Origin of the sequence: Aminobacterium sp. UBA4834 (assembly GCF_002400205.1) — a bacterium.
Lineage (GTDB): Bacteria > Synergistota > Synergistia > Synergistales > Aminobacteriaceae > Aminobacterium > Aminobacterium mobile.
Map to the genome: position 1 here is coordinate 12,470 of NZ_DHFC01000007.1, position 57,671 is coordinate 70,140.

Genomic DNA, 57,671 nt, shown 5'->3' on the forward strand with positions numbered 1-57,671 from the left:
ACTAGAACCTGAATCTAGCGCGTATACCAATTTCGCCACCCCGGCTTTTATCATCACGACGGTAATTGTAGCAAGGCAAGGCTCCTTTGGCAAGCCTAATCTTTATTTCCCAAGGCCTGCGGCTCGACTCAGCCGATCTCGCAAAGCCAATCCTATGCCTGCTTCTTCTGGCCACTCAGCTATTATAATGTCGATGTTCCTTCCTTCTAACACACGAAATGCAGAGAAAAGGCCGTGGGCATAATACTCCGGAGTTTTAAAAAGGATCTTTTCTTCTACTGGATGTAACGGTTCTTTCATCCCTATATACCCTATCCTCTTCCCTGCCACTTCAGTACGAAGCCAATCGCAGTCATCCTTCCAGAGATAAAGAGGAATCAAAGGAGCATAGTGCCGATATCTCGTTCCAGGAGAACGTTTTTTCTTCTCTTCACCTGGAAGAAGTACCACTCTCCCAACTACCTCTTCTATGCGCTCTACAGGCATCCCCCCGGCACGTAGCAATACTACGACTTTATCAGTTACATCTATAACAGTAGATTCAAGTCCTACATCCGTAGCTCCACCATCCAGAATAATATCTACAGCATCTCCCAAATCGGCTAATACAGAGGAAGCTTCTGTTGGGCTGGGGCGCCCGCTTTTATTGGCACTTGGAGCAGCGATAGGCACTCCCGCAGCTTTAATAAAAGCCATAGCTACAGGATGGGAGGGCATACGAACCGCTACAGTTCCCAATCCTGCTGTAACAGAAGGAGGCACTATAGACTTAACTGGTAATACGAGCGTTAAAGGACCTGGCCAAAAAATATCCATCAAGAGTTTCGCCCTTTCATCTACATAAGCAACCTGTTCCACATCTTCCGGCAAAGCGAAGTGAAGAATTAATGGATTATCTACCGGTCTTCCTTTAGCAGCAAAAATTTTTCGAACAGCCTTATCATCAAGCCCATTAGCACCAAGGCCATAGACAGTTTCTGTAGGGAAAGCGACAAGTGCCCCATCTCGAATAGCTTCCCCAGCCTCACTTATAATGTCAGGCTCAGGATTCCAACGATCTACAGAATAGACTTTAGTTTTCATTTTCGTCACCTTCTCCATGGAAAACTTCATTAAAATGTTGTCTGAATTCTGGGAAGCTTCCGTTGAGAATAGACTCCCTCATCTGTTCCATGAGACGTATAAGGAATCTCAGATTATGCCAACTACATAAACGAGCCGCTAATATTTCTCCTGCCTTGTAAAGATGGCGTAAATATGCCTTAGTAAAGTGACGACAAACATAACAGTCGCAGTGAGGATCAATAGGAGAAAAATCTCGAGCATAGATCTGATTCTTAATGTTTATTTTCCCTGTAGAAACAAATACAGTTCCTGTACGGCCATTACGGGTTGGCAAGACACAGTCAAACATGTCCACTCCTCTGGCTACTCCTTCTACTAGATTGGAAGGATGGCCCACTCCCATGAGATAACGAGGTTTATTAACGGGCATTTCTGTCTTCAGTACATCAAGCATTTGATACATGACGTGATGGGGTTCTCCCACTGAAAGCCCTCCTATGCCATATCCCGGGAAATCCAATGCTGTAATCTCTCGCACAGATTGACGGCGTAAATCTTCATAAACTGATCCCTGGACAATGCCAAAAAGAGCTTGATCTACCCTATGATGGGCTTCTTTAGAACGATAAGCCCATCGAGTCGTGCGAGCTAAAGCAGCTTCTGCTTCCTCACGAGTACAAGGATAGTGAAGGCACTGATCGAAACACATGGCTATATCGCTTCCCAGCTTCTGTTGCACACCCATAGACCATTCGGGATTCATGACATGGCGACTTCCGTCGAGATGGGATTGGCAAATAACGCCTTCATCTGTCACTTTATTCAGGGTGGCAAGGGAAAAAACCTGGAATCCGCCACTATCAGTTAAGATAGGGTGATGCCAATCCATAAAACGATGGAGCCCACCTGCTTCCTCCACAATATCTGCCCCAGGGCGAAGATAGAGATGGTACGTATTAGATAAAATAATTTGCGCTTTTATGGCTTCTAATTCAAAGGGAGCCATAGCTTTTACAGTTGCCTGAGTCCCTACAGGCATAAAAACAGGGGTACGAATAACCCCATGGGGGGTTTCAAATTCTCCTGCCCTCGCTCCTGTTTCCGGGCATTGTGCGAGTACTCGAAATGTAAACATTTATTGATCCTCCCATTGAAAGAGAGAATAGGCATTGCGCCAGACTACCCTTTTCAGTTCTTCCACACTTATTCCCCTAACCTCGGCCACTACATCGTATACCTCAGTAACGAAAGATGGCTCATTCCTTTTTCCCCGATGATGCTGGGGGGCAAGCCAGGGGGCATCTGTTTCGCACAACAGTCTATCTAGAGGCATGGATGCTGCAACTTCTCTTAAAATATGATTTCTTTTATACGTTACAGGGCCTGCAAAAGAAAGATAAAACCCCATATCCAATGCTCGTTTTCCATCCTCCATATTTCCAGAAAAACAGTGTATAACACCTTTGAAAAAGGAGTTCCCACTTCGATCCAGAGTGGCGAAGAGATCTTGAAAGGCATCTCTTACATGAAGGATAAGAGGTTTGTCCACTTCCTTGGCCCACTGAATGTGCCATAAAAGCACCTGTTGCTGAATATTTCGTGGAGAGTAATCGTAGAAATAATCCAGACCGCTTTCCCCAATAGCTAATACTCGCGGGTGACAAGCAAGACTTTTCAACTCTTCCGGTATGCCCCATGAGATAGTACTCGCATCATGGGGATGGACACCAATAGCAGCAAAAAGGCCCTGTGCGCTGTATTTTTCTGCTAGATGTACAGCCTCTTTGCTAGAGGGAATGTCGCCACCTACCACAAGCATGCGTCGAAGGCCTGATTCCACCGCTCTATCGACTACGAGAGAGAGATCCTCTTTATAATCCTCTGAATTTAAATGACAATGAGTATCAACAAAATATGACACGTCTACCACACCTTATTCAAAAAATATCGGGTCTCTTCCAGGAGAAGAAACCCGATACAAACATTTATCTCCCGTTTAGCTAACTCGACATCCCAAGGGAATATTTTTGTCAGGGGTCAACAAAGCCAACGTAGATTTATCGGCGGGGCCTGAAGCCAAAAGCATTCCTCTGCTCTCGACACCGCAAAGTTTAACGGGCTTAAGGTTCACCACTACAACGATCCTCTTCCCAAGGAGCTCTTCCTTTGTAAAATGTTCCTTTATTCCGGAAACGATAGTACGCTTTTCATAGCCGAGATCGACTAAAAGTTTATATAGCTTTCTCGCTTTAGGGATATCCTCAACTTCTACTATTTGCCCTACTCTCAGTTCTACTTTTGCAAAATCATCAATTAAAATTTGTTCTTCATGGTTACCTGGGTCGGGCATGGAGTTTTTTTTCTCCTCCCGCTCTGCCTTTTCTTTCTTCCACTTCTCCAAGTCAATACGCGGGAAGAGAACGTCCCCTTTCGCTGTTTTAGTCCCTGCCGGGAATTCTCCAAAAACGTAACCACAAATGCTGTGATCTTCTGGCTTTCCAGGAAGCCCCATTTGCTGCCATAGTCTTTGAGCAGCATAAGGCATAACAGGAGTGATAAGTAAGCCCGTAGCTCGCAAAATCTCTGCGAGAACGAACAACACTGTGTCTAATCTCTCCTCAGGTCCCTCTTTGCCGAGCTTCCAAGGCATAGTCTCATCAATATATTTGTTCCCTTGTCGAATGAGGCCCCAGATGCTTTTTAGAGCTTCATCATAGGCAAAATTAGACATATGTTCCTCTACTTGAGCAAAGGTAGATACGATACACTCCTTTATATCTTCATCCATGGCATTAAAAGACGTATAGGAAGGAATGACGCCATTTCTAAAGTTTTTGACCATTTGAAGAGTTCGATTGAGTAAATTCCCAAGGTCATTGGCCAAATCTGAATTAATACGCTGTACCATAGCCTGCTCGGAGAAATCACCGTCAAGACCAAACGTTACTTCCCTAAGAAGGAAATAGCGGAAGGGGTCCACGCCATAACACTTCACCATTTCAAAGGGATCCACAACATTCCCTTTCGACTTCGACATTTTTTCGCCTTCAACAGTCCACCATCCATGAGCAAAAACAGAGACAGGAGGATTCAACCCCAACGCAATGAGCATAATGGGCCAAATAACACAATGAAATCGAATAATGTCTTTTCCAACAAGGTGATGGACATGGGGCCAATATTTCTCCAGTTTTTGAGGATCAGACATATAACCACATGCCGTTAGATAGTTAATCAACGCATCAAACCATACATAAACTACATGTTTTTCATCGCCTGGGAGAGGGATGCCCCACTTGATAGTAGTGCGAGAAACAGATTGGTCCCGGAGGCCACTTTTGATAAAACTGACTATCTCGTTATACCGGCTTTTAGGCATAATAGCTTTTAGATTTTTCTCATAGTAATCTAAAAGCTGATCAGCATATTTTGATGCCCTGAAAAAGTAGCTTTCCTCCTCCATTTTCTGAAGAGGACGCCCACAGTCTGGACATGTCTTATCTTCTCCCATGCTGCTTTCTGGAACATATGTTTCGCAAGGAATACAATACCATCCTTCATATGTCCCCTTATAAATATCCCCTTGTTCCATAAGTTTTTTAAATATGGCCTGAACCACAACTTCATGGCGTTTCTCTGTCGTTCGGATAAAGTCATCGTTTGAAATATTCAGCACTTCCCAAAGCTTGCGGAAGTTTTCCATGGTTTTATCTGCCAGTTCTTTCGCCGTCAGCCCCTTCTTTTCAGCGCTTTGCTGGATTTTCTGACCATGCTCGTCAGTTCCCGTACAGAAGAAAACATCATAGCCCGTCATTCGTCGATATCGAGCCATAACATCAGCAGCTATAGTTGTATAGGCGTGTCCTATATGGGGGATATCGTTAACATAATAAATGGGAGTCGTGATATAAAAGCTTTTCTCAGACATAATTTCTCCTCCTTCTTTCAATTTAGTCCTGTCCCCTATGAATCAGCCAATCTTTGACTGTATTTTTCGATACTGAGTAATGTTGAATTATAAATTCTACAACTTCTTTCGATGTAATGCCATCGCGCAACATGTCAAGGGCCTTTCCCTGCCATATACTTTCATCAAGTGGCGCGGATAGAGCCCTATCTACTATAAGGACAAGTTCTCCACGAACCCCCTCTTCCTCTATACCTTTTAGAAGGAGAGAGAGAGAGGATCTCCGGGCTTCTTGATATATTTTGCTGATTTCCCGAACTAAAGCTGCTGGGCGATCTCCAAAAAATTTTAATATATCTCGCAAATGTTTCTGAGCTTTATGAGGGGAAAGATAGATAATAATAGGGAAAGGATGATCTTTCAAAAGAGCCAGCTCTTTCTGCCTTTCTCCTGCTTTATCTGGTAAAAAACCATAAAAAGTAAAAGGATGAGGCCCTAATCCTGATTGAATAAGGGCTGGAACAAACGCTGTCGGACCTGGCAAAACATCCACCAGTATATTTTCGGACAATGCTGCACGAATCAGAATGGCTCCGGGATCCGAAATGCCAGGCGTGCCTGCATCGGCAACAAGGGCGACTTGTTCCCCTTTACGAAGTCGTTCTAACAGTTGTTCTCCCCTTTTATATTCATTATGGGCATAATAAGAAATCGTAGGGACTCGTATGTGATAATGTTGAAGGAGTATGGCTGTTTTCCGAGTATCCTCACAAGCAATAATATCCGCTTCTCGAAGTACTCGAATGGCCCGGATTGTTATATCTCCTAGGTTTCCTATGGGAGTAGGAACTACAAAAAGAGGCATTATGCCCTCCCTTCCGGCAAACGGTACGCCGCTAATAAATCTGGAGTGAAATGCCCCTGTTCATCATATATGAAAAGGGGCGGTTCTATAGTCACACCAGTCCCGGCAGACCGCACCGCATCCACCAGAATCATAGATGCTTTTTTATCTGGACGGGGATGAACCAGACGAATTCGCTTCGGAAGTATATTATTCTGGGTAAGACTCCACAATAGCTCTGCTGCCCGTTGAGCTCGAAATATCATATAGAGATGACCTCGATTCTTTAAGAGAAACCGAGACGCCCGCACTAAATCGAGTAACGAACAATAAAGTCCCTGCCGAGCAGTCGCATCACTGAATGATTTTGTCCATCGGCTCCGCGCTGGTTCGTCGTAAGGGGGGTTAGTGACCACCACGTCAAAAGACTGAGGCGCATACATCTTTTTTACTTCCCGAAGATCTCCAAGAGAAAAATGCACACGCTCCTCCAATTCGTTTTCAAGAGCGTTGCGTTTGGCTAAATCAACAAGTTCTTTCTGTATCTCAAGTCCCTCTATACGTACGCTTTGAGGAAGACGAAGGGCCAAAAGCAATGATATGACACCCGTAGCACTCCCTAGTTCAATGAGGTTATCTCTTCTTCTCGCCTGAGCAAAAGAGGCTAATAGAATAGTATCCACCGTTACCCGAGGACCATCTACCGGCTGCCACGCTTTTAAGGCCCCATAAAGGACATTATCACAGGTTGCTTTTATTCCTTCCATTCGTCCAGACTCACTCCTATAACTTTTGAAAGGCCAGGTTCCGACATAGTAACACCATAAAGGACATCAGCTCGTTCCATAGTGCTCCTCCGGTGGGTCATAGCCAATATCTGTATATACGCTGCATAATCTGTAACAAGATCTACAAATCGAAGCAAATTATATTCATCCAAAGCGGCATCTACTTCATCCAAAATTGCGAGAGGGACAGCAGCCACTTCCATAGTAGCAAAAAGGAGGGCTATCGCCGATAAAGATTGTTCCCCCCCAGAAAGCTGCGTTAGGTTCTGTAGTTTTTTCCCAGGTGGTCTAGCATAAATATCAACCCCGGCTTCCCATAGGGAGAGGCCCTCTTCCATTTGAAGATGAGCTTCGCCTCCACCAAAGAGTCGTTGGAAAAGAGCATTGAATCGCTTATCGGTATTGACAAGAGCCTCTCCAAACACTTGTCCCACACGCCTGTCTGTATCTTGGATCATTTCCTGCAATTCCTTTATTCCAGCGCGTACATCCTTCATTTGTTCAGAAAGAAAGGCAAGCCGCGCATTGAGAGATTCATGTTCAGAAAGGACGCCGAGATCATACTCTCCCAATTCCCGTAGTTTCTTCTCTAGTCGTTTAACACCCGCTAATCCTTCGTCTCTCAAATCGTCAGGAAGAGAAAGAGGCCCTGGATAGGGGTAGTTTTCTTCCCACAAAGAGGTAATCTGAGTGAGTTCTCCCTCTACGTTGTCAAGCTGCCGACGGCAATCACGTAGCTGTTCTTCACAATTTTGGCGAAACTGTACGGCATCTGCGTGACGCTGTACCAAAAAAGTTATCTTGTTATTTATAACAACCAGGTCGTCTTGCACTCTCTTCTCTTCTTTTAGCGCATTCCCCCGACGAGACCACACATGGTACGACTCTTTTCCAAGAGATTGAAGTCTGTCAAGATTTACCAAAAGATCCCCTGATACCTTCTCCCGTTCCTGTGTCAAATCGAGGAGCGTTCGCTCCATGCGCCGCACCTCCGAATCCATCCGTTCTACAAGGACGTGATGGGCTCGAACTTTTTCCCTCGTTATAGCGGCTTCGGCCTGGGCTGAGGAAAGCTTATGTTCCAGATCTGCTTCATCTGGCAAATCACCAAAATCCAGGATCGTTTTTTCCAGTTCCTCAGAGTGAAGGATTATTTGCTCCGTCAACGTTACATCCTGTTCTGCCTCTTTTTTAAATGCGTCTTCTTCCCTCTTCAAACGTTGCGCTTCTTTGAAGAGGCTGTCTTTCCGGGCTATAAGTATTGACAATTCCTTCTCTATTTCTTGCTCCTGCTCGCAAAGTCCTGTTTTATGAAAAGCAACTTCTTGTTCCCGTTTTTCCGCTTCCCGTAATTCAGAAGAAAAATTTTTAAGAGCAAGACGTTCCTTTTCGAGATGATTGTTCAGTTCATCTATAAGAAGGCGCCGTTCAATAGCACCTCCAGAACGACGGAATTTACCACCGCTCACACTTCCTGCGACAGTAAAGACATCTCCATCAAGAGTCACTATGGGGAAAGAAGCGCCTATACGGGCTAATTGGACACCCACATCATATGATTCTATTATAAGAAGATCTCCAAGGAGGTGCCGCACTGCCGGGTCCCATCGTTCTTTTATAGAGAGCAAGTCTACGGCCCATCCTACAATTCCTTTATCAGAGAGATGAAAATTACGGTCAGGTGTGCGGGGATAACATCGTTCTAGCGGCAAAAAGGTCACACGGCCTGCTTTTCGTTCCTTTACAAGTTCTATGCCTTCGCGAGCCTCCTCCAGAGTTGAAACCAACAACCAGAACTGTCGGCCACCAAGATACGCTTCCAGAGGCAACGCCAATTCACTGGAACACGTAAAAGCATCAGCCACAAGAGTAGCCTTTATATTTAATTTTCCTAGTTTCCCCGCCGCTAATACAACACGAACTGGCTCGGGATAAAGTCGTTGTTCCGTGTTTTCATAAAGAGTTTCCAGCTGATTTTCCAGTTGGGTTACATTCTTTTTTGCAAAAGTTACAGAAGAGGCTAACTGCTGGCAAGAGGCGTATGCCTCTGCATGGAGAGCGGAGGTTCCTTCTCTCTGGGCCTGGAGATCCAAAAGCTCGTGTTGCTTATGTTCCGAGTCTTTCATAAGCTCTTGCAACTTTTTTTCTGCCTCATCACGCTCTCGAAGACTCCCTTCCAAGGCAGCTTTTCTAGCCTTAAGACGTGCGTCTATACGATTTTTCTCCATTTCCAAACGAGCCACTTCTTCTCTGCATTTCTGACGTCGTTTTCTTTCCTCATGGAGAGATGTGCGCAGTTGGGAAAATTCTTCAGAAATAGATGAAATAACCCCTTCTTTTTCTTTTAGCTCATTACAAAACGAGACATACGCTTTTTTCGTAACTGCAGTTTCGCCTCGTACCTCTTTGAGATTCCCCTCTAATATTTTAGTATCTTCAGCCAGAGAGCATAGTTTTTCGCGAGCTCCCTTAACAGAAAGTCCCACAGCAAAACATTGCCGATGAAGAGAGTCTCTCTGAGAATCCAACGCAATGAGAGTTTCGCCAAGAGATCGGCTATTTTGTTTCAATCCCGCTATTTTCGATTGGTAAAAACGGAGACCATATTCCCATAGAGTTTCCCACTCTATGGCTTGAGCTTTCCGACTATCTACGCTGCTTACATGATGTTGTAAAGATACAATCTCTTTCTCAAGAAAAGTTCTCCGCGAAAAATAATAATCCCGTCGCCGCCCTTCAAGCTCATGGAGAATCCCCCTGGCTTCTTCAGCTATAGATACTAAAGGTAAAATTTCATCTCGACGCATTGTAAGTTCCAAAACAAGAGTTTGGAGCCTCGCTAGCTCATCTGTAGCCGATTTAAGTTTCTGACTGGCGTCCTCTCTTTTTTTTCTATATCGATCAATACCAAAGAGCGCTTCAAGAACTGTACGACGCTGAAGGGGCCTCTGCCGAATGGCTTCAGCTACTTCTCCCTGACCAATAAAGGCAAATTGCTCACCTTCAAGATGCCATTCACGTTTAATCTCATCAAGGTCCTGAAGACGAATACGCACCCCATCAACAGAAAGAGTCGTTCCACTTTCTGGGGAGAACTCTCTTCTAACAGTACAAATCTGAGGATCTTCTCGCAAAGAGAGAAGAACCTCAGTTTCCCCAGCTGAAGGAACACTGGCACTTCCCTGGAAAAGGAGGTCACTCTGTTTGGTAATTCTCAGACGGTTAGGGCTCCCTTCTCCTAAGACCCAGCGCAACCCATCGAGAATATTACTCTTGCCACTGCCATTAGGGCCTACAATAGCAGTGAATCCTGGAGAAAAAAGAAGTTCATGCTCTCCTCCAAAACTTTTAAATCCTTTAAGACGAAGCCGTTCGATAAACACGAATTTTTGCCTCCCACTGCTCCATCTGTTCTACTTTACGCTCCACAAGATCCAACGTTCCTTGAACATCTAACCTGTATTTACTCCAGGCAAACTCCGGAGCTCCGGCAATGAAGATCTTTCGCCCAAACTCTTCCTCCCAAAGAAAAAGATATGTTTCTGCTATATATTGGGCAATAGCTGGATGAGCCTCAAGAAGCATGGCTTCTGATTTATTGGAAAGCGCAACTTTCCGTAAAAAGCGCTTGATATGCATAGCGACGCTATCTTCTTTAAGAACCCAACCATATCCACCACAAAAGGGACAACCTCGGGTCATCACTGAACGGACATCGGGACGAGCCCGTTTCCTGGTAATCTCTACGAGGCCAAGCTGGGAAACTCCAAATATTCTGGCTCGGTATCGATCGCTCTGAAAGACTTCTTCGAGACGCTTAAGAAGCTTTTGTCTATCCTCTTCATATTCCATATCTATAAAGTCGATCACAACAATGCCACCGATAGCTCGGAGCCGAAGCTGGCGAGCTATTTCATCTGCCGCCTCCAGGTTGGTATCAAGGACTGTGTGACGAAGATCCGTATCTCCTACGAATTTCCCTGTATTCACATCTATAACTGTAAGCGCTTCAGTATGGTCTATGATGAGATACGCTCCGGATTTTAACCACACTTTCCTATCGAGGGCCGTCTCTAGGTCTCTCTCTATGCCATAGAAATCAAAAATAGGGGTATTCCCCTGATATAGCTCTACCTCAGGAGCCCTGTCTTCCAAAAGCCTCACAAGGAAATCATTTACTTTTTCATGCTCTTCTTCGCTATCAATAATAATCTCACTTACATCTCCAGTAAGCTCGTCGCGAAGAACCCGTCCCACCAGACCTATATCCCGATAAATAAGGCATGGTGCCGACTGTACCTGAGCGTTATGCTTTATTTCCTCCCAAAGATCCTGAAGGTTATGAAGTTCATGCATTAATACCTCTTCATCAACACCTTCTGCCGCCGTACGAATAATAACTCCATATCCATTGCCCTCATCTCTCAGCTTCTTGGCGAGGGCGCGAAGACGTTTTCGCTCCTCTTCGTCTGTAATACGTTTTGAAACCCCCGTCTCCTGCCCCTCAGGAACAAATACGAGGTATCGTCCGGGGAGAGAGATCCTTGCTGTAACTCGAGCTCCTTTATTTTTACGAGCGGCCTTAACAACTTGAACCACTACTTCAATATTCGGTTTAAGGTCGAGTCCCTTGGCATCATTTAAGTAAAGAAAGGCATTTCTACCATCGCCTAGATTTACAAAAGCCGCATGTATTCCAGGCAATACACTATCCACTCTAGCCTTATATACCTCTCCAGTTTTTTGTCGCTCCCACATTCGCTCAATAAAGATATCCACAAGGCGGCCATTTTCAATAATAGCCACTCTCATCTCTTCCGGGTCGACGATGTTGGCCACGATCTTTCTATCAGTCATTGAACTACCCCCTCACCTCTTATAAATTGAGCTGGTAAACGAGGAGGATTCTTTTGAAAAACAAGGGGTTCAAGGTTCCCTTCGTTCCATTTTCCCACAGTGGTCCGTACAAGTTTAACGTCAGCCCACCCTTGTATAAGGCCTACTCGCTCTAACTCCTTTATTAAAGCGCCCGGGCCTAAGCTATAGGGGTCAGAAAAAACGCACTCAACAAAAGGGGAACAGAGCGTCCAGTTGAGTAGTTTCTCTGGCAAAAAAGCTTGATCCTCCAGCTGGCGTACTAATTTCGGCAATGAGTTTTCGGAACGAAAACCTATAAGATATCCTGAAGCATTGCAGCTTTTACTAATGGAAGGTCCTTCGTAAATAGCACCACCTGTAATAGTGAAAGCAGATGGAAGAGTTTTATTCCAGCTTTCTAAAAAGTCATCATTCCAATTCCTCACCCAAATGTCAGCAGGTTCCGAAAGAGCTATGATCCCCACCGGAAGCTCTGGGCCTAAGCTCACTCTTGGTCTGGGAGAAAATCCTTCTGTAAGGACAAAATCCAAACCTGCCCTTCTTCCTGCTCGATAAAGCGTTTGAGGCATAGAGATATGAGAGATAAAACACCCTCGTCCCCGTTTTGAGTAAGTGATTCTCACCCGGAACATTAGTGAACGCCTCCCTGCGACCATTGACAGCCATAAGACTGCCAACCGCACCCATGACAATGAGACCAGCGACAATCAGGCGTTAAAAGACCTTGTATGGCCTTTTCTCGTTCCCTCCAAAGGAAATCGCGGGATACCCCTGTATCTATATGGTCCCAAGGGAAACCTTCTTTCTCTTCGCGAGATCGCAAATTAAAGGAGCTAGGATCTATTCCTCTCTCCTCAAAAGCCTCGAACCAACGCTGGAGAGAAAAGGTCTCACTCCATCCGTCAAAACGAGCCCCTTTCTCCCATGCTAAAGCAATAACTGAGGCTAAACGCCGATCTCCACGGGCAAAAACACCTTCTAAGAAGCTTTGTTCCGGCTCATGATATTTAAGAGAGATTCTTCGGTTATAGATCTTACTTTTCAAATATTGTCCTTTCTGCCGTAGTTCTTCTATAGAATTTTGAGGTTCCCACTGGAATGGGGTATGGGCTTTCGGGACAAAACCTGCTACAGACACTGCTATATTTGTTCTTCTCTTCCATGATTTCCCGATGGAAAGTGCGTGAAGGGCAATATCCACGATACCATCGAGATCTTGTTCCGTTTCGGTAGGTAACCCCATCATAAAATAGAGCTTCACGCGATCCCATCCATGGCTAAAGGCAGCGTTAAGGGCGTATTCTATATCCTCCTCAGACACTCCTTTATTGATAACATTTCGAAGTCTCTGCGTTCCTGCTTCAGGAGCAAAAGTCAGTCCTCCACGGCGCATGACCTCAAGAGAAGCCGCTAAATCTACAGAAAATCTATCCATTCTGAGACTTGGCAAGCTGACTTTGATCCCTTTACCATTGACTATTGGCTCGATCTTCTGAAGAAGCTCTGTTAAGCCAGAAAAATCACAGGAAGCAAGGGAAATAAGCCCCACCTCTTCCCAACCAGAGGTGTTTGTCAAGTTAGAAACCAAATTCACAATTTCTCCTACCGTCCGTTCCCTCACGGGACGATAAATAATCCCAGCCTGGCAAAAACGGCACCCACGAGAACACCCACGAAAAATTTCGATGGGAACTCGATCATGAACCACATCAGCTGTAGGGACAATAAGTTCCTCTGGATAAAAAGAGCCTCGAAAATCTTCCACTATTTGGCGTTTGATCGGGAGAGACAACGCTGAAGAAAAATGGACAGCATCTCCATCCTGATGGGCATTTACAAGGGACGGAACATAAATTCCTTTTATATGAGCCAACGTCTCAAGACGTTGAGATCGTTTCATCCCCTTCGTTTCAGACAGAACGGTCACCATTTTAGGAAGTAAGGTTTCCCCCGCTCCAAGACAAAAAGCGTCTATGAAAGGAGCGATGGGTTCTGGTGTTAAAGCCCCCGGCCCTCCAGCAAAAATTATTGGGTCTTGTTCTTTTCTTTCCTCTGAGTAGAAAGGAACGCCGCCTAAGTTCAACATGGTTAAAATATTCGTAAAACTCAACTCATATTGAAGAGTAAAACCCACAGCATCAAAAGCAGAAAGAGGTCTATCCGTCTCGATAGACCCCAAGGGGATTTTATGGCTACGCAACAAGTGCTCCATATCCACCCATGGACAATAGGCCCGTTCTACGTCGGCAAGAGGCTGTTTTTTTAGAAGACTATAAAGAATTTGGAATCCTACATAACTCATTCCTATTTCATAAACATCAGGGAATGCAAGGCAAAATCGCACAATATCGCCCTTTTCCCCCTTCTTGGGAGCCACAGGCCCCCACTCGCACCCCGCATATCGAGAGGGGCGTGAAGTCTGGGCCAATAAAGGCCACAGCTCATCATCAAATTCCGGGAATTTCATAAAATTCCTCCCCGCAGAAATCTATTCATAATCTTTAATTGTTGAAAGATATACACTTACAACAAGAGCTACGGCCACTGTCACTGCAAGAAGAGAGCTGCCTCCATAACTTAAAAAAGGGAGGGGAAGCCCCGTTACGGGAAGAAGGCCCATGCTCATCCCTATACTTTCAACAACTTGAAACCATATCCATGCAGAAAGAGCTGCAACGAGAACCTTTCCACGTATATCTTTACATCGAAGTCCTGCATCGATTATCTTCCAAAAGACAAGACAAAAGAGCGTTATGACCAAAAGAGCTCCTATAAATCCAAACTCTTCTGCATAAACGCTAAATATAAAATCCGTATGAGGTTCAGGTAAAAAACGCAATTTGCTCTGGAGACCTTGAAGAAAACCCTTCCCCAGCAGCCCCCCAGATCCAACGGCAATACGTGATTGAATAACGTTATAGCCTGCTCCTAAAGGATCTAAAGCCGGATTTATAAAAACAAGAAGCCTTTTCTTTTGATACTCCTTTAAAAAAAACCATCCTACAGGGAGCAACATCATTCCTAACCCTGAAAGGGTTAAAGTATAACGTTTAGGCGCTCCAGCCACAATAAGAGAAACGAAAACCATGAGACCATATACTATGGTACTCCCTAAATCTGGCTGCACGAATATCAATAGACCTGAAATAGCAGCAATCCCCAATCCACCTATATATCGAGAAGCGGAAGTTGGGGGGTAGCGACAAAGGTGCTTTGAAAGGACAAGAGCCAAAGCTATTTTACCGACTTCAGCAGGTTGTAGGCGCAATGGGCCTACACTCAACCAGCTCTGTGCACCTTTCACCGTAAGCCCCATAAGAAGCACTATCAACAACAAGACTATTGATAACCAATAAAGAGGGTATGCCCAACGAAGTAAACGTCGATACCCTATTTTGACTACTACAAAGAAAACACCAGAAGAAATAAGACCCCAAACAATCTGTCGAAGAGCAAAGCCCCCAGACCTACGACTTACGCTCATTTCAGCACTGTATATTGAAAGAACGCCAAGAACAAAAAGCATAACTACCGAAACCAAAAGCAATGTATCCGCATGTTCCCAAAACTCTTTAAAAGTTAATTTTTTGTCGTCCATACCCTTTTGTTTATGCTCTTCTCTTAATACGCACAACTGGTATATTTGCTACAAAAGCTACAGAGTGATCTGCTTTATCGAGATCCATTTCGATGTTCTCCGCATCAATTTCCATATATTTGGAAAGGACATCGATCATATCTTTCCGCAGCTCCTCCATTAACATTGGGGAAATATCGGTTCGATCATGAATCAAAACAATTTGAAGCCGCTCTTTTGCAGCTTTCTTTGAGCCTTGCCGGCCAAACAGCTTTTGCAGTATTCCCATCATATCGTCCTCTCTTCCCGGCTACCTAGAAGCCCAACAACTTTTTGAGGCCGGAGAAAAATCCTAATCCTTCCTGGCTCTCTAGCTTCATGAAAGGAACATCATTACCAAGTAGCCTGCTGGCAATATTTCGAAAAGCCTGCGCTGCAGGAGATGAATCTCCATATGTGAGAGGTTCCCCTCTATTTGCAGACTTCACCACACTATCGTCATCAGGAACGATGCCTATCAATTCCACAGCGAGTACATCAAGGACATCTTGTACGTCAAGCATTTCCCCTTCTCGAACCATATTCGCCTTTACGCGGTTTATAACAAGTCGAATAGGATTTTTCCCCATAGATTCAAGGAGGCCGATAATACGATCTGCATCACGAACAGAAGGGACCTCTGGAGTGGTCACTACCAACGCTTCTGTAGCCCCAGCCGCTGCATTTTTAAAGCCACCTTCTATTCCTGCAGGACTATCAAGGAGAATAAAATCAAAATCTTCTTTTTTTAACATGTTACAAAGTTCTATCATTTGCTCAGGATTGACGGCATCTTTGGTACGAGTCTGAGCAGCAGGAAGAAGGAAGAGATTATCAACTCTCTTATCCCGAATAAGAGCTTGAGGGAGACGACAAGTTCCTTCTATCACATCAATAAAATTATAAACAACTCTATTTTCCAAGCCCATGACAACATCGAGATTCCTGAGCCCGATATCAGCGTCGACTGCTACTACTTTATAGCCCTCCTTCGCCAGCGCAAAAGAGACATTAGCCGTAGTTGTTGTTTTGCCAACACCGCCTTTCCCTGACGTTACAACAATAACACGAGGCTCCACGGGGATCCCTCCATTCCGAAAGTGAGTTATATCTTTAATTCCCGCACAAATAACGAGTCTTTTTCTAATGAAACTAGTACTGAGCGTCCCCACCATTCCATTGAACTATCCAGATAACTCCCAACTTTATGACCGAGACGCACCTGCTTCGCCTGAAAATCTCCTACAATTATACTTTGCCCTTCATCGCCATCGCTACCTGCATGAGCAAGGCCTTTTAATCGTCCCCATATACAAATATTTCCAGATGCAATAACTTCTGCACCATCATTGACATGCCCTATGATAATTACATCTCCGCCATGCTCTATTCTCTGACCGGATCGAAGAGAACGCACCAAGAAAAGAGTATCACAATTTTTCCCTTTTCGTGGAAAGAAATCTTTTGTCGGCTCTCCTATAGATATTCCTACGGAACGCAAAAGATTCTGGCTCTCAACGTCATATGTAATCCACGATGAGACCACTACTTTTCGCGCCCAAATAAAGTCCGTAACGATTTTCCCGACAAGACTCTGACTAAGCTTGCGCCCCTGGAAATCAAGAATAACCTGTAACCCCAGTAAGGCGCCGGCTTCTTTAGAGATTCTTTCCAGCTCTAACATAATCTCTTCTTCAGCTAGTTCCTCTGGAATAAAAAGACGCAGACCTCCTCCTGTCCCTTTAAGTTGTATCGGCGTATGAAAAGTCTCCATGGCCCCCTCCTCCTTTATTGTCGAGGTATGCTCTGAGACTGGCGTTCTACAAGATAAGCCAAAAGTTCCCCCGATATGGGGGCTGCTACAGAACTACCATGTTCTCCTGCTTCTACAACAACAGCCACCACATACTGAGGTTTATCCGCAGGAGCATACCCTACAAAAAGGGCATGATCTGCCCCATGGGCATTTTGAGCTGTTCCAGTTTTACCTGCTACTGACACACTAAAAGTACCAGCCCGCCAACCAGTTCCACGCTTCACAACATCTTGTAATCCATCGTTGACCAGCTTCAAATAGCTACTCGAAATCTGTAAATCTTTAGGAACTACAGCACTTTTTTCATTTAAATATGGGGTTACGAGCTTCCCTCCATTAGCAAAAACAGCGTACATTCTAGCAAGCTGGATGGGGGTCATAAGCAAATATCCTTGTCCAATAGAATAATTTACAGTATCTCCCTTGTACCACGACTCTTTCACGACCGCTTCTTTCCACTCACGTCCAGCTCTGTTTCCAGAAAGCTCGCCAGGAATGTCTATTCCGGTAAGTTCCCCCACTCCAAGCTTTTGCCCCCACTTGGTAAGGTTGTCAATCCCAACTTTTATGCCTACCTGATAAAAAAATATATCGCAAGAATTTTTCAATGCTTCCTTCATATTCAAAGTTCCATGTCCTGTTCGTTTCCAACATCGGAACGTGCGACGCCCTAACTGAAAAGCTCCTCCACAGAAGTAAGCGGTTTTAGCGGTTATCTCTCCTTCAGAAAGAGCTGCCAGCGCAACTAATGATTTAAAAGTAGACGCAGGCGGATAAACCCCTGCAATAGATCTATCCATCATCGGTCGTTCTGGGTCGTTGAGAAGAGATTTCCATTCTCGAGCCGAAACTCCCCAAGCCAATGGATTGTTATCGTATGAGGGGGCAGTGTAAAGAACGAGCACTGCTCCGGTATGAACATCAAGAGCAACTACCGCACCTCGTAATCCTTTCATAAGGTCAGAAGCCAACCGTTGTGCACCAAGGTCTAAGGTCAGATAGAGGTTTTCCCCCTTTTGTGGAGGCCTGAAATCTATCTCCTGAATCCGCCTTCCTCGAGCATCTACCTCTATCGCTTCCACTCCAGGAGAACCACGAAGTATATTTTCATATGTATATTCTATGCCAGACTTACCAACCAAATCTCCACCAACATAATCTCCTTCTCGTTTTACACGGAGTTCTTCTTCACTTATTTCACTTACATACCCTGTCACATTTGCTGTGAGAGCTCCGGAAGGATAGGTCCTACGCCATACTGGAACTGGGAAAAGTTGAGAAGGGAATTCCGGATCCGCCAAAAGTTCAGCCATTTGAGTTAAGGTAAGATTTGAAACAATGCGTACAACTCTATAAGGAGCCCAATATTGTCGCTTCACAGCAGCAGTAATTTCTTCTGGCAAAAGAGGAATCCCATGTTTACAAAAAATAGCTGAAGTACACGTAGCCAAATCCTCATTTCCAAAATCAAGGGGATATCCCATAATATCGAATGTACGTATGTTTATAGCGAGAGGAGCTCCATTTCTATCGAAAATATTCCCTCGCGATGGGGCTAGTCGAATAAATCGAAGTCTATTTCCTGCCGCAAGCTTTACATAGGTGTCTGCGTGAATGATCTGAAAAAAATAAAGAGCTACCACCAATCCACCCATGACGCAGAGCATTACGACTCTCCAGATACGGAGCCTCTTATCGATGTCACCACGAACATTAGACATCGTCTTGGTTCATCCTCCATACATATAGAAGACAGGCTAACATTACCATCGGGATAAGAACCGCCTGTTGTACCACAAATGTTTTCAATATCTCTTGTTCTCGAAGCCCCCACATAAGAAGCCGAATAAAAGTTATAAGCAAATGTCCACTCCAAAGGAGCAAACCAAAGACAGGTACTGTTCGGCCAGAGGATGGAAGAGAAAACCATACCCAGCGCACCATCAAAACTGAAAATACATAAACACCAGAAGAAAGACCTGGAACACCTGGCCATCGAAGATCCCATAAAAGTCCTCCAATAAAGCCGACCCAAAAAGACAATACTCCTTTTTCTTCGTCTACAAGAGCGATGTAGAGAAGTGCAAGAAGAAATATCTCTGGAACCAGAAAATGTCCCGAAGAAAAAACTCGAAGGAAATCTTGAATATACCACGACATGAAATAGGTCATCACGGTTTTTTCTTCTCCTCTGTTAGTATTTCCACAGTGTAAAGACGAACAAAATCTCCTCCTGGCTGTATTTTATAAGCATCTACATCTCCGGAAAGACGTCTTGTCTCACCTGTAACCATTCCTATAGGAAGGCCTGGAGGCAGACTCTCACTTACAAGAGCAGTACTCACTGTCATCCCTTTTTCAATAAAACGACCTTCAGGGACATATTGAAGCCAAACACTCCCCTGCCCATCTCCTGTCACTACTCCTAGATCTCGAGTTTGGTCTACAACCACAGGAATAAGAAGAGAAGGGGAAGTAATAAGGTCCCCCCAAGAGTACCCTGATTCAACTCTGGAAAGACGTCCTATAAGATAACCATCTTGGAGCATTGGAAGCCCTGGTTTTAACCCATTTTCTTGTCCTTTGTTCAACCGAATTTCTGTCCACCAGTTCTCTGGGGATCGCAATGTTACTCTCGTATTCACTATTGAGGAGTCTAACACGATAATTTCTTCCGCAACCTTACGTCGACCAGCCGCAACCTTTAATAACCAGTTTTCTCGAGAAAGAGATTGAATTTGGGAAATAAGAGACGCTCGCTCTGTAAACCAAAGAGAAAGCTTTCTAAAAGTAACATTTAAAAAAACTGCCGGGTATTCAGGATAATAGAGAAACTTACCCACCGCGTCTGCTGGGATTCTGTATACCTCTCCTGCACGAGGGGCAAAAGCCAAAAGCAAGAGGCTTATAGCAATAGCTATTAATCCATGAATTAATTCCCCACTAAAGTTGTTACCTTTTAGAGGCCTCCGCATAGTCAAAGCTCCTAAAAGGAGCTATTGAGCTCCTTTTTCTACAGAGAGAAGAACCTTCTTCATATCATCAAGATTTTCAAGAATTTTCCCCACTCCACGTGCAACAGCAAATAAAGGGTCTTCCGCTACAATAACTGGCGTACTAAGAGACTTGGAGAGTCTTTGAGATAACCCTCTCAGCAAAGAAATTCCACCTGACAAAATAATGCCTTGGTCTACTATATCTTTAGATAACTCTGGCGGTGTCTGTTCTAATGCAACTTTAACCATATCTTCAATTCGACGAACGATGGGTTCAAGCGCTTCGCGTACCTCAGAAGAAGTCACTGCATCTGCTTTGGGAAGACCGTCAGCTAGATCCCGGCCCTTCACAGCCATCTCTAACTCGCTCTCCAACGGAAGAGTTGAGCCTATCTCGATTTTTACTTCTTCAGCAGTAGTCTCGCCAATAAGAAGAGCATATTTTTGACGAAGCATGGCGATAATAGCCTCATCCATATCTCTCCCCGCCGTACGAAGAGAGTTCGTCACCACTATTCCACCTAAAGAGAGAACCGCTACTTCGCTCGTTCCTCCGCCTATGTCGAGAATCATACTTCCTCGAGGTTCTTTTATAGGAAGCCCCACACCAAGAGCTGCGGCAACAGGCTCATCCACAACATAGGCTTCTCGGGCTCCAGCACCTAACGTTGCATCTATTACAGCTTTTCTCTCTACCTCTGTTACTTCCGCTGGAACGGAAATAACGACCCGGGGGTGGGAGAGGACCATATTCCCGCCCGTTGCTTTTCTAAGGCAATGGCGAATAAGTTCTTCCGTCATTTCAAAATTGGCGATGACACCATCCTGCATAGGCCAAATGGTATATACGCCAGTAGGAGTCTTCCCGGCCATAGCTTTTGCTTCGCCACCTACAGCTATGACTTCAATATTACCGCCACCCTTCGTCTTTTTACGAATGGCAACAGCAGAAGGTTCGTTGATAACAATACCTTTCCCTTTCACATATACAACGATATTGGCAGTTCCTAGGTCAATGCCCACATCGGTACCAAACACGCCCGAAAGAAATCTAAACACTTGTACACTCCCCACCTTCATACGGTATGCCTTGAGGGGACTTTTACGAATTCCCCTCCCACTGCTATAAAATGCCCCACTAAATGAATACTAAGCAGTTCTAGTTGTTGTTCCACATATTCTGTTAAAAGAATATCTTCTCGACTTGGCTTTAGAACTCCACCGGGATGATTATGCACCATAACCATCCCTTTTGCATTAAGCCGTACGGCCTGTCGAAATAAATACTTTACATCAAGAAAGGCTCCATCAATTCCTCCATATGATACTCTTTCCTGGGAAATCACGCCTCCTTTTCCATCAAGAAAAAGAGAAATTATGAACTCCCTATCCTCTCCTGAAAGAGCATGGCATAGAAGATGAAGGTCTTTCTCCCACTCTTTACGTTCCTGAGAGGCTCCCACATCACAAGCTAATAACCTTTTCGCAAGCTCAAAAGCTGCTATAAGGACTGCTACTTTGGCTCGTCCCATTCCCTGAATTTTAAGGAGCTCCGAAACAGAAGCACGAGATAGCCCCTTAATATCTCCAAAAACATGAAGGAGTTCCGCTGAAAGTTCTAAGACATCTTTCCCCCCACTGCCTGTGCGAAGCAATACTGCTAAAATTTCAACATGAGAAAGAGCCGACACACCCTTTCGGAAAAGTCTTTCTCGGGGACGTTCCGATGGTGGCAAATATTTTAACTTCACTCCTACTGTAACCCTTTCGGCCAGAAAGGATTTGCTTCCCGTTCCTGCCCTATCGTTGTTTCTGGACCATGACCAGGAAGAACTAACATTCCATCAGGCAACGTCACAAGTTTCTTAAGGGAAGAGGCTAACTGTCTCCCATCTCCTCCCGGTAAATCTGTTCGCCCTACACTTCGGGCAAAAAGAGTATCTCCTGATACTAGAAGCTGCTCTTCACCTAAAGAGATGAGATAACACACGCTCCCTGGCGTATGGCCTGGGGTGGCTATTACTTTTACTATAAACTCTCCAATGTTTAGCTCATCTTCATCACTTAAAAGTTTTGCAGGTTCCCAGCCAGGAAAATCAAGGCCCATCCAATGGGAAAGATTTAAATCTGGGTTTCGTAACAATTCAGAGTCGTTCTTAGAAAGGGCAACTCCGAGAGAAGCCAGTGGTGCCAACTCTGGAATACCTCCAATATGGTCAATGTGCGCATGAGTTAAAAGGACCCATTCAAGTCGTATTGAATGTTCGTCTAAGAAGGTCAATACATCGGCAGGATCCCCACCTGGATCGACAAAAAAACCCTTCCCCTGACTATCGTAGAAAAGATATCCATTCGTCCATAAAGGGCCGAGGGGAAATCGTTTATATTCCATTTATGCTCCCTCCGGTGTATCAATAATAAGGGTAACTGGCCCATCATTAACGAGATGAACCATCATATGCGCCTGGAAAACACCTGTTTGTACCGGCACATTTTTTTCTTGCGCCAGTGCTATAAATTTTTCATAAAGCCTCTTCGCCAGTTCCGGATTCGCCGCATCTACAAAAGAAGGTCGTCTTCCTTTTCGGCAATTCCCATATAAAGTAAACTGAGATACAACAAGAAGCTCCCCGCCAACATCAAGAAGGGATCGATTGAGTTTCTCTTCTTCATCTTCAAAAATTCTCAAGTGAATAATTTTATCTACAAGCCACTCTGCATCAACGTCACTATCAGTTCCAGTTACTCCCAGCAAAACAAGGAGCCCCTTATCAATAGCCCCAACTTGCTGGTCCTCTACAGTTACAAAAGCCGATGAGACTCTCTGTACGACTGCTCTCACTTTTCTGTCACCCCCGCTTTACTTCTATAACATTTTTTACCCCATTCAGCTTGGCAACAACAGCATAAAGATGTTCTACATCACGAACTCGTATCTCTATTTTCATTCGAGCGAGGGTCCCGCCTACTACATGGGCTTTTATACCCACAATACTCCCGTCACAAGCCATTATGGCTTGTCCCACATCAGTAAAAAGCCCAGCACGATCCATTCCCTCTAGTTTAAGTCGCGTCGTATAACGATTCCCTAACGTTCCCGCTCCCCACGACACCTGGATGAGCCGAGATTCGCTCGCATCACTCAAATTAGGGCAATCCTTTCGATGAACGGTAATTCCTCGTGTTCGAGTAGAGTACCCTACAATTTCGTCTCCCGGAACAGGCAAACAACAATTCGCTATCACAACTTGTACTCCCTCTGCCCCTTCCACAATAATATCGGAGTCTGTCTTTTTTATACCCGTTAAAGGTTCCTCTGAGATTTCTAAAAGAGGAGCTTGTGCTTTGCCTAATAATTTTTGAATGACAGTAGACACATTCAAAGAGCCACTCCCCAAAGCCACTAAAATATCTTCTCCATTCGCATGCCCAATGTCTCGAGATATTTTATTCAGGCGAGGGATAATATCTCCTAATACAGGACTTATCTCTTCTACTGCCCTACGTTTCAACTCTCGCTCCAGAAGTTCGTGCCCTCGTTGCATCTTCTCTTGTTTTTCTACTTTTTCCTGTTGACGGAAAAAAGACCGGATTTTACTTTTAGCCTTACCACTCCTGGCCATTTTCAACCAGTCTCGAGAAGGGACACCTTGAGGAGATGTAATAATTTTAACAATATCGCCATTTCTTAATTCGTAAGAAAGAGAAACAATCCTATTATTAACCATAGCGCCTACACATCGGTTTCCTACTTGCGTATGAATAGCATAAGCAAAATCAATAGGGGAAGACCCCTTGGGCAAAGAAACTACTTTCCCTTGAGGCGTAAAAACAAAAACATCTGACGTGAGAACATCCTCTTTGAGTCGTTCAAGAAATTCAGAAGGTCCCCCCTCATGATCTCCCTCTAAAGCTTGTCGAATCCATGTAAGGCGAGCATCCAATTCATCCAGTCCTACACTTCCCTCTTTATACCGCCAATGAGCAGCAATACCATATTCCGCAAGGCTATTCATTTCGTCTGTTCTTATTTGAACTTCCAGAGGCTCCCCAGTAGGCCCTACAACAGTGGTGTGAAGAGACTGATACATATTCGACTTAGGGTTGGCGATATAATCATCAAACTGGCCAGGAATGGGTTTCCATATAGTATGGACTATTCCCAATACCGTATAGCAAGAAGCCACATCATCTACAATAACTCTTAGAGCAAGAAGATCATAAAGTTGCTCTACAGAAAGTTTTTTCCTGTTCATTTTTTCATAAATACTATAAAAGTGTTTGGCTCTTCCCTTCACTTTAAAGTGGATACTCTCTTGTTTAAGCCGTTCTTGCAATATTTCGATGGCTTTCTTAATAATATCTTCTCGTTCCGGCAATTTTTTACGAACTCGCCGTCGAATTTCATAATACATATCAGGATCTGCATACTTAAAAGCTAGGTCTTCCAATCCTCTCTTCACTTGATAGATTCCCAAGCGATGAGCGAGAGGAGCATATATCTCTAATGTTTCGCGAGCTATTCGAAGCTGTTTGTCTCGACGCAAAGCCCCAAGAGTCCTCATGTTATGCAACCTATCTGCTAACTTAATGAGAACTACACGAATATCTTTGGCCATGACAAGAAACATTTTTCTCAGATTTTCTGCTTGATAGTCTTCAAAAGACTTGAAGGGGAGTTTCCCTAATTTTGTTACGCCATCCACAAGTGTGAGCACTTCACTACCGAAGCTACTTTCTATTTTCTCTGCAGAAAGGGCTGTATCTTCAAGAACATCATGAAGTAATGCGGCCTGGAGGGTTACCAGATCAAGCTGCATGTCGGCTAAAATCGACGCGACGTTGATGCTATGAACAATATAAGGATCCCCTGTGGATCTCTTCTGCTCTCCATGAGCCTCTGCGGCTACCACCAGGGCTTCACCGACTTTTTTCAGCTCATCTTTTGTAAAATAGCAACTCACCTTTGACCACAATTCATGCCAAGCAAATTTAACGGAAATAGTTCTCTCTGATTCTGGAACCCGACCAATATAACTATCCCGAAGTTTCCCAAGACTTTTTCTGTCAAGGCCGAGGTTTTTAAGATGCCGTTCCTGTTCTTTGGGATCAAAAGGATCTATTTCATATTCTAATGAATCTGTATGTATCTCTACCATGGCTTGATACCTTCCAAATTAAGGCTCGATAATAACGTAATCGAGCATAAACTGAAGTCGAAGCTGTCCTCGCCAATAATCGAACCGAGGATGATAAACCCAGCCAGCAATATTCGAAGAGGCAATAGAATTAAGAACATGAACCCCGTTGAAAGCCACAAGGGAATCTTCGCCACATTGTATTTTTAAATGGGTTCCTGTTTTCCCCAAAGGTAAGATTTTCTCATCTTCACTCTTTTCACAAAATAACAAGGGGTACGGATTCCCAATCCCAAAGGGACCAAGGTCTGCAACAGACTGCCATGTTTTCATATTAATCTGAGAGGGGTGGATGTTAATAGCTGAAATTTCAGGCTCCTCGCACTCTACATTGGAGAGCATGCGTTCGAGATCTATCTCTATGTCTTGCCAGTTTTCTTTAGAGACAGAAAACCCTGCCGCCAGTTTATGCCCTCCCCAAGCTTCGAGACGATCTGAAATACAATCAAGTACCTGTACTGCATTTCCTCCAGCAGGCATACGTAATGTCCCTCGTATCCAATTTCGAACAGGTGCTGCTAGCACAACTGGAACATTTCGCTCAGAACAAAGTCGGCTTGCAACTCCACTTAAGACTCCAATAGGCCACGACTCTTGAAAAAGGACATGACGATCTTTCTCTTCTGCTACCTTAGAAGCTTCACGAGTGATTCGGCTGGAAAGGTTTTGCCTTTTCCTATTTAAAGAAACTAGTTCTTCTACATTCTGAACGCCAGGCTCCTCTCCGACAAGCACTTTCACAGCTAAATCAGCAAAAGAAAGACGCCCAGCAGCATTTAGGCAAGGGATCACCTTCATAGCGAGCTGTTCTTCATTTAAATAATAAGGAGCAAGACCCAAACGACTGAAAAGATGTCGAAGCCCCTGGCGCGGTGTAGAGCGCATTACATCCAGACCCTCCTTGACAAGGGAACGATTAAGCATTTCTAAAGGAACACAGTCAGCGATTGTAGCGAGAGCTACGAGATCAAGCCGTTCATAAAGCCACTTTTTGGGCATAATATCAAAAAGAAAAGCCCAGAGCCAAAGCACAGAAGTGGCACAAAGCCGTCGAGTCTCCATATCACCATCAATTTGAGGATTGACCACATAGGGGGCTGAAATGTCTTCTCTATCTGGAAGGTGGTGATCAAAAACAAAGACATTGAGACCTAAAGATCTGGCCTCAGCCAAGAGGGACGTATCCTTTGTTCCACAATCAACGACCATCAGGGTATTACACCCAGCCTCGACAAGCTGAAGGAGAGCCTGACGATGAAGCCCATAGCCTTCAAGATGACGATGAGGGATATAAAAACGCACCCCCTGCGCACGGGAACAACAAATTTCCATAGCCAAAGTAGTAGACGCAACACCGTCTACGTCGTAATCACCATACACCACTACATTGCCTAAAGAAGGTAAACGATGCCACATTCGAGCTGCTTCTTCAGCAGAAGCTCCCAAATAACATTGAGGGAGCAAGAAATCAAGGCTCGGACAGAGCCAAGCCCGAGCCTTGTCTATATTATGGGGGGAAACTCGCCCCTGCAACTCTAAAACAGCCGCAACAAGAGGTGGACAATCAAGCTGTTCAGCAACATAACGAGTGGAGTCTGACGGAACTATTATGTTAAGTTTCGATCGTAAACAAAAAGAAGTCACTGCTGTTCATTTTCCTCTCTTGGTTTGATTTCTTTATCCTGCTCTTGAGGTTCACTCTCTACCAACTGGATTACTTCTTCTTTCGTAGAGGGATGAGAAGTGGCATTTAAAGCATTTAGAAGAGAAGTTCGTTCATCTTCTAGCTTTTTTACCTGTTCTTCCAGCTCCCGCATCTTCTTTTTATATTTACCACGGGATTCAAAGGCTGCAGACAACGAAACTAGCCACATGAGGACACAACCTCCTGCAAAAACGGCAACTTCCCAAATTCCCTGGGGAACTTGTCGTGTCCATATCAGAAATTTGACAGCCACTTCGCCCGTATTTTGAAAGGCATATATCGCAGATAAAAGCATGGCCAGTCCTATAGCCAACGCATAGCTTCTCATGTGACCCCCTCCTCGTGGGACCCAGCTTCCCGTCCCATTTTAAGAACGAGAGCTCGTCGGTAGATTCATTCTCTCAAGCAGTTCCTTTTTATCCTCTTTTTCAAGGCTCTTGAGGTACTTCTCTTTCTCACCATCCTCCCAAAGAGGATCATAAATCGCTTTAATTCGTCTTGCATAAGAATCAAGATCCTCTGGGATAGTTCCTGAAAGAATTTTTTCAAGACCACAATGACACGGTTTAGCCCCAAATTTATGAACTGCGTCACGAAGCACCTCTGGATGATCCAGAATCATACATGGTCTTAACAAATTATCTTCCCCATTGTAAGGAAGTTGATTACGAATATACGTGAAGAAAGGACTTCCTGCAATCTCCACTAGAGACTTCTCGCGAATATTATCTACTGCGAAGGGGGCAAAAACACATGGTTCTACGCTCCCATCGGATATAACATGCCAGTAGCGCTCACCAGCCGCCATACATCCATCTACATATGGGCCATCGTTCCAAAAGTCTCCAATAAAAATGGGGAAATCTTTACTATGCCGCCATGCCTCCACTTTTTTATGAAGGAAAGCTCGCTGTTCTGGCGTAGCCATATAACTTATATCTGGGTTAGCACCAATAGGAATATACTGGAAAAACCAGCCGATTTTACAGCCTCTTTCTATCATTGTTCTGATAAATTCATCTTGAGACATATATTCTGCCGAAGAACGAGTGCAAGTTGCACTGAAACCAAACATAACGCCAGCTTCATAGAGCCTCTGATATGCGTTAATTACTTTATCATAAATACCCGAACCTCGTCGAAAATCTGTCTCCTCTCTGTTTCCTTCCACCGAAATCATGGGCATAACATTCCCAAGGTCCACGAGACGACTGACCATGGCTTCGTCTAAAAGAGTTCCATTGGTATAAACCTGAAAATAGCAATCTCCATGTTTTTCCCATAAGTCGAGAAGGTCTCTACGGAAAAAGGCCTCTCCACCAGAAAAGGTAAAGAAAAACATCCCTAGCTCCTTCGCATCATTGAGGAGTTTATCCAACTCATCAAACGTTAACTCTCCAGTGGTGTCATATTCTCCCGCATAACACCCCTTACAATGCAAATTACATCTCATTGTAGGACTGATGACCATAAAATTCGGTAAGTGTACGTGATACTCTTTTTCTTTTTTATCACGAATACCGCGACCAAGAACCATAAAATTGACAATAAGATTTTGAATGAGTTTAGAGAGGCAATGTGGGTTAAGTTCTAAAACAATACGTTTGATAACACCTACAAAAGGGTCTTCTTTTTCCACCATTTCAGCTAACTGTTTGAAGGTTTCACGATGATAGCGAGCTGGAGCAATGCTCCCTATAGTTTTCAGAAGAGATATAAGCTGTTTGTCATCTCCTCTCCGAAACATTAACGCGGCTCTTTCGATGGCCTTCTGGGAAAAGAGCCCTTTCGCCTTATTTATCACAGAAATGGCCACCATCATCATCTCCTTTAACTGATTTTTGATATTTCTCTACGTTCACCTGCACAATAGTAAATTGTCTCTTATTTTAATATAGTATTTATACTCAGTAAAGTAAGCCCTCCGTTCTAAAACATGGGGCAAGAGGGTATACCCTCTTGCCCCATGTTTTAGATATATGATATTTGTAAGATTCGATCTGAATAATATTAGTTTTTCCCTGGGGTCTTCAAGTACCATTCTGCCAAGAGAGAACCTGCGATATAAATAGAGCTATACGTTCCAACTACTATTCCAACAAGCAGGGCAAAAGAGAAATTGGCTATAACCGGACCTCCCCAAATAAATAGCGCTAAAACAGGAAGGAACGTTGTCAAGGACGTGTTAATCGTCCGGGATAGCGTAGAATTAATAGACATATCAAGAATTTTAAGTATGCCTTTTTCCCTGAGATATTTCCAGTTTTCCCTCACTCTGTCGAGCACTACTATTGTATCATTAAGAGAATAACCAACGATAGTCAAAATTGCCGCAACAAAAGGTAAAGAGATTTCTTTCCCTGTAAGACTAAACATCCCTAACGTAATAATAGCATCGTGCATCAAGGCTAAGACACTAACTACAGCGAACCGAAACTGGAAACGAACAGTAATATAGCCTAAGATTCCCAACAAAGCCAACATTAACCCCAACATGGCTTCACGTCTTAGCTTTTCACCTACTACAGGCCCAACTTTTTCATGGCGAAGAACTTCCATCGAAGGATACTTATTCTTCAAAGCCTGTACCAGTTCCTTTCTCGCGTCCTCCGTATCCACATTGACCCGGATAATAACTCCTCGATCACTGTACGCCTGGATAACGGCTTGATTCTGACCGATATCTGCAAGGACATCTCGTACATCCCCTACCGGTACTGACGATTCAAACTCGACCTGAATGACATTGCCACCTGTAAAGTCTATGCCGAAATTCAGACCTCGCATCATAAGACAAACTAGACTCGCAATTATAGCCAATAAGCTCAGAAGAATGGCTTTCTTCCGATGCTTCATAAAGTTAAATGAGAATTCTTTCGATATCATACTGAAAACCTCCCCCTCTTATGAACGGCGGGCAAAAACCGAAGCCATAGGACCGTGCATAAGAACCTGAAGAAGCACTCTCGTCACTACGACAGCACTAAAGACACTGGCTATAATGCCTACACTTAAAGTCACTGCAAACCCTCGGATTGGACCGCTTCCGAAGTAGTACAACACTCCAGCTGCGATAAGCGTCGTAATGTTCGAGTCAAGGATGGTGGCAAGAGCCTTTTTAAAACCAGCATCCACAGCAGCAGAAGGAGTTTTGCCAGACTGAGCTTCTTCTCTAATACGCTCATAAATTAAAATATTGCCATCAACAGCCATTCCTATGGTAAGAATAATACCAGCTATACCGGGCATAGTCAGAGTCGCCTTTAAACCAATCAGGGCAGCAAAAATAAGGAGGATACATACGCCCAAAGCTACATCCGCCGCTATACCTAACCACCGATAATAAATAAACATAAAGGCTAAAACAAGAAGCGTCCCAATAAGACCAGCCTTCAATCCTGCATTAATAGAGTCAGCTCCCAGGCTGGGACCTATGGATCTGTTTTCCGCCACTTCCACAGAGACTGGAAGAGCTCCAGCTCGCAACATAATAGCAAGACGCTGTGCTTCTGGAACAGAAAATCTGCCCGATATCTGAGCATTTCCTCCAGAAATCCTCTCCTGAACCACTGGTGCTGATACCACGTTCCCATCAAGGACTATCGCTATCTGCTGCCCTACATTCTGAGCTGTAGCCTGGTCAAAAAGTTGTGCTCCATCTTTATTGAACTCTATCGTAACCACGGCCCGGCCAAGATTATCATACTGGGTTTTAGCATCTACCAAATGTTTTCCACTTACTAAAGCTGGCCCTAAAAGGAAATAACGCCCCTCTTCGTCTCGAGCTACGATAGATCCCTCTGTTTCTTGAGATTTCTTCTCTAGCTCCCCCTTCATGCCTTCTACCTGGGCTTTCGCTTCTTCCCAGCGGGAAAGAGCTGTTTTATACTCTTCCTCACTGTCATAATTTGGGCGTTCCGGTCCAGGAGGTACGCTCATGGTCGCACCTAATACTTTGCGAAACTCAAGAAGAGCTGTCTTCCCAATAAGTTCAAGAGCTGCATCAGGATTCTCAATACCAGGAAGATCTACAATAACACGATCTTTCCCTTCCCTTTGTATAACTGGCTCAGCTACCCCATATTGATCTACTCGATTTCTCAAAACAGCTAAGAGCCGTTCAATACTATCGTCAGTTACAGGGTTCCCTGGTGTCCCCTTTGCTTGAAGGACAATATGGGCTCCTCCTTTTAAGTCAAGGCCCAGATTCATCCTCCCCTTAACGGGAAACACCGCTACCAGGGCAGCTATTACGACTAGAAGTACTATGCCAAGCCGCCAACGGTCTTTTTTCAACATGACTTAACCTCCCTACAAACCTGAAAATCATAGAAAAAGGAGCGGACATGAAAGCCCACTCCATTTGCATATTAAAAAGCAAGCAGTTACTCTTCCTCTTCTTTTGCTTCAACCTCAGCTTTTCCCTTTTCCTCAGTAGCTTTTTCCTTTACAGGCTCGGAAGGAGCTGAAGAACGTTTGTTAACGATGGAACTTTTGAGGACACGGACTTTAACTCCATCAGCGATCTCAACGATAAGGCTGTCATCTTTTACTTCTCGCACAGTAGCAAAGAAACCACCAGCGGTAATGACCTGATCTCCACGAGTCAAAGAAGCCAAAAGATCATCGTGCTGCTTTTGTCTCTTTTTCTGAGGACGAATGATAAAGAAATAAAAAATAAGCACAAATATTATGAGAGGGAAAAACATCCCCAAAACTCCGCCCTGGGCTCCACCCGCTCCTGTTGTTTGTCCACATTGCTGATTCAAAACAAAACGCCTCCTCTACTAATTCAAACCATAGATTTCAACACGGTTATTCTAACAGAATATTTTTCCTGTTAAAGGGGGTAATTTATTCCTCACGGTGCTTGAGGTAAAACAAAAGTTTTTCGAGCTCTACAGATATATCCACACTATAGACCAAGACATCATCTGGCGCTACTATAGCCGACGGGGAAAAGTTTAATATCCCCCTGACCGTCCCTACAGCTACAATTCTGTCAACGCATTCCTGCGCTACCAAAGAAGGAACTGTAAGAATCACTACCTCAATGCCATTCTCTCGCATCACCTGATCAATGTCATCCATATGGTAGCAAGGGATACCCGCTATTGGGGTCCCCACTTTATCTGGATCCACATCAAAAAGGACCTTAATGTCGAACTTACTGCTCTTAAAGGCTTTATGTCCGAGCAAGGCTTCACCAAGCCGCCCTACGCCCACAAGAGCGATAGGCCAACGATGAGGAGAAGAAAGAATCTGGTCTACGTGTCTATATAGCTTCTCAACATGATACCCTACTCCTCTTTTGCCTATCTCGCCAAAATAAGAGAGATCCTTCCTCACCTGGCTGGCCTTAAAGGCTAGCATTTCCCCTATTTCCTGGGAAGAAACCACCTTTTGCCCTTCATTATAAAGCTGTTCTAATAATCGATGATACTGAACAAGCCTTTCTACTGTAGGTTCTGCTATCTTCATATTTTCACGTCCTTCAGCTTTGCTTTTGGGGAAACTTCCCAACCTACCGATGAATGTTAAATCGAGTTAAAGCAGCATAACCTGCTCCAAGCCCTTCAACTTCTTCCTCTATACGAAGAAGCTGATTATACTTGGCAACTCGATCCACTCGAGCAGGAGCTCCGCTCTTTATTTGCCCCGCACCTACGGCGACAGCGAGATCGCTGATAAAGGTATCATCTGTCTCTCCTGAGCGATGAGAAATGACTGTACTATATCCATGTCTTACCGCCGTATCGATAACATGCATTGTTTCTGATACAGTGCCTATTTGATTCAATTTTATGAGGATAGAATTAGCTACTCCCTTGAGAATTCCATCTTCCAGGCGATGAATGTTCGTAACAAAAAGGTCATCCCCTACAATCTGAATCCGTTTTCCCAGCGTCTGAGTAAGTGTAGCCCACCCTTCCCAATCGTCCTCCGCCATTCCATCTTCAATAGAAAGAACAGGATAGGCGTCACAAAGATCCTTATAATACTGGGCCATTTCTTCTGCTGATGAAAAAGTACGGTTCTCCCCCTCAAAAATATAATGCCCCTTTTTATAGAGTTCTGAGGCTGCGACATCAAGTGCCAAGCTTATCTGGTCTCCAGGGGTATATCCTGCCCGTTCAATAGCCTCCAATATAAGGCCAAGAGCCTCTGTGTTGCTTTGAAGGTTAGGTGCAAACCCTCCCTCATCCCCTATCGCCGTGCTATACCCTTTTTCTTTCAACGTTTTCTTGAGAGTATGGTAGGTTTCTACAGCCATACGAAGAGCTTCTGCAAAGGATCCTGCTCCGTGGGGTACAATCATGAATTCCTGGATATCAAGATTATTATCAGCGTGAGCTCCTCCATTTATGACATTCATCATGGGAGTGGGTAAAAGATATGCTTTAATCCCACCTAAATAGGCCCAAAGAGGCAAATCATGATCTTCTGCAGCCGCACGGGCAACTGCCATGGAAACACCGAGGATAGCATTCGCCCCGAGCACCGATTTATTGGGTGTACCGTCAAGATCTAACATTATCTCATCTATAGCAGTTTGATCAGAAGGATCAAGCCCAACAATTTCTGGAGCAATCTTATTATTTACATTATCGACCGCCGTTAAAACTCCTTTGCCCATATAGCGGCTCCCACCGTCACGAAGCTCCAATGCTTCATGAGTACCGGTAGAAGCTCCTGAAGGGACAGCAGCAATTCCGACGACTCCATTGTCAAGCCACGTCTCCACTTCTATAGTGGGATTCCCTCGAGAATCAAGAATTTCTCTTCCACATACACCTGCGATGATACCCATCATCTATCATCTCCAATCTCACAAAAATAAGAGCCTCACCACGGCTTTTCTTCCCCACTGACACGACGCTCTTCCAAAAGTTCATAAGAAACTATGCCTTTTCTTCTTATGACTTTTTCGTCATCGACCAGTACTTTAACAGTTAAGATTCTCGTCGGATAGGCTACTTCCACTACATCATCGACTCTTACAAGAGCAGAAGAACGGCATTGACGACCATTCAAACGAACGGCTCCAACCTCTATCATTTCCTGAGCAACTACTCTGCGTTTTACAAGTCTAGAGTCTTTTAAAAACTTATCGAGCCTCACATACAGTCCCTCCACGTTTCAACTTAGTGCTTAGTATAACAAAAAGAGGCGACAATCGATCAACACAATGGTTTTTTTCACAAAGAAATTAACGCTTCTTCAGCTTTTTAGCAATTCCCCAGTAAAGCGCTAATTCTTCCTTCGTTGCCTCTCCTTTAAGCATTTTTTTATGAAGAGCCTGGAATTTCTGTTCATTTCTTTTCCGCTCCAAGGCAGAAGAAACAGCTTCCCAAGAATCTTGATCTTCTCCAAAAGACTCACAAAAAGCGCCACCCATAGCGAGTATGGAGAACGGCATATCTTCCCCCATATCTCGCCAGTGTTCCTCCAAACGTTCTGGAGAATGGCCAGAAAAAACAGCGGCCAAAACTTCCTTGGCAGGAAGACTCTCTACTAAAGGGAAAATATCATGGGGATGTATTTTTTGACGTAACGAACTATCATTCCATAAACAATAAATTAAAGCCGCTTCTAATGGCTCGATTTCTTCATTTTTTTGTATAGATTTTTCTTTCTCTATAGGAAAAGAAGAGTCTCGATCCTGCCCCTCTTTATTCCCCTGGACATTTCGAGAACGAATCTCATCTAATTCTTCTTGCAACTCGTGAGGTAATATTCCCAAAACTGCGCTTATTCTCGGAAGATACGGCGCTACATCTATAGGACTCAATTGAGCTATTCCTCGCAGAAGATCATCCGCTGCAGATCTTCGCGTTTCTTCCTGCTCTAGTTGAGTGCGGCGTAAGGTTAAATGGAAAAGCACGAGAGGCAAGGCCTTATCCAAAGATCGTTGAAAAAGCTTCTTCCCTTCTTCTTGAGACAAAAGATCATCTGGGTCTTTACCTTTTGGCAATTCTACTACTCGAACATCAACCCCATTTTGCTGCAATACGTACATACTTCGAACGGTAGCCTCAATCCCAGCAGTATCGGAGTCATAACAAATAAAACAACGATTGGAAAAGCGCTTTAAGAGACGAGCCTGATCCTCTGTCAAAGATGTTCCTAAAGACGCAACTGTTTCTGTATATCCACATAAATGAAGACGAATCGCATCCATATACCCCTCTACAAGAATGGAGCGATTTTTTTCTCGAATACTCTGTTTCGCTTGATAAAGTAGGTATAAATTTTGCCTTTTACTGTACAAAATTCCTTCAGGGCTATTAATATACTTGGCTCCATCTCCATCTATAATTCGCCCTCCAAAAGCCAAGAGACGACCTGAAACATCCCTAATAGGGAACATAATCCGCCCCCTAAAACGATCATAAGGCTTCTTTCGCCCCTCTAAAACGAGCCCGCTATCAAGAGCTTCTTTAAAGGGCACTTTCTCTTCTTGTAACTTGCTCCACAAAGAGTCCCAAGAGGAAGGAGCCCAGCCAATTTCAAAAAGCGTAGCTGCATCTGGCGTAATCTGTCTCGAAACTAAATATTGTCGTGCTAAACGACCAGCTGCCACGTCTTTAAGAGATGCTCGAAAAAAAGACAGGGCCCGTTCCATAATATCGTAAAGAGAAGGTTTGCTTTTATCCACTTTCCCCCCCATAGAATAGGTAGGGAGAGGGATGCCTGCCCGTTGAGCCAGGAAATCCAAAGCTTCTTTAAACTCTAACCCCTCGATCTTCATTACAAAAGAAAAAATGTCTCCGCCTTCTCCACATCCAAAACAATGGAACGTCTGGCGATCTGGAGAGACGAAAAAAGAAGGTGTTTTCTCCTGGTGGAAAGGGCATAACCCTCTAAAATTTTTGCCAGTTTTATGGAGACGGACATAATCCCCTATAACATCCACAATATCTAAACGCTCTTTAATCTGTCGAACTGCCCCATCGTCCATAAAAACACCTCCTTAAAACGCACTAAAAGGGGGAAGGATTACATAATCCTTCCCCTCCGAATATACACCTATTGAGAAAAATCAGTATAACTTTTATAGAAAGAGAGGAGCTAAAACCAGAGCCACAACTGACATCAACTTGATCAGAATATTAAGGCTCGGCCCTGCAGTATCTTTAAAGGGGTCTCCCACTGTGTCACCTACTACAGTAGCTGAGTGATTATCTGTGCCCTTCCCTCCGAAGTTTCCTTCTTCAATGTATTTCTTGGCATTATCCCAAGCTCCACCAGAATTAGACATAAAGATAGCCATCATTACGCCAGTCACAATGGAACCACCCAAGAGACCACCCAAAGCTTCAGGCCCAAGAATAAGCCCTACAGCTACTGGAGAAACTACAGCAAGAACACCAGGGATGATCATTTCTTTCAAAGCCGCAGCTGTAGAAATATCAACACAACGCTCATATTCTGGACGACCAGTCTCTTCCATAATCCCAGGAATTTCTCGGAACTGTCTTCGTACTTCATCTATCATAGACTGAGCTGCACGTCCAACAGCCTGGATAGTTAGCGCGCTGAAAAGGAAAGGCAACATTCCTCCGATAAAGAGTCCTACCATCACTCGAGGATCCTTCAAGTCTATAGCATCGAGATTAACTGCATGAGCATAGGCTGCAAAAAGCGCTAAGGCTGTCAACGCAGCAGATCCAATTGCAAGTCCTTTACCCATGGCAGCAGTAGTGTTCCCTACTGCATCAAGTTTATCGGTAATCTCTCGAACATCATGAGGTAAGTGGCTCATTTCAGCAATTCCACCAGCGTTATCCGCTATGGGACCGTAAGCATCTACGCTCAAAGTCATGCCGGTTATGGAAAGCATGCCTACAGCTGCACAAGCAATACCATAAAGACCACCAAACTTATAGCCTACAAGAGTCGCCACGCAGATAAGGATCACAGGGATAACAGTAGACTTCATACCTACTGCCAAACCCGATAAAATAACAGTTGCTGGGCCTGTTTGAGAAGATTTAGCTATCTGTTTTACAGAATCATAGTCTCCAGAAGTATAGATCTCCGTGACATAACCAATGAGAACACCCACCGCAACACCAGAAAGAACGGACCAGAAAAGGGTCAGTTCACCAAAGGCAGCTTTCGTCACGAAATAAGAACCAATGATCATTACACCACCAGTAACAAAGGTTCCTATACGAAGGGCCACCTGAGCATTACCGCCTTCTTTTACACGAACAAACATGGTTCCGATAATAGCAGCAACTATACCAAGAGCAGACAGGACCAAAGGATAAAAGACTCCTTGAGAACCGTACACTGTTAGACCAATAGCCATTGCTGCAATAATAGAGTTTACATAAGATTCGAAGAGGTCAGCACCCATACCTGCAATATCCCCTACATTATCGCCAACGTTATCTGCAATAACAGCTGGGTTACGAGGGTCATCTTCAGGGATTCCTGCTTCAACTTTACCCACAAGGTCTGCACCTACGTCGGCAGCCTTCGTGTAGATTCCTCCTCCTACACGGGCAAATAGAGCAATAGAGCTGGCTCCCAAACCAAATCCTGTCACAATATTGGGGTCTTTGAAAAGAACATAACAGAGCATAATACCAAGCACACCAAGGCCCACCACGGACATCCCCATGACGCTGCCACCTTTAAAAGCAATGCCGAGAGCTTCATTTACTCCACGGGTAGCAGCAAAAGAGGTTTTTCCGTTGGAACGGGTGGCCACAACCATACCCACGTATCCGGCCATAGCACTAAAAAGGGCCCCGCATATGAAAGAAACAGCCGTCCCTCTTCCTATCTTGAACCAGAGAACGCCACCGAGCAATAAAGCAAAGGGGAAAAGCCATCGATATTCTCTTGAAAGAAAAGCCATTGCGCCACGATGAATGATCTCTGAAAGTTCATTGACCCTTTCATGATCCACCTTAAATGCCTTAATTTTGCCATAGGCAAAAATGGCATAGACCAGAGCCAGTATCCCAGCCCCAACAATAATCCAAAATGCCTGAGAATCCATACACCGAAACCTCCCTTAATTTCTACAAACTTTAAAAAGACGGCCCGCCTCGAAGGCGGGCGACTTCCCAAAACTCCGTCAATTATAGTAAGGAGCCATACTAAAGACAAGTAAAAATTTATTCCCTTTTTTCTATTGATATATGAATGTCAATATCCTTATCGAGATGTTCTATTTTTTTCAGGGCAGATAACATCCCTTTTATTCCTCCAGCTAAAAAATCCGAAACAAAAGCATTCAAAGGGACCGCCTGTCCATCAACCCAGAGAGATACACCACCTCTTTGAGATTGACGACACAAATACGCTATTCGTTTGGCAAGAAGCAATTCTTCTCCTGGTTTAAAAAAAACATCTTTTTCCCCCTTATCATCCTCGCCCTGGAGATTGGCATTATAATAAGCAACTACTCCATGCACAAATGTAGGGCATGTTTCAGGTGAACCTAGCCACACTTTCGGACAGGGGAGTTCTTTGCCTCCTTCTAACAGAAAAAGATCGAAATCGTAGCTCATCTTATACTGAAAATCAGATAAGGACAAGATTTTCGCAGACTCTATGCGAACTCCTTCCTCTCCCCAAAAAACAGTAGGGACCTTGAGTTCCAACATTTTCCCCGTATCTGTATTACTCGAAGGAATTATTCTTTCATGAGTATGCTTTATATAGAGAATCTTCAGCCCTTCTTTTTTGAGATGAGGAATAAGAGCCGTACATAAAGATGTTTTTCCGCTGTTCTTCAAGCCAGCTACAGAAAAGACAAAAGCCATGCCCTCTCGTCACTCTCCTTCTCGAGGACTGCTCGGTAATGGTGTTTTAGGAATATAGGCACTTGTATATCTTTTCCAGATGTTACGATAACTGTCGAGAAGGAAGATAAACAAGCTAATAATAAGAGGCCCTAAGAAAAGCCCTAAGAAGCCCCATGTAGCCAATCCGCCTACAACTCCAATAAAAACCATTAAAACATGGACTTTGCCTCCTCCAGAAATGAAGACTGGACGAATAAAGTTATCTACAGTACTCACTATCATTATGCCCCAAACCGCCAGAATAATGGCTCCCTTAATATTACCCACATAGAATAAGTAAATAGCTCCAGGCCCCCATACGAGGGGAGTTCCTATAAATGGGATCATAGCAAGAAGGGCCATGATCGCCCCGAAAAGAGCCGGACTAGGAAGTCCCACATACCACCAGCCGAAAGCCCCCAATACTCCCTGTATGCCTGCTGTCAAGGTAATGCCATAAATTACGGCTTGAAGAATCTGTTTAGCCCTGTCAAAAAAAGCTTTTTTCTCCTTAGGTGGTAAAGGAACAATATCATCAATGTAGTCTAAGATAACATGTCCATCCCGAATAAAGAAGAAAGAAGAGACAACGATTACTACTAATTGATAAATAATTCGAATTGTATCTCCCAAAAAGGACTTGGATATGTTTGCCAGCGTAGAGATGCTCCAAGAGCCAATCTGTCGAATGACCGTCATAAGGAACGGATATTCCACCAGATAAGGACGTATTTTTTCCATTATTGCCTCTGGGAAAAGGAGAGACACAAAAGTACGACCTTGCTCTACGTTCACATCTGAAAAAACATCGGACAAATAGCCATATATTCGAATTCCCTCTCGAGCCATTACAGTCCCCACCAAAATAGAGGGTACTACTATAAGAAGAACGATCGCAGCAGTCGTAACAGCTGCTGCTCCATTAGCAAACCTTTTAGATAAGACACGCTCATAAAGATATGCGTAAAAGGGATATACAAAAAAAGACAAGATGGCAGACCAGGCTAGAGGGCGCAAAAGACTGAAAGAAACGAGATAGGTAAGAGAACCCAGAGCAAAAAAAATCAACGTAAAGGGCAAGAAAAAGCTTCTAATTCTTTTATAAGGTCGCCTACTCTGATACGTCAGCTTATGATCCCTCCCTTTACTCATTCGCTTATATGTCACAAGAGAAGAAGTAGTTAAAACTACTTCTTCTCTTGTGACTTTGCTTTTACTCAAACTCAATAGTGGAAGGTGGCTTACTTGTTACATCTAAAACAACCCTGTTGATCCCCTTTACAGTATTACAGATTCGTCTCGCTGTCCTATCGAGAACATCGTAGGGGACTCGTACCCAATCAGCCGTCATTCCATCTGCAGATTCTACAGCTCGAAGGGCCACCACCTCTGAATATGTTCGAGAATCTCCCATAACTCCCACAGTTCTCACTGGAAGCAACACGCAAAAAGCCTGCCAAACAGAAAAATAAATGTCACTTTTTGAGAACTCTTCCCTAAAGATCTCATCCGCTTCCCGCAGCGTATCAAGGCGCTCTTTTGTAACCTCGCCAAGGCAGCGAACAGCGAGTCCCGGACCGGGGAAAGGCTGTCGATCCACTATCTCGGGAGGTACGCTTAAGAGTCTTCCTATAGCGCGGACTTCGTCTTTAAAGAGATCCCTTAACGGTTCAAGAACTTTTAGTTTCATATCTTCAGGTAATCCACCTACGTTATGATGGCTCTTAATAACCGAAGCGCCTTTCCCTTTATGCCCACTTTCAATAACATCAGGATACAAGGTCCCTTGAAGCAACCATTCAGCACCTTTTATTTTAGAGGCTTCCGCTTCGAAAACACGAATGAACGTCTCCCCAATAATCTTTCTCTTACGTTCTGGATCTGTCACGCCTCGAAGGGCCTGCAAAAACTGATGGCTGGCGTCTACGTAATGAACATTCAAATCGAGCGCTTTATATCGCTCAAGGACTCTCTCAGCCTCCAGATGTCGCAACAAGCCATTATTTACAAAAATACACTCTAAGCGGTCACCTATGGCTTTAGCAGTTAAAACAGCCGCTACAGTGGAATCAACCCCGCCAGAAAGCCCACAAATAACCCGGCAACCTTTCGTTTTTTTGTGTATCCGTGCCACCATAGTGTCAATCCAGTTTCCAAGATCCCAGTCTCCAGAACACGAACAAACATCGAAGAGGAATTTAGAGAGGATAGCCGTACCATTCTGAGTATGGGCCACTTCTGGATGAAATTGAAGCCCCCATATCTTTCTTTTTCTATTTTCAAAGGCTGCAGGAACTCCTTTATCTGTAACGGCAACGAGCTGGAACCCTTCTGGTAGAGATGCAATATGATCTCCGTGGCTCATCCACACCTCAAAAGATTCTGATATGCCCATAAAAAGAGTTGCCTCTGGATTTTTTACCACTATGGCAGTTCGCCCATATTCACGACTAGCTCCCGACTCTACCTGTCCTCCAAAAAGTTTTGCCAGGAGTTGCATACCATAACAGACCCCAAGAACTGGAACTCCAAGATCGAAAAGGTCTAAGGATACGGTAGGACTTCCTTCGTCATGAACACTTTGCGGACCTCCAGATATAATGATGCCCCGAGGAGTTCTCTTCTTGATTTCATCAGTAGAAGCATCCCAGGGGAGAATTTCACTGTGCACTTTCAGCTCTCGAATCCTGCGGGCAATCAATTGAGTAAACTGAGAACCACAGTCAAGAATTATTATATTATCCATTTACATTCCCCCGAAAAAAACAAAATCGTCAACATTGCTTATATTACCAGAAAGAGAGAAGAGGGGAAAGAAAAAGCCCCCAAAAAGGGGGCTTTTTATAACAACTTATTGGAGTGGGAAACTTACTCCTAGTACATTCCCTCCATACCACCCATTCCTGCTCCACCAGGCATAGGAGCAGCACTCTTGGGTTCTGGCTTGTCAGCCACAATAGCCTCTGTGGTGAGAACCATCGCAGCAATAGAACCAGCATTTTGAAGGGCACTTCTCGTTACCTTTACAGGATCGATAATGCCGGCCTCAATCATATCTACATACTCGCCAGTAGCTGCGTCAAGTCCCTGACCTGCCTTTAGACCGCGAACTTTCTCTACCACCACATCACCCTGATACCCTGCGTTCTGGGCGATCAAATGAAGAGGTGCAGTGAGAGCATTGAGAATAATCGTTCCGCCAGTTCTCACATCACCTTCAAGGTTCCCTATAAACTTATCAAGAGAAGAAATGCAGTTGATAATAGCAACTCCGCCGCCAGCTACGATGCCTTCTTCAACAGCTGCTCTTGTTGCATTCAACGCATCCTCGATACGATGCTTCAGTTCTTTCTGCTCCGTCTCTGTAGCTGAACCGACCTGAACAACAGCTACACCACCCACAAGTTTGGCAAGACGCTCCTGAAGTTTCTCTTTATCATACTCAGAAGTGGATTCCTCAAGCTCTTTTCGAATCTGAGCTGCGCGCTTGCGGATCTCTTCAGAGGAACCAGCACCTTCTACAATAGTGGTCTCCTCTTTTGTGATACGAATCTTTTTAGCTTTACCCAGCATAGAAATGTCAGCACTTTCAAGTTTAATGCCCAGATCTTCGCTCACAACCTGGCCACCAGTCACAATGGCAATATCGTTCAGCATTGCCTTGCGACGCTCGCCAAAGCCAGGAGCCTTAACGGCAGCTATCTGCATGACACCTCTCAGTTTATTCACAACTAGAGTAGCGAGGGCCTCTCCTTCCACATCCTCAGCAATGATCAAAAGAGGCTTTCCAGTCTGGACAACTTTTTCAAGAACAGGAAGAAGATCTTTAATGTTGCTTACCTTGCCATCATGAATCAAGATATACGCGTCATCAAAAGCAACTTCCATTCTCTCAGGATCAGTGATCATATAAGGGCTAATGTACCCCTTATCAAACTGAAGCCCTTCTACCATCTCAAGAGTCGTTCCTACGGTCTGGCTATCTTCTACGGTAATGACGCCATCCTGTCCCACTTTCTCCATGGCTTCAGCAATAAGCTGTCCAACAGCAGAATCATTAGCAGAGATAGCGGCAACCTGAGCAATCTTATCTCGATTCTTCACAGGAATAGCCATCTTTTTCAGTTCGTCCACTACAAAATCAATGGCCTTTTCGATTCCCTGGCGCATCAACATGCCATTAGCACCAGCTGCTACGTTTTTCATTCCCTCACGGATAATGGCTCGGGCAAGGACTGTAGCTGTGGTAGTACCGTCACCAGCTACATCATTGGTCTTAGAAGCAACTTCTTTGACCAGCTGTGCCCCTGTGTTCTCGAAAGGATCCTCAAGGTCTATTTCCTTTGCAATGGTAACACCATCGTTCGTAATTGTAGGGGATCCAAATTTTTTCTCTAAAACTACGTTGCGCCCTTTAGGCCCAAGGGTCACACCAACTGTATCAGCTACTTTATCAATACCACGCAACATAGCATGGCGTGCATCTTCATTAAAAGTAAGGATCTTCGCCATTTTTACATTCCTCCTTAGTTATCTCGTCTCTTACTTCTCTACAATAGCAAGAACGTCTCGCTCGCTGAAGATCACAAACTCTTCTCCGTCAAGCTTGATCTCAGTACCAGCATATTTGCTGAATATGATACGGTCACCAACTTTAACTTCCAATGGAAGCTTCTGTCCATTCTCAAGTACTTTCCCAGTTCCAATAGCTATAACTTCCCCTTCCTGGGGTTTCTCTTTGGCAGTATCTGGAAGAACGATGCCTCCCTTAGTTTTTTCTTCCTGATTGATGACCTTAACGACGAGGCGATCACCAAGCGGTTTTAAGTTCATTCGAAAATCCCTCCTTGAAATATTATCTCTTAAGATGTTAGCACTCCTTCGTGTCGAGTGCTAACTGAACGGTTTAAATATTAATTCTCATGCTTTTTTATCTCAAGGATAAATAATCATAAATAATAGAGTTTATCTCTATAAACACGATACTATCTCTTTATACCTACTCTTTTATCAGTTTTTCAATACTCATCACTACAAAAGTAGATGCCAAGAAGGGTTCGGGGCAAGAGAAAGATCTGAAATATTCCCTCGCTGAAAGCTATTGTATCCAGCAGCAGCTATCATAACAGCATTATCAGTGCATCTAATCACAGGCGGAATAAATACTTCCCAAATTTTTCTCTTCAATAACTCTTTTCTAAGCCCCTTGTTAGCAGCCACTCCTCCTGATATCGCTATTTTCCGAATCCCCGTCACTTCAGAAGCCCGTTCCAGTTTGGAAACTAACGCCGTAACAGCTGATCGCTGGAAAGAGGCACAAATATCTGCAACAGGTAGATCTGTCTTGCTTTTTTGTAACTCGTTTACTGCCCAAAGTACCGCCGTTTTCAATCCACTAAAACTAAAAGTAATTTCATTGCTGTCTTTAAGAGGAACAGGAAAACGAAAAGCCTCTGGATTTCCTTGTTGTGCTAGCCTATCAATAATAGGCCCCCCAGGATATCCGAGACCTAAGAGTTTTGCAACCTTATCATAAGCTTCTCCAGCTGCATCATCTCTTGTTTCTCCGAGAAGCTGATATTGACCCCAATCTTCTACAAGTATAATTTCGGTATGCCCCCCGGAAACGATGAGACAGATAAAAGGAGGAAGAAGATCTTCAGAAGCCACCACATTGGCAAAGAGATGGCCTTCCAGATGATTAACTCCTAATAGAGGTACTCCCCATGATTGGGCAAAGGCCTTAGCTGTCATGACTCCAACCATGAGCGATCCCATAAGTCCCGGACCTGCAGTAACTGCTATCAGGGAAAGCTCTGAAGCGGGATCACTAATTCCAGCTTGGCTAAAGGCCACCTTTATAAGGGGTAAAATCGCTTCGAGATGCATTCTCGATGCAAATTCCGGAACAACTCCTCCAAAGGGGGCATGTTCTTTGATCTGGCTTGAAATAAAATCTGCTTTAACATTACGTTGCCCCTCTAGAACAGAAACAGCCGTATCGTCACAGCTACTCTCTATTCCCAAGGTCAAAAAATTAGAATTCACTATTGTCACCTCTTTGGGACGGCAAAGACTTCCGAATCCTCTCCACAGGCTACGGTTACATTCTGTCCTTTTTTTACGTATTTCCCCGGGACGGAAAAAGCTAAAGTTCCCGTAGTATCTGGAGGAATGTCCCCTACTATAATAAAATCTTTGCTCGTTAAAACATCTTCATCTTTCACTACGTAATCACCGATCTGTAACATTTTGGGCTCAAAATTCCATCTTTTTTGAGTTTTATAACGCATAGCAAAGAGAGCCCTTCCCTTCAAATCTTTACTGCTAAAATGGCTCGCATGCCATTTTAACCACTCAGGAGCCTGCGGATCAGAGACCAGAGCCTCAGAGAGGGTTACATCAATATATACGAGGGCAACTTGCGCCCTGGCCCCTATGACCATATCTCCCAAAACTTCACCTTCAATCCAGAAGGAAACGGTTCGCTCATCCATGAGCTGCTGCAACTCTTTTGCTTCTGCAATACAAGAGCAAGAAGAAATTAAAGTGAATCCACATATTACGAGTAAAAACAACTTTAATGATCTATTTTCTGTCATCCATGTTCTCTCCTCTGAAGGAACGTTTTTTCGAGAAAGCCCCCATAAGCCATCTCCATTCTTTAAAACTAAAGAACCATGTACAGCCTCCGTATACCACTGCTCCAATAATGAAAACTGCTAAAATCCAGATACCTTTCATGGGAAGAGAAGCTCCGACTGGGTAGGGTAAAAATTTCCGGTATTGCCAAACAGCACCAGCCATAATAGCTAAAATTCCTACTATTCGGCCGCTCCATTGTACGGTAAGGATATGAAGAGGTTTTTCCATAACTTTCGAAAGTAAATATCCACCCACAAGAGCTGAGATCGTAAACCCGAGAGAAGTAGCAAGAGCAAGCCCTGAAAATCCCATGGGTTTGATTAGGAGAAGACAGAATATAATATTAAATACCACGCTGGAAGCTGTGACCATTAAAGCTGCCCGAGGGCTGCTCTGAGCATAAAGTCCCCGCAAAAAAATGGTAGTACAAGCCATGCCGGGTAACCCCCAAGCGTACATTGCAAGAGCCTTACCAGTGGCATGCCAGGCCCAACTATCAAAAGCACCTCGATAGAAAAGAAAATTAACAACTTCGTCGGAGACGAGAATCAGTCCCACTGTTACCGGAAGTACTATGAAAAGAGCAAAACGAACGGAATCCTGAACAGTCTCTTTAAACTCGTGGTTATCACCAGTTGCGCATCGTGAAAGTTCTGGCAAAACAGCTTGGGAGATTGCTATGACGAAAAGTCCTAACGGAAGTTGTATTACTCTATTGGCGTAGTTCAATACAGAGATGGCTCCGTCCTGTAAAAAAGACCCTAACATCCGACTCACTACCGGATTGACCTGGTTAAGGGAAAGTCCTAATGCGTAAGGGAAAAAGAGTGTCATCATTTTTCTCAGGTCTTTATCATGTCGATCAGGCTTCGCTGGTACAAGAGGAACACCTTTCCAGGCGCTCCAAAACCACTGAAGCCCCCATTGACAAACACCTCCAGCCAAAACAGCAACCACAAGGGTCCATATCCCACAACGAGAAACCAACAGAAACAGAACCAATAAATAAACAACATTACTAAGAGCTGGCGCTATGGCCGGAACAAAATAAGAATCGAGACTGTTAAGCACTCCCATAGCCAAAGCTGCTAAAGAAACAAGCAATAGGAACGGAAACAGCCAACGCGTCATTGAGACAGCGAGAGATGCTTTGACAGCATCGAAGCCAGGGGCCATAATTTTCACAAGAAGGGGGGAAAAGAATATCCCCACTAAGACCACTGAAAATCCGGCAATGAGGAGAATAGAAAAAGCTTGTTTCGCCAGATATGCTGCCCTCTCTTTGCCTTTTTGAGCCAAGCTTTGAGAAAAAACAGGAACAAATGCCGCCGACAAAGCTCCTTCAGCCAACATTTGCCGGGATAAATTTGCTAAAGTATAAGCAATATAAAAAGCATCGAGTTCGCTCGATGCACCAAAAAGAGCTGCCGTAACAATTTCACGAGCCAACCCTAAAATTCGGCTGGCAAAAGTTCCCACCATCATAACTAATGCGTGGCGAACCATTCTGGAAACACGAGAGGACATGAACGACGCCTCCTGAACAACAAGGAAATGAGGTACTTTATATGAGCTTTATTATTCTTTGGGGTACAGGAAATCCCCTCTTTGGTGACGATGGAGTTGGTCCGTTTGTCGTCCAATATTTACAGAAAAAAGAGATGGAACATCCCATCTGCGCTATTAATTGCGAAACGACTCCGGAAAATTATATTGGCGACTTGCAACGACGACACCCAGACCTGCTGCTTATAGTAGACGCAGCCGATATGGGGCTTCCTCCGGGATCCACACGTCAGATACCCTTTGAAGAAATACAAAATGCCACATTTAGCACTCACGGACTTCCCTTAGATCTGTTGTTAAAAGAAAAGGCTCAAGAAATACCTATTATTTTTATCGGAATACAACCATATTCGCAAGAATTGGGTGATTCCCTTTCTCTGCCAGTTCAAAATGCAGCATTAGAACTTATATCTTTGCTACTCTCTGGCAAATGGGAAGACATCCCTCTTCTTTACCAAGAAAAGCGATCGCCTAAATAGAATTTGCGAGCGACTTCGCTCTGCGCTACTTCATCAGGTGGGCCCTCAATAATAATTTCGCCCTGGTGAATTAAGTATGTACGATCAGTAATCGCCAAAGTATCGCGCACATTATGGTCTGTAAGCAAGATACCGTACCCTTTCGCTCTCAGGCTTAGTATGATTTGCTGGATATCGTAGACTGCTATGGGGTCAATACCACTAAAGGGCTCATCTAGCAGAACAAAATCCGGCATGATAGAGAGGCACCGTGCGATTTCTACCCTCCGTCGCTCTCCTCCGCTAAGAGCATAACCTGGAACATCTGCCAGATCGGTAAGCCCCAGTTCGTCAAGAATGTGCTCCACCATTTTCTCTATCTCTTTTTTAGGCCGACCAAGTTCCTGTAAAACAAGTTCTATATTCTCTTGCACTGAAAGATTTCTAAAAACTGATGCCTCCTGAGGAAGATAGCCTACTCCTATTCTTGCTCGGCGATACATCGGAAGAGAAGTGATATCTTTTTCATCAATCATAATCCGTCCAGAATCTGGCTTTATAAGACCTACAATCATATAGAATGTCGTAGTTTTACCAGCCCCATTAGGACCAAGAAGCCCCACAATCTCTCCCATATGCACATCAATATCGACAGAAGAGACCACAGTTCTCCCCTTATATGCTTTGCAGACCTCTCGAGCTTTAAGAGTCTTTGCGCTCATTTGCATCGTTCCCTTTCTTTTCATGAAGCTGGAAAGTAACTTGCGGTTGCCCTGAGGCCTCCATTTTACCTGTTCCTGGCGAGTACAAAATCTCTTCTGCCCGTAAAGCGCGATCCAACTGAAGAGCTACTGCGTTCCCACGCACTCGCAACGAGTCTTGAGCTTTTGAATAGGTAGCCGTGGAGCCGGTGATACGGGTTTTTTGCCCATCTGTGCCGGTAAAAATTATCACCACATTTCCTGAAGCATTTATATCTGTAGTCTGTCCTTCTTTTATGGTACCCTTCACCGATTCAGCTGAAACAAAAATTTTCTGCTGGCTATCCTCAAATTTCCGTACTTTCTTTGAAGAGAAAGCTATTTTACTCATATTAAGTTCATCAGCGTCAATGGAACGAGTGCCGAAGTATCCGGAAACCTCTTCTCGAAGAATATATTCACCATCTGGAGACAAATCACCATCTAAAGAAATACAGGAAAGATCTACTGGCTCCTGCTCCCACTTCCCGCCAATATGAACTCCCCCACTGAGGGTTATTTTTCGACTCTTGAGATTTCCATCTCCTCGCGGAGCTGTAATAAGTAACTCCACTCGTTCTATTCGCACATTTTTTTCCGCTACAAAAGCCCCCGTTTTGGAATCATAAGACATATTTTCCGCTGTTATCCGGGCTTCTTCTCCCCAAAGAACCCCCGACCAAATTAAAAGGAAGCAAAAGGAGATGAATAACCTTAGCTGTCTTAAGCATTTATGCATCCCACTCACACCATTCTGAGAAAAAATTAGATATTCAAATGCCGCCGTTATTCTACCTTTTCACGCTCTCGCATGACAAGCCCAGAGACATAATCTAAACTTATCTACTCGCAGCCCCCAAGTTCTTGTTTTAAAGCTTCGAAAGCCTCTTCTACCTTCGCCGTAGCTACAACACACGTTACGCTAGAAGGAAGAGCTAAAATCATATCAATATTTACTCCTTGATGGGCTAGAGCGCTAAAAACCCTAGCAGGGAAATCCCTCTTACCAGAAGGCAACGAAGAAACAGATATCTTTGCTATCTCTGTATCGAAGATAACTCCTTGAGCATCAATCTCCATAGAAACAGCCCGACAAACACGGATAGCTCCCTCAAGCCCGCTTTTTCTCACTAAAAAAGCTATATCATTCACTTGTCCTCTCATAACGCTCTGAACAATCATCTCTACATCGATCTCCACTTCAGCAAGGGCTGCAAAGAGGGAGGCTGCTATGCCTGGAATATCTGGCACTCCAAGGAGAGCTACTTTCGCCACATCCAGATCAAGAAAAATGGGACTTGAGGTCTTTCCTCTGTTTATATTTTGCATTATGAGAACCTCCCGACTGTTATTATTTTATAAGAGACAAAATCCTTCACTCTCCTCCGACAAAACAAAGAAGTGAGAACGGATTCTATGCCTCGAAAAAATAGAACACACGAGTTGGGGCATCTTCTCCGGTAGGTCCCTCGGGAAAGGCTATCATACTAGGATCCAAACCACTTATAGCAGCATCAGAGCTACAATTTGTAATCGGATCAGGCGCACAAACTCGAAAAAGGTATCTCATAGGCCCAATATGCCTCCAAGAGCTTCTAGGGTTCCATCGACTACACTTAGATCGGGAATCCCCTGGAGAGGTGCATCTGGATCTTTTAAGCCATTCCCTGTAAGGACCACCACAATTTGAATGCCCTCCGGAAGCTTGCCTAATTTTTTAAGTTTGCAGAGTAGCGCCACAGGAGCACAAGATGCGGGCTCGGCAAAAAGGCCTTCATGAGAAGCCAATTCTTTCTGTGCTGAAAGAATTTCATCGTCAGAAACAGAAAAAAACTGCCCTCGACTTATTTCTATTGCATGCAAAGCTTTCTCCCTATTCACGGGGTTTCCTATGCGTATAGCAGCAGCTATAGTGTCTGGGTTCTCTATCGTATGTCCCAAGACAAGAGGAGCTGCCCCCTCTGCTTGTACCCCTATAAGGCGAGGTATTTTATGAATTTTACCTATTTCTCGATAATACTCCAAGGCTGCTCCGTAGGCGCTAATATTGCCCGCATTGCCTACTGGAAGAACAATCCAATCAGGCATATCTGTCAATTCATCGCAAATCTCCCATGCAGCAGTTCTCTGTCCCAAAAGGCGGAAAGGATTCAAAGAGTTAACAAGCGTAAGTTTTTTCGCTAAAGCTCCTTGACGAGCTAGTTCCAAGGCTTCATCAAAATTTCCTCGAATCGCTACAACTTTGGCTCCATGTATAAGAGCTTGTGTCAGCTTACCAAGAGCCACCTTCCCTGCCGGGAGCAACACGAAGCAAGGCAGCCCTACCAGTGCCGCATAAGCAGCTGCAGAAGCAGAGGTATTACCTGTAGAGGCGCAAATAAAGGCTCTACTCCCCTCCTCTAATGCTTTAGCAGCGGCCACAACCATTCCGCGATCTTTAAAAGACCCCGTTGGATTCAGACCCTCAAATTTTGCCCAAAGAACCACTGATAGTTCTCGGCTGAGATGGCGTAGAGGGAAAAGAGGCGTTTCCCCCTCAAAAAGCGATATACGAGGAGTGGCCTCCGTCAATGGAAGATGCTGTTCATATCGACAAAGGATCCCTAATCTTGGCATCTACTATCTCCCCCTCCTCTCGGCGTTATATTATACATAAAAGCCCACACCACTCCAGCCCCGGAGCGGATGTGGGCTTCACTCGCGATTCCGCTCTACCCTGCGGCGAAGCTAGTCGGAATAGTCTTTATTATCCTTTTTGCTAAGATCTGGCGCTGTTTCTTTATTATAATTGGCCCGAGCTCCCCAAATAGCTTGTTCAGGAGCCCCGTTATAATCCTGCCGTCGAGAAATTACTTCCAGCACTTTTTCCGCTGAGTTTTCTGCATTAAAGGCTTTTATAAAACGCGTAGCCCACTCTTCAGTTTCATCTATGATACGCCCGATGATCTCAGGAGATTCATTCATAATATACTTGCCCATAGGAAGGTTGGATTTTTTATAATTTCCATCTTTACGGCTGTAGCCCTGAGCATCGCACCATTCCACAATTTTCTTCCATGTCTCTTCAGAAACACCTCGGTGAGATTCTTTTACATAAGAACCTTTTTCTGTTATAGCATTTCCTGTATCTGGATCCATCTTGATTCCAAATACTATATTTTGGAAAAGAGTAGCTACATTCCCTTTGTTAATCCCATACTTGGCAAATTTGGCAACTTTTTCTATAGGAGTTCCAGAGATACCATGTTGTGCGATGGAAACACCATAAGGGCGGATTGCCTGAGCTATTTCCAACGTTCGATCAAGGTCGATACCCTCTTGTTGTCCTGTATCGTAAGTCCCATGAAGACTTCCATTGGATATAGCAAGCAAATCAGGGAAAATTCCCCAAGCATTGAGGCCACCGATAAAGAATTTTGCTTCTTCTACTGTTGTCAATTCCCCTGGCCCTTTTATCTCGCCAACTTCCACTTCTAAGCCAAGATAGGCAGGAATATGCATAGCTACATCTCGAGTATTGCACAAATTTTCCCAATCTGGCAGATGAGATGCATCTATAGCAACAGAGGTCCATCCCTTTTGAATAACCGAAGGGATGTGACTCACTGCCTTAAAAAGATCCGCTTCGGATTTAATAGCATAATGATCGACGTGAAGGCCAAAAATTACACCATGCCCCAACTCGGAAGATGTTTTCACTGCATATTCTGGAAGGTTATCAAAATTGCCAGCACAATATGTCGATTCTGACTTTGCAATCTCGATAAAAACAGCAGCATTCAATTTTTTAGCAGCTCTGAAAACTCCTTTTACCGTCAAAGGGTTTCGTGCATTAGCAGCAAGAATAATAGCATTCGCTTCTCTAAAAGCTCGAACAATATCACGACCACTGACTAATCCAACTTCTTCATTTCCCCACAAAGCCTGAACATTCAGAGGGCGTTTTTTCAGCATCTCCTTATATGAGGCGCTGTTCGTTCTCATCCGTTGTCACGCTCCTTGTACAATTTTCATTAATTTTCTATCTCAAAGGTAGACTCCCATAGGATGATATACGATACACTATACCACAAGGTTTTCAACTAAAAAAAAGAGAGGACATCTTATAAAATTAAGATGTCCTCTCTACTTATGAAAAACCCCTAACGAAGGCCATTCCACATAATTAGAACAATAGCTATAGGAGCAAAAAAACGCAGTATCAAAAGCCACGGTGACATAAAGGCAAAGTTGAGTCTGCCTTTATTGGAAACATTATCTTTGATTCTATCTGTTACAACCCATCCTACAAAAAGGGAGATCAAAAGACCGCCTGTAGTTAAAAGAATGTTATTGCAGATCCAATCCATGGCATCGAGAAAACTCTTACCAAAAAGATTAATGGGATAGGCACCCTGGGAGAGAGCTGATGGAATTCCAAGAAGGAAGATAGCCGTTCCCATAAGAAAGGAACTCTTTCCTCTGCTCCAGCCCAATTCATCTTTACAGTAAGAAACGACCACCTCAAAAAGAGATACCGACGAGGTAAGTGCAGCTATAAAAAGAAGTGCAAAAAAGAGCCCCGACCAAACCATACCACCCCACATCTTCGAAAAGACTGCGGGCAAAGTTATAAAAGTAAGGCCTGCACCTGCTCCCGCATCAATACCAAAAGAGAAAACAGTAGGGAAAATGATTAATCCTGCAAGAAAAGCAACGAGGGTATCAAGAAGAGTAACTATGGCAACTGATTTTGGAATATTTTCATTCTTGCCAATGTAACTGCCAAAAGTAATGAGGACCCCCATGCCGAGAGAAAGGGAATAAAAAGCCTGTCCCAAAGCATCAATAATCGTGCCCCCAGTAACTTTGGAAAAGTCGGGTTTAAGATAAAAAGCAACACCTTTCGATGCTCCGGGAAGCGTCAAAGCCCTGGCAACAAGAATGAGTATGATGACAAAAAGTCCTGGCATGAGGATTTTGCTGGCCCGCTCAATACCTTGTCCAATGCCTTTATACACTACAAGAACAACCATAAGCATAAAAGCAAAAAAAGCAAAAAGAACTTGAGTGGGATTGGCAATAAAGCCTAGAAAAGCATTCTGAGCAGCCGACGTATCATGAAGAGACATGAGGCCTGTGAACGACTTGAAAATATAAGCGAAAGTCCATCCCCCTATAACTGCATAGTACGAGAGGATAATAAAAGCCACAACTAGTCCCATCCAACCAACGATAGGCCAGGCCCCTCCCTTTAGCTCCTTGAAAGCTCCCACTGCATTTTTTTTCGCCGCACGCCCGATGACAAACTCTGCCAGCATTATTGACGCTCCAATAGTGAATGCCAAAATAACGTATATCACTAGAAAAGCTGCTCCTCCATTTTTCCCTGTAATGTAGGGGAAACGCCAAATATTACCAAGACCAATTGCTGATCCTGCTGATGCGAGGAGAAAACCAACTTGGCTTCCCCATTGTTCCCTTTCCGTTTCTTCCTGTTTCACAAAAACCCCTCCTATCAATATTTGAATATTCAAAAAATAAAGACGCGCAGTGATAAGCCTCATTTATATCTTTAAATATTTAGCTTTTTAAAAATTTAATATGATTATGATAACCGCATAAAAAAAGGGGTCAGACCCTAAAAAGGGTCCGACCCCGAAAAGTCTGCCGGCTAAAAAATCAAATGCCAGTAGGCGCTCCGGAAGAGGACCCGCAGCTAATAATAACTAGGAGTATAATTATTATGTTAATTAAAATATTCCAATTGATATTCACTGCGTTCCCCTCCTTGCTATTAGTGTGTTTTGTATCCTTGAAAGTAGCGTTATCTTATATATTATTTTCAGACTTGTCAAATTCTATTTCATTAAATATTTCAAAGCTCTTTCCCGAAGAGGTATTCTTAAAAAATTCAAATCGATCTTCTCGTTACTCTAAAAAGAAAAGGGTTGCAGTTTCATAAAGACCATGATAATATACCCTTCGCTGTGATGGACACAGATATTGGATATATATGATTGGGGAATGGTGCAACGGCAGCACGCCTGACTCTGGATCAGGTAATCCTGGTTCGAATCCAGGTTCCCCAGCCAGTAAAAAGGCCCCATCGACTAGAGGTCAAGGTCGTCACCCTCTCAAGGTGGAGACACGGGTTCGAATCCCGTTGGGGCTACCATTATAAACGTGTTGCTTAGCGAGAAGATTCGATAAGAGGGCACGGGAAAACTAAAGGGGAAGCTTTTGCTTCCCCTTTTTATTTTAAAACTAATTTTCTACCCTTCGCTTCCCTCTTTTAGTCTCTCTTCCCAAGTGATAAACGAGTGATAATAGAGTTGATCTCCATCGTCAATTCCTCGAGTTATCTCTGTAATGTGGGTATGGGTAGCCTCTATTTGCTCAAGTACATACTGAACCGCTGCTTCCGGCATGCTATGTTCCCCACACGTATATATATCGAGAGCCATATACTGCGCTTCAGGCCAAGTATGAACAGAAAGATGCGATTCGCTGATCACTACTACGCCACTTACCCCATTAGGAGGAAATCTGTGAAAGGATACGGACCAAACCTGAGTATGCGCCCTCTTCGCCGCTTCTACAAGTATCTCCTGAAGTTTCTCTACCTGTCCGATAACATCACCACACCCAGAAGCTTCAACAATAAAGTGATATCCTTTTGGTGACATGTACCCTCCTCCTCTTTACGCCTAACAACCATACCTTAGGTTCAAGTGGGATAAGTATATTACAAAAAGAGCAAAAAACACATAAGAAAATAAAAACAATAAAAACCTTTCTTATAAATTTTCTTGATTTAGATATAAGAATAAGGAGATAAAAAAACGGCCTATCTCCTTAAAGATAGACCGCTATATAATCTGGTGGAGCTAAGGGGATTCGAACCCCTGACCTCTTGAATGCCATTCAAGCGCTCTCCCAGCTGAGCTATAGCCCCACATCGCAGAACGTGAGTATTATAAGTAGCTCTAGAGCTTCTGTCAACCTCTAAAACAGTTATTTCCCTCCCGGAGCAAAAATATTCATCTCCTGGTATCCTTTCGGAACTTCGAAAAGGTGATCAGGTATTGTATGTTCTTTTATATCTGAAAGTATCATCTCTGATGTACCAGAAGGGCCTGTCTGAATATGCTTTATAGAGGCTTGAAGTTTTTCAGAAAACCACACTATCATAACACCCATATCAGGATCACGGTATGTGTAGCGATATTTGTTACAGTCATATCCATTCACTTTTTCCTTGCCAAGATTCTCCATGACAGCTTTTCCTTGTAAAGTTTCTTCAGCGCTCTTTTGGTCCATAGCTACGTTCCATCCATCCAAAGGTATTTTCAGATACGCTTCTTCTTCCGGCAAAATCACGAGAACATTCCCTTGAAGACCTTCAGAAATAACAATTCGTGCTACCCCGTCCTCCTCTACTTCCTGACGAAATTTTTGTCCCTTTACATAAATACGTCCTGATTCCGTTTCTTCTCCCTCGATATTTATAGTAAAATTCGCCTCAAACTCCACACTCGCTCCAGCAAAACTCCATGACGATAGGCCACATAAAACAAAGATGCCAGTTAATGCAATCAAAATAATTCTATTCCTCACCACATCGCCTCCTTTTTGAAGAATTAGGTAATTCCATATTATTCTACAGTATCGAACATTCATCTACACCTTAAAAATATTAAGGGAAAGCTATCACGTGAAAAAAGGACTAGATACCCTTTCAACTTCCCTCCCTGAGTCTGATTGATTCCCCTAAGAGGCAATGAGAAAATACTTATAGCAACATACATAAAGTAATTTCGCCATGAGCTGAATAATTACATTAAATGTCGCAGCTAGTAATAATACCCAAACACACACATAAAAGGAGTCTTGATAATTGTGAGAAGAAAAACGACATCACTATTGCTAATTGGTCTTCTATTCCTCATATCTTGCGTAAACCTACAACCTGCTTCAGCTGTTAGTCGTGGAGAAATGGCTGAGGTCATAATTAAAACATTAGATCTCCCTCGATGGACAGGACAAGATCGTTTTTCCGATGTGCCCACAGATCATCCGTTTTTTTCTGCAATAGAAACAGCTCGAGCTTATGGGATTATTTTCCCCGGAGAAAAATTTCACCCGGATTTGGAGGCCACACGAATAGAAGCTCTCCATTTTGCTTTCAAAGCCATGGGATGGTCTCACGAAGCAGAAATCGCTCAGTTTTTGGCTCCTCAAGAAAACGAAGATATCCCTCCTTTTATGTTGCCTTCATTATCTCTAGGGGCTCTTTGTTCTCCTCTGGCTCCACAACCCTTCATCAACTTTCCCCGACAAAACCTTGAGAGAGAAGACCTTGCTGAGTTAGCCAACTGGCTTTATTCATGCCGCCGCTCTATGATCTGGGATCAAACTTTTTATGGAGAACACACGAGTCTTCGAATACATAGAGAAAAGGTCGGAACACCACCTATTTCCTGGGCTATTTTTATAACAGAAACACCAGATGCAACTGCTGCACAAAAAATAGAAGCAGAGTTATCTCAAAAAGGGCTCTCTGCTTTTATTATTAATTCTGAAACTACCTACACTGTTTACACAGGACCATACTCTAATTTTGTTAAAGCATGGGAAATATTCGAAACCTTACCTACGGAGTTGGGCGCTAAAATCGTTCCTCACAGTCAACAAAAAAGCGAGGCCCTTTTTTGGGCAGCTCTTCAAACAGAGGGTATCCAGAAAACACCAACCATCATAACAGCTCCATCTTTAGGACAACCACTTTTGCCTCTTAAACACATGACCGACAAAACAAGAGCTGAAGCTGCTATTAATGGTGGCTTTTTCTCTTCGAGAAAACCAATAGGAACCCTCATTGTTCGTGGCATTCCTCTTTCTCCCTCGTATGCACAGCGTTCTGCTATGGGATGGACCGAAGAAGGGGCTACTTTCTGGGGGAATGGAGAATTCCGTGCCCTATTAAGAGACGAATATCGTATAGCCCCTATAACCGATCTTAATTCTGTTCCTCCAGAGAATGGTTTAGGGCTGTTTTCTTCCATAGCAGGACAGTTCTTTAAACCTCTTCCTCTAGATTCAGTTCTTTATCTCTTCGGAAATGACAGTATTTCGGAAGCTGGATCTCTCATTCGTTCTCAGCGAGCTGTTCCAGATAACAGCCTTCTTCTCGCCGCTCGCGGAATAGGCATAGATATGATTAAATCTTTCATCTCTGAAGGAAAAACTATTTCTATGGAAATAGAGTGGCGAGACCCCTCTATGGATGGATCATATTATGCCCTGCAAGGTGGACCAATGCTTCTCAAAGATGGGCAACTTCAGACACGCAATGAAGGGTTCTCTCAAAAGCTGAGAGAAGAGAAACATCCACGCACTATAGTAGGAACTGACGGACAAAAGGTATGGTGGATAGTAATAGATGGTCGTAACCCATGGCACAGTGGAGGAGCAACGCTTCTAGAAGCAGCTCGCCTCGCTAACGACCTCGGCCTATCCACCGTTTTGAACCTTGACGGAGGAGGGTCTTCCGAACTTGTTTGGAAAGGACAAATTATTAATGCCATTCCTGGGGGAAGAGAGAGACCTCTCCCTTATGGAATCTTTTTCGCACCCAGCACTACTGGCGGGGAGGGATCT

At 44.0% G+C, this 57,671-nt stretch carries 53 protein-coding genes and 3 tRNA genes (2 of these 56 running past the window's edge); 4 read left to right on the forward strand and 52 right to left on the reverse strand.

The genetic code is table 11. The features are described 5' to 3' along the window. Positions 1 to 102 precede the first annotated feature (102 nt). From B3L97_RS02905 to murJ, 41 genes are all read right to left on the reverse strand, one after another. Positions 103 to 1,083, reverse strand: coding sequence for an L-threonylcarbamoyladenylate synthase (locus B3L97_RS02905; protein ID WP_286933800.1), 981 nt, complete (start codon positions 1,081 to 1,083; stop codon positions 103 to 105). Next, positions 1,073 to 2,200, reverse strand: a complete 1,128-nt coding sequence (tgt, locus tag B3L97_RS02910; protein ID WP_286845842.1) for a tRNA guanosine(34) transglycosylase Tgt — start codon at positions 2,198 to 2,200, stop codon at positions 1,073 to 1,075. Before tgt ends, B3L97_RS02905 begins: the two co-directional genes overlap by 11 nt. Then, positions 2,201 to 2,986 (reverse strand): TatD family hydrolase, encoded by a 786-nt coding sequence (locus B3L97_RS02915; RefSeq protein WP_286933804.1) that lies wholly within the window; start codon positions 2,984 to 2,986, stop codon positions 2,201 to 2,203. It lies immediately after the preceding gene. A gap of 75 nt (positions 2,987 to 3,061) precedes the next feature. Then, positions 3,062 to 4,993: a methionine--tRNA ligase gene (gene metG, locus B3L97_RS02920; RefSeq protein WP_286933810.1), complete on the reverse strand. Its 1,932-nt coding sequence runs from the start codon at positions 4,991 to 4,993 to the stop codon at positions 3,062 to 3,064. Positions 4,994 to 5,015: 22 nt separating this feature from the next. Continuing rightward, positions 5,016 to 5,837, reverse strand: coding sequence for a 16S rRNA (cytidine(1402)-2'-O)-methyltransferase (gene rsmI, locus B3L97_RS02925; protein ID WP_286933812.1), 822 nt, complete (start codon positions 5,835 to 5,837; stop codon positions 5,016 to 5,018). Beyond that, the gene (locus tag B3L97_RS02930) at positions 5,837 to 6,583 is read right to left on the reverse strand and encodes a tRNA1(Val) (adenine(37)-N6)-methyltransferase (RefSeq protein WP_286933813.1); all 747 of its coding nucleotides are present in this window, start codon (positions 6,581 to 6,583) and stop codon (positions 5,837 to 5,839) included. Before B3L97_RS02930 ends, rsmI begins: the two co-directional genes overlap by 1 nt. Next, positions 6,571 to 9,987 (reverse strand): chromosome segregation protein SMC, encoded by a 3,417-nt coding sequence (smc, locus tag B3L97_RS02935; protein WP_286933815.1) that lies wholly within the window; start codon positions 9,985 to 9,987, stop codon positions 6,571 to 6,573. The genes B3L97_RS02930 and smc overlap by 13 nt, the downstream gene beginning before the upstream one ends. Then, positions 9,962 to 11,461 carry an Rne/Rng family ribonuclease gene (locus B3L97_RS02940; RefSeq protein WP_286933821.1) on the reverse strand — a complete coding sequence of 500 codons (1,500 nt, stop codon included), beginning with the start codon at positions 11,459 to 11,461 and terminating at the stop codon, positions 9,962 to 9,964. The genes smc and B3L97_RS02940 overlap by 26 nt, the downstream gene beginning before the upstream one ends. After that, positions 11,458 to 12,114: a TIGR03936 family radical SAM-associated protein gene (locus tag B3L97_RS02945; RefSeq protein ID WP_286845855.1), complete on the reverse strand. Its 657-nt coding sequence runs from the start codon at positions 12,112 to 12,114 to the stop codon at positions 11,458 to 11,460. The genes B3L97_RS02940 and B3L97_RS02945 overlap by 4 nt, the downstream gene beginning before the upstream one ends. After that, the gene (locus tag B3L97_RS02950; protein ID WP_286845857.1) at positions 12,114 to 13,949 is read right to left on the reverse strand and encodes a TIGR03960 family B12-binding radical SAM protein; all 1,836 of its coding nucleotides are present in this window, start codon (positions 13,947 to 13,949) and stop codon (positions 12,114 to 12,116) included. Before B3L97_RS02950 ends, B3L97_RS02945 begins: the two co-directional genes overlap by 1 nt. A 21-nt stretch (positions 13,950 to 13,970) precedes the next feature. After that, on the reverse strand, positions 13,971 to 15,080 hold the full coding sequence (rodA, locus tag B3L97_RS02955; protein ID WP_286845859.1) for a rod shape-determining protein RodA: 1,110 nt from the start codon (positions 15,078 to 15,080) through the stop codon (positions 13,971 to 13,973). A gap of 10 nt (positions 15,081 to 15,090) precedes the next feature. Continuing rightward, a complete protein-coding gene (minE, locus tag B3L97_RS02960) occupies positions 15,091 to 15,348 on the reverse strand; it encodes a cell division topological specificity factor MinE (protein ID WP_034326862.1) in 258 nt (85 codons plus the stop codon). Positions 15,349 to 15,373: 25 nt separating this feature from the next. Beyond that, positions 15,374 to 16,177, reverse strand: coding sequence for a septum site-determining protein MinD (gene minD / locus B3L97_RS02965; protein WP_024822590.1), 804 nt, complete (start codon positions 16,175 to 16,177; stop codon positions 15,374 to 15,376). 26 nt (positions 16,178 to 16,203) lie between these two features. Then, on the reverse strand, positions 16,204 to 16,872 hold the full coding sequence (gene minC / locus B3L97_RS02970) for a septum site-determining protein MinC (RefSeq protein ID WP_286845861.1): 669 nt from the start codon (positions 16,870 to 16,872) through the stop codon (positions 16,204 to 16,206). A gap of 14 nt (positions 16,873 to 16,886) precedes the next feature. Beyond that, on the reverse strand, positions 16,887 to 18,635 hold the full coding sequence (gene mrdA, locus B3L97_RS02975; RefSeq protein ID WP_286933824.1) for a penicillin-binding protein 2: 1,749 nt from the start codon (positions 18,633 to 18,635) through the stop codon (positions 16,887 to 16,889). Beyond that, positions 18,628 to 19,089, reverse strand: a complete 462-nt coding sequence (locus B3L97_RS02980) for a hypothetical protein (protein ID WP_286933827.1) — start codon at positions 19,087 to 19,089, stop codon at positions 18,628 to 18,630. Before B3L97_RS02980 ends, mrdA begins: the two co-directional genes overlap by 8 nt. After that, a complete protein-coding gene (gene mreC, locus B3L97_RS02985; RefSeq protein ID WP_286933835.1) occupies positions 19,086 to 19,889 on the reverse strand; it encodes a rod shape-determining protein MreC in 804 nt (267 codons plus the stop codon). The genes B3L97_RS02980 and mreC overlap by 4 nt, the downstream gene beginning before the upstream one ends. Before the next feature lie 21 nt (positions 19,890 to 19,910). Then, positions 19,911 to 20,990 carry a rod shape-determining protein gene (locus B3L97_RS02990; protein ID WP_286933840.1) on the reverse strand — a complete coding sequence of 360 codons (1,080 nt, stop codon included), beginning with the start codon at positions 20,988 to 20,990 and terminating at the stop codon, positions 19,911 to 19,913. Continuing rightward, positions 20,987 to 21,661, reverse strand: coding sequence for a RadC family protein (radC, locus tag B3L97_RS02995; protein ID WP_286933841.1), 675 nt, complete (start codon positions 21,659 to 21,661; stop codon positions 20,987 to 20,989). Before radC ends, B3L97_RS02990 begins: the two co-directional genes overlap by 4 nt. 2 nt (positions 21,662 to 21,663) lie before the next feature. Further along, on the reverse strand, positions 21,664 to 22,302 hold the full coding sequence (locus B3L97_RS03000) for an MBL fold metallo-hydrolase (RefSeq protein WP_286933843.1): 639 nt from the start codon (positions 22,300 to 22,302) through the stop codon (positions 21,664 to 21,666). Further along, a complete protein-coding gene (gene dtd, locus B3L97_RS03005) occupies positions 22,303 to 22,752 on the reverse strand; it encodes a D-aminoacyl-tRNA deacylase (protein ID WP_286933855.1) in 450 nt (149 codons plus the stop codon). It lies immediately after the preceding gene. A 7-nt stretch (positions 22,753 to 22,759) separates the two neighbouring features. Further along, positions 22,760 to 25,069, reverse strand: coding sequence for a RelA/SpoT family protein (locus B3L97_RS03010; protein ID WP_286933861.1), 2,310 nt, complete (start codon positions 25,067 to 25,069; stop codon positions 22,760 to 22,762). 18 nt (positions 25,070 to 25,087) lie between these two features. Further along, complete coding sequence (locus tag B3L97_RS03015; RefSeq protein ID WP_286933863.1) at positions 25,088 to 26,752, reverse strand: single-stranded-DNA-specific exonuclease RecJ; 1,665 nt, start codon at positions 26,750 to 26,752, stop codon at positions 25,088 to 25,090. Beyond that, positions 26,749 to 27,141, reverse strand: coding sequence for a LapA family protein (locus tag B3L97_RS03020; RefSeq protein WP_286933868.1), 393 nt, complete (start codon positions 27,139 to 27,141; stop codon positions 26,749 to 26,751). Before B3L97_RS03020 ends, B3L97_RS03015 begins: the two co-directional genes overlap by 4 nt. Before the next feature lie 39 nt (positions 27,142 to 27,180). After that, entirely contained in the window at positions 27,181 to 28,560 is a 1,380-nt protein-coding gene (locus tag B3L97_RS03025; RefSeq protein WP_286933873.1) for a radical SAM protein, read from the reverse strand. 263 nt (positions 28,561 to 28,823) lie between these two features. Further along, positions 28,824 to 29,699 (reverse strand): protein translocase subunit SecF, encoded by an 876-nt coding sequence (gene secF, locus B3L97_RS03030; protein ID WP_286933877.1) that lies wholly within the window; start codon positions 29,697 to 29,699, stop codon positions 28,824 to 28,826. 18 nt (positions 29,700 to 29,717) lie between these two features. Next, entirely contained in the window at positions 29,718 to 31,112 is a 1,395-nt protein-coding gene (gene secD / locus B3L97_RS03035) for a protein translocase subunit SecD (protein WP_286933882.1), read from the reverse strand. An 86-nt stretch (positions 31,113 to 31,198) separates the two neighbouring features. Beyond that, positions 31,199 to 31,582: a preprotein translocase subunit YajC gene (gene yajC / locus B3L97_RS03040; RefSeq protein ID WP_286845889.1), complete on the reverse strand. Its 384-nt coding sequence runs from the start codon at positions 31,580 to 31,582 to the stop codon at positions 31,199 to 31,201. Positions 31,583 to 31,667: 85 nt separating this feature from the next. Continuing rightward, positions 31,668 to 32,294 carry a redox-sensing transcriptional repressor Rex gene (locus B3L97_RS03045; protein ID WP_286933885.1) on the reverse strand — a complete coding sequence of 209 codons (627 nt, stop codon included), beginning with the start codon at positions 32,292 to 32,294 and terminating at the stop codon, positions 31,668 to 31,670. Positions 32,295 to 32,337: 43 nt separating this feature from the next. Then, positions 32,338 to 33,624 (reverse strand): phosphopyruvate hydratase, encoded by a 1,287-nt coding sequence (eno, locus tag B3L97_RS03050; RefSeq protein WP_286846116.1) that lies wholly within the window; start codon positions 33,622 to 33,624, stop codon positions 32,338 to 32,340. Between the two features lie 35 nt (positions 33,625 to 33,659). Further along, positions 33,660 to 33,935 (reverse strand): S4 domain-containing protein, encoded by a 276-nt coding sequence (locus tag B3L97_RS03055; protein WP_286845893.1) that lies wholly within the window; start codon positions 33,933 to 33,935, stop codon positions 33,660 to 33,662. An 88-nt stretch (positions 33,936 to 34,023) separates the two neighbouring features. Beyond that, complete coding sequence (gene dnaG / locus B3L97_RS03060; RefSeq protein ID WP_286933889.1) at positions 34,024 to 35,775, reverse strand: DNA primase; 1,752 nt, start codon at positions 35,773 to 35,775, stop codon at positions 34,024 to 34,026. Between the two features lie 93 nt (positions 35,776 to 35,868). After that, positions 35,869 to 37,830, reverse strand: coding sequence for a sodium-translocating pyrophosphatase (locus tag B3L97_RS03065; protein ID WP_286933894.1), 1,962 nt, complete (start codon positions 37,828 to 37,830; stop codon positions 35,869 to 35,871). 118 nt (positions 37,831 to 37,948) lie between these two features. Next, positions 37,949 to 38,599, reverse strand: a complete 651-nt coding sequence (locus B3L97_RS03070; protein WP_286933899.1) for a molybdopterin-guanine dinucleotide biosynthesis protein MobB — start codon at positions 38,597 to 38,599, stop codon at positions 37,949 to 37,951. A 9-nt stretch (positions 38,600 to 38,608) separates the two neighbouring features. Beyond that, entirely contained in the window at positions 38,609 to 39,700 is a 1,092-nt protein-coding gene (locus B3L97_RS03075) for an AI-2E family transporter (protein WP_286933901.1), read from the reverse strand. Between the two features lie 133 nt (positions 39,701 to 39,833). Further along, the gene (guaA, locus tag B3L97_RS03080) at positions 39,834 to 41,366 is read right to left on the reverse strand and encodes a glutamine-hydrolyzing GMP synthase (protein WP_286933916.1); all 1,533 of its coding nucleotides are present in this window, start codon (positions 41,364 to 41,366) and stop codon (positions 39,834 to 39,836) included. 128 nt (positions 41,367 to 41,494) lie between these two features. After that, entirely contained in the window at positions 41,495 to 43,132 is a 1,638-nt protein-coding gene (gene groL, locus B3L97_RS03085) for a chaperonin GroEL (protein ID WP_286933921.1), read from the reverse strand. A gap of 30 nt (positions 43,133 to 43,162) precedes the next feature. Beyond that, positions 43,163 to 43,453, reverse strand: a complete 291-nt coding sequence (gene groES, locus B3L97_RS03090; protein ID WP_024822628.1) for a co-chaperone GroES — start codon at positions 43,451 to 43,453, stop codon at positions 43,163 to 43,165. Between the two features lie 198 nt (positions 43,454 to 43,651). After that, the gene (gene tsaD / locus B3L97_RS03095) at positions 43,652 to 44,668 is read right to left on the reverse strand and encodes a tRNA (adenosine(37)-N6)-threonylcarbamoyltransferase complex transferase subunit TsaD (protein WP_286933922.1); all 1,017 of its coding nucleotides are present in this window, start codon (positions 44,666 to 44,668) and stop codon (positions 43,652 to 43,654) included. Positions 44,669 to 44,673: 5 nt separating this feature from the next. Continuing rightward, positions 44,674 to 45,222 carry a hypothetical protein gene (locus B3L97_RS03100; protein WP_286933924.1) on the reverse strand — a complete coding sequence of 183 codons (549 nt, stop codon included), beginning with the start codon at positions 45,220 to 45,222 and terminating at the stop codon, positions 44,674 to 44,676. Then, positions 45,209 to 46,792, reverse strand: a complete 1,584-nt coding sequence (gene murJ, locus B3L97_RS03105; protein WP_286933929.1) for a murein biosynthesis integral membrane protein MurJ — start codon at positions 46,790 to 46,792, stop codon at positions 45,209 to 45,211. Before murJ ends, B3L97_RS03100 begins: the two co-directional genes overlap by 14 nt. 41 nt (positions 46,793 to 46,833) lie before the next feature. Here murJ and B3L97_RS03110 point away from each other — a divergent pair, with 41 nt between their 5' ends. Beyond that, on the forward strand, positions 46,834 to 47,310 hold the full coding sequence (locus tag B3L97_RS03110; protein WP_286933932.1) for a hydrogenase 3 maturation endopeptidase HyCI: 477 nt from the start codon (positions 46,834 to 46,836) through the stop codon (positions 47,308 to 47,310). Here B3L97_RS03110 and lptB read toward each other — a convergent pair. From lptB to B3L97_RS03145, 7 genes are all read right to left on the reverse strand, one after another. Beyond that, complete coding sequence (gene lptB, locus B3L97_RS03115) at positions 47,283 to 48,011, reverse strand: LPS export ABC transporter ATP-binding protein (RefSeq protein WP_286933933.1); 729 nt, start codon at positions 48,009 to 48,011, stop codon at positions 47,283 to 47,285. The genes B3L97_RS03110 and lptB overlap by 28 nt on opposite strands. Next, a complete protein-coding gene (lptC, locus tag B3L97_RS03120) occupies positions 47,992 to 48,768 on the reverse strand; it encodes an LptA/OstA family protein (protein ID WP_286933934.1) in 777 nt (258 codons plus the stop codon). The genes lptB and lptC overlap by 20 nt, the downstream gene beginning before the upstream one ends. Before the next feature lie 104 nt (positions 48,769 to 48,872). Beyond that, positions 48,873 to 49,358: an ACT domain-containing protein gene (locus tag B3L97_RS03125; RefSeq protein WP_286933935.1), complete on the reverse strand. Its 486-nt coding sequence runs from the start codon at positions 49,356 to 49,358 to the stop codon at positions 48,873 to 48,875. 85 nt (positions 49,359 to 49,443) lie between these two features. Beyond that, positions 49,444 to 49,599: a hypothetical protein gene (locus tag B3L97_RS03130; protein ID WP_286933936.1), complete on the reverse strand. Its 156-nt coding sequence runs from the start codon at positions 49,597 to 49,599 to the stop codon at positions 49,444 to 49,446. After that, positions 49,596 to 50,645, reverse strand: coding sequence for a threonine synthase (thrC, locus tag B3L97_RS03135; RefSeq protein ID WP_286933937.1), 1,050 nt, complete (start codon positions 50,643 to 50,645; stop codon positions 49,596 to 49,598). Before thrC ends, B3L97_RS03130 begins: the two co-directional genes overlap by 4 nt. Before the next feature lie 111 nt (positions 50,646 to 50,756). Next, the gene (locus tag B3L97_RS03140) at positions 50,757 to 52,013 is read right to left on the reverse strand and encodes a class II fructose-bisphosphate aldolase (RefSeq protein WP_286933938.1); all 1,257 of its coding nucleotides are present in this window, start codon (positions 52,011 to 52,013) and stop codon (positions 50,757 to 50,759) included. Positions 52,014 to 52,171: 158 nt separating this feature from the next. Beyond that, a complete protein-coding gene (locus B3L97_RS03145; RefSeq protein WP_024822638.1) occupies positions 52,172 to 53,512 on the reverse strand; it encodes a sodium-dependent transporter in 1,341 nt (446 codons plus the stop codon). Between the two features lie 517 nt (positions 53,513 to 54,029). Between B3L97_RS03145 and B3L97_RS03150 the strand changes: the two genes are divergently transcribed. Beyond that, positions 54,030 to 54,103 (forward strand) — tRNA-Gln (locus tag B3L97_RS03150). Positions 54,104 to 54,110: 7 nt separating this feature from the next. Next, positions 54,111 to 54,186 (forward strand) — tRNA-Glu (locus tag B3L97_RS03155). Positions 54,187 to 54,283: 97 nt separating this feature from the next. Here the strand turns inward: B3L97_RS03155 and speD are convergent. From speD to B3L97_RS03170, 3 genes are all read right to left on the reverse strand, one after another. Next, positions 54,284 to 54,697, reverse strand: a complete 414-nt coding sequence (gene speD / locus B3L97_RS03160; RefSeq protein ID WP_024822639.1) for an adenosylmethionine decarboxylase — start codon at positions 54,695 to 54,697, stop codon at positions 54,284 to 54,286. A 193-nt stretch (positions 54,698 to 54,890) separates the two neighbouring features. Beyond that, a tRNA-Ala gene (locus B3L97_RS03165) sits at positions 54,891 to 54,966 on the reverse strand. Positions 54,967 to 55,025: 59 nt separating this feature from the next. Beyond that, complete coding sequence (locus tag B3L97_RS03170) at positions 55,026 to 55,628, reverse strand: DUF4412 domain-containing protein (protein ID WP_286845924.1); 603 nt, start codon at positions 55,626 to 55,628, stop codon at positions 55,026 to 55,028. Positions 55,629 to 55,910: 282 nt separating this feature from the next. Between B3L97_RS03170 and B3L97_RS03175 the strand changes: the two genes are divergently transcribed. Further along, positions 55,911 to 57,671 carry the 5' portion of a phosphodiester glycosidase family protein gene (locus B3L97_RS03175; protein WP_286845925.1) on the forward strand. 12 nt of this gene lie beyond the right edge of the window, so the window shows 1,761 of its 1,773 coding nt (coding positions 1-1,761); its start codon is at positions 55,911 to 55,913; the stop codon falls past the right edge of the window. Then, positions 57,652 to 57,671, reverse strand: partial view of a mechanosensitive ion channel family protein gene (locus B3L97_RS03180; RefSeq protein WP_286933942.1) — the final stretch only. The gene runs 871 nt beyond the window's last position; only the last 20 of its 891 coding nucleotides appear in the window; the start codon falls outside the window, past its right edge; its stop codon occupies positions 57,652 to 57,654. The genes B3L97_RS03175 and B3L97_RS03180 overlap by 32 nt on opposite strands.

Coding starts and splice junctions, on each gene's coding strand:
- B3L97_RS02905 (WP_286933800.1), bottom strand. CDS start 1,083: ATGAAAACTAAAGTCTATTCTGTAGATCGTTGGAATCCTGAGCCTGAC.
- tgt (WP_286845842.1), bottom strand. CDS start 2,200: ATGTTTACATTTCGAGTACTCGCACAATGCCCGGAAACAGGAGCGAGG.
- metG (WP_286933810.1), bottom strand. CDS start 4,993: ATGTCTGAGAAAAGCTTTTATATCACGACTCCCATTTATTATGTTAAC.
- rsmI (WP_286933812.1), bottom strand. CDS start 5,837: ATGCCTCTTTTTGTAGTTCCTACTCCCATAGGAAACCTAGGAGATATA.
- B3L97_RS02930 (WP_286933813.1), bottom strand. CDS start 6,583: ATGGAAGGAATAAAAGCAACCTGTGATAATGTCCTTTATGGGGCCTTA.
- B3L97_RS02940 (WP_286933821.1), bottom strand. CDS start 11,461: ATGACTGATAGAAAGATCGTGGCCAACATCGTCGACCCGGAAGAGATG.
- B3L97_RS02945 (WP_286845855.1), bottom strand. CDS start 12,114: ATGTTCCGGGTGAGAATCACTTACTCAAAACGGGGACGAGGGTGTTTT.
- B3L97_RS02950 (WP_286845857.1), bottom strand. CDS start 13,949: ATGAAATTCCCGGAATTTGATGATGAGCTGTGGCCTTTATTGGCCCAG.
- rodA (WP_286845859.1), bottom strand. CDS start 15,080: ATGGACGACAAAAAATTAACTTTTAAAGAGTTTTGGGAACATGCGGAT.
- minE (WP_034326862.1), bottom strand. CDS start 15,348: ATGGGAATACTGCAAAAGCTGTTTGGCCGGCAAGGCTCAAAGAAAGCT.
- minC (WP_286845861.1), bottom strand. CDS start 16,872: ATGGAGACTTTTCATACGCCGATACAACTTAAAGGGACAGGAGGAGGT.
- mrdA (WP_286933824.1), bottom strand. CDS start 18,635: ATGTCTAATGTTCGTGGTGACATCGATAAGAGGCTCCGTATCTGGAGA.
- mreC (WP_286933835.1), bottom strand. CDS start 19,889: ATGCGGAGGCCTCTAAAAGGTAACAACTTTAGTGGGGAATTAATTCAT.
- B3L97_RS02990 (WP_286933840.1), bottom strand. CDS start 20,990: ATGAAGGTGGGGAGTGTACAAGTGTTTAGATTTCTTTCGGGCGTGTTT.
- B3L97_RS03000 (WP_286933843.1), bottom strand. CDS start 22,302: ATGGAATATAAACGATTTCCCCTCGGCCCTTTATGGACGAATGGATAT.
- B3L97_RS03010 (WP_286933861.1), bottom strand. CDS start 25,069: ATGGTAGAGATACATACAGATTCATTAGAATATGAAATAGATCCTTTT.
- B3L97_RS03020 (WP_286933868.1), bottom strand. CDS start 27,141: ATGAGAAGCTATGCGTTGGCTATAGGACTGGCCATGCTTTTATCTGCG.
- B3L97_RS03025 (WP_286933873.1), bottom strand. CDS start 28,560: ATGTTTCGGAGAGGAGATGACAAACAGCTTATATCTCTTCTGAAAACT.
- secF (WP_286933877.1), bottom strand. CDS start 29,699: ATGATATCGAAAGAATTCTCATTTAACTTTATGAAGCATCGGAAGAAA.
- secD (WP_286933882.1), bottom strand. CDS start 31,112: ATGTTGAAAAAAGACCGTTGGCGGCTTGGCATAGTACTTCTAGTCGTA.
- B3L97_RS03045 (WP_286933885.1), bottom strand. CDS start 32,294: ATGAAGATAGCAGAACCTACAGTAGAAAGGCTTGTTCAGTATCATCGA.
- eno (WP_286846116.1), bottom strand. CDS start 33,624: ATGGGTATCATCGCAGGTGTATGTGGAAGAGAAATTCTTGATTCTCGA.
- dnaG (WP_286933889.1), bottom strand. CDS start 35,775: ATGGACGATGGGGCAGTTCGACAGATTAAAGAGCGTTTAGATATTGTG.
- B3L97_RS03065 (WP_286933894.1), bottom strand. CDS start 37,830: ATGGATTCTCAGGCATTTTGGATTATTGTTGGGGCTGGGATACTGGCT.
- B3L97_RS03070 (WP_286933899.1), bottom strand. CDS start 38,599: ATGGCTTTTGTCTTTTCTGTAGCTGGCTTGAAGAACAGCGGAAAAACA.
- guaA (WP_286933916.1), bottom strand. CDS start 41,366: ATGGATAATATAATAATTCTTGACTGTGGTTCTCAGTTTACTCAATTG.
- groL (WP_286933921.1), bottom strand. CDS start 43,132: ATGGCGAAGATCCTTACTTTTAATGAAGATGCACGCCATGCTATGTTG.
- groES (WP_024822628.1), bottom strand. CDS start 43,453: ATGAACTTAAAACCGCTTGGTGATCGCCTCGTCGTTAAGGTCATCAAT.
- B3L97_RS03100 (WP_286933924.1), bottom strand. CDS start 45,222: ATGACAGAAAATAGATCATTAAAGTTGTTTTTACTCGTAATATGTGGA.
- murJ (WP_286933929.1), bottom strand. CDS start 46,792: ATGTCCTCTCGTGTTTCCAGAATGGTTCGCCACGCATTAGTTATGATG.
- B3L97_RS03110 (WP_286933932.1), top strand. CDS start 46,834: ATGAGCTTTATTATTCTTTGGGGTACAGGAAATCCCCTCTTTGGTGAC.
- lptB (WP_286933933.1), bottom strand. CDS start 48,011: ATGAGCGCAAAGACTCTTAAAGCTCGAGAGGTCTGCAAAGCATATAAG.
- lptC (WP_286933934.1), bottom strand. CDS start 48,768: ATGCATAAATGCTTAAGACAGCTAAGGTTATTCATCTCCTTTTGCTTC.
- B3L97_RS03125 (WP_286933935.1), bottom strand. CDS start 49,358: ATGCAAAATATAAACAGAGGAAAGACCTCAAGTCCCATTTTTCTTGAT.
- B3L97_RS03130 (WP_286933936.1), bottom strand. CDS start 49,599: ATGAGATACCTTTTTCGAGTTTGTGCGCCTGATCCGATTACAAATTGT.
- thrC (WP_286933937.1), bottom strand. CDS start 50,645: ATGCCAAGATTAGGGATCCTTTGTCGATATGAACAGCATCTTCCATTG.
- B3L97_RS03140 (WP_286933938.1), bottom strand. CDS start 52,013: ATGAGAACGAACAGCGCCTCATATAAGGAGATGCTGAAAAAACGCCCT.
- speD (WP_024822639.1), bottom strand. CDS start 54,697: ATGTCACCAAAAGGATATCACTTTATTGTTGAAGCTTCTGGGTGTGGT.